The following is a 50,059-nucleotide window of genomic DNA, read 5'->3' on the forward strand; positions in this document are numbered from 1 at the left end:
CGGCGGGCCGCTCGGGTCGGCGCTCCGGCACGCCCGCACCGCGCGGGAGGCCGGGGCCGACGGGGTGCTGCTGCTGCCGCCCGCCGCCCGCGGCCCGCGATACGCCGACTACGTGCGGGCGGTCGCGGCCGAAGGGGTGCCGGTCGTCCTCTACGCGCGCGACCACCTGGTGCTCTCGCCCCGCGAGGTGCTCGAACTCGCCGACATCCCCGGCGTGGTCGGGCTGAAGGACGGGGTCGGCGACATCGACCGGATGCAGCGGATCGTCCGGGCCATGGACGGGCGCGACTTCACCTTCTTCAACGGGCTGCCGACGGCCGAGCTGACCATGCCGGCCTACCGGGCGATCGGGGTCGACCTGTACTCCTCCGCCGTGTTCGCGTTCGCGCCGGAGATCGCGGTGGCGTACCGGCAGGGGAACGAGCGGCTGCTCGGGGAGTTCTACGCGCCGCTCGTGGAGCTCAGGTCGAAGGTCCCCGGGTACGCCGTCTCGCTGGTCAAGGCCGGGGTACGGCTGCGCGGGCTGGACGCCGGGGCGGTCCGGCCGCCGCTGGCCGACCTCGCGCCGGGCGACCTGGCCGAACTCGACCGCCTCATCAAGATCGGGCTTGAGCTGACATGACGCGGATCGCGGGCCTGCACACGCTCCCGCTGCGGGCGGACCTGCCCCGGCCGTGGGGGCCCGACGTGCCGTACCACCACGTGATCGCCTGCACGCTCGTCCTCGACGACGGGCGGACCGGCACCGGATTCTCCTGGACCCCTTCCATCGGGGCGGCCGCGGTGGCCGCCCTGCTCGACCACGACGTCGCCGCGTTCGTGAAAGGGCTGCCGCCGCACCCGGAGGTGGTCTGGGACCACCTGTGGCGGCACCTGCGCGAAGCGGGCGGCGGCGGCGTCACGACCATGGCGATGGCGGCGGTGGACATCGCGCTGTGGGACCTCAGGGCCTCCGCCGGCGGCCTCGGCCTCGCCGACGCGATCGGGCGGCGGCGCGACACCGTGCCGGTCTACGCGAGCGGGGTGAACCGGCACTACCCGCTCCACGAGCTGGTCGAGCAGGCCCGGCGCTGGATCGGCTACCCCGCCGTGAAGATCAAGGTGGGCCGCGACGACGACGTCGAGCGGGTGGCCGCCGTCCGGGAGGTCCTCGGGCCCGGCACCCTGCTGATGGTCGACGCCAACCAGCGCTGGGACCTGTTCCGGGCCCGCGCGATGATCCGGGAGCTGGAGCCCTTCGGGCTGACCTGGGTCGAGGAGCCGCTCCCGGCCGACGACCTCGACGGGCTGCGGCGGCTGCGCGCGTCGGTGGACGTCCCGATCGCCGCCGGCGAGAGCCTGTACACGATCCACGACTTCCGCCGCCTGCTCGACGCGGTCGACGTCGTCCAGCCCAACGTCGTCAGGGTCGGCGGGATCACCCCGCTGCTGCGGATCGCCGAACTCGCCCGGATCCAGGGCGTGCCCACCTTCCCCCACCTGCTGCCGGACCTGTCCGCGCAGCTCGCGCTGGCGCTCCCGCTGCCGTGCATGGTCGAGGACGTCGAGGACGCCTCCCTGGCCGCGCTCGGTCTCCTCGACGGGCCGCCGCCGGTCGAACTGGGCCCCGGCGGGGCCCGGGTCGGCGCCCACTTAGGTCATGGCCTGCGTTTCGCGTCTTTGAGGCAGATTCCTCGCGCGAGCCACAGCCGGCCTCCGGCCGTCCGCGTCTCGCTTCCCCTGGAGGGCCGATGATGAACGGCACCACCACGCGCACCGTCCCGGTGGTCCTGGCCGGGGCCTACGGCCACGGCTGGTGGCACCTGGAGAACCTGCGGCGCCTCACCGACGGCGGGCTGGTCCGGCTGGCGGGCGTCTGCGACGTACGGGAGATCGAGCCCGGCCTGCTGCGCGGGCTCGGCAGCCCCGAGCAGTCGACCGACCTGGGGCGGCTGATCGAGCGGACCGGCGCCGAGGTGACCATCCTGGTCACGCCCATCCAGACCCACCGTGACCTGGCGATCCGCGCGCTGGAGGCGGGGTCGCACCTGCTGCTGGAGAAGCCGCCCGCCTCGACCCTGGCCGGGTTCCACGAGATCGAGGCGGCCGTACAGAGAACCGGCCTGGCCTGTCAGGTGGGGTTCCAGAGCCTCGGCTCGGCGGCGATACCCGCGATCCGCCGCCTGGTCGCCGAGGGCGTCATCGGCCGGGTGCGTGGCATCGGCGTCGCCGGCGCCTGGGAGCGCCCCTCGGCCTACTTCACCCGCTCGGCGTGGGCGGGCAGACGCCGCGCCGGGCGGGTCGACGTCATGGACGGCGCCCTCACCAACCCGTTCGCGCACGCCGTCGCGACCGCCCTGGCGGTGGCCGGGAAGGGCGCGGCCGACGACGTCGCCGACATCGACGCGGAGCTCTTCCACGCCAACCCGATCGAGGCCGACGACACCTCCTGCCTGCGCATCCGCCTGTCGGACGGGCCGCCGATCACGATCGCGGTGACCCTCACGGCCGACCGCAGGCACGAGCCCTACGTGACCGTGCACGGCACCGAGGGGCGGATCACGCTGACGTACACCCTCGACCGGGTGCGGGTGGAGAGCCGGGCGCGCGGCGTGTCCACCACCACCTACGCCCGCGCCGACCTGCTGGAGAACCTGGTCTCCCACGTCCGCGACGGCGGGCCGCTGCTGGTGCCGCTGCACCGGACGGGCGCGTTCATGCGGGTGCTGGAGGAGATCCGGCTCGCGCCCGACCCGCTGCCGATCCCCGACGCCCACCAGGAGATCGAGCACGAGAACGGCGTCGTGGTCCGCCGCACCATCCCCGGCGTCGCCAACCTGACCGCGCGCAGCGCCGAGCACCTGGCGCTGTTCTCCGAGCTCGACGTGCCCTGGGCGGCCCCGCGCGCGGTGCTGAAGGTGGCCGGGCAGGCGGTCGCCGAGTACAACTGGCGGCCCGAACTGGCCACCACGCTCTCGCCCCGCCCCTACCTGCATCCGGTGCGGACGCTGCGGGGTGTCCCGGTGACCGAGGTCAACCCGGCCGACCACGTCCACCACCTGGGGGCCTCGATCGCGGTCGCCGACGTCTCCGGCCGCAACTTCTGGGGCGGCCGGACCTACGTCCGGGGCCGCGGCCCGACCTGGCTGAACAACCACGGCGTGCAGAACCACGTCGCCTTCACCCGCCGCGACGAGCACGCCTTCACCGAGACCCTGCGCTGGACGGGCGTCGACGGCCTCGACCTCATCGAGGAGAACCGCCGGGTCACCGCCCGCCCGCTGAGCCGGGGCTGGGCCCTCGACGTGGAGTTCACGCTCACCAACCTCACCCGCGAGCCGCTCACGATCGAGAGTTCGGCCACCAAGGGCCGCGCCGGCGCCGGTTACGGCGGCTTCTTCTGGCGGGCCCCCGGCGCGTCGGCCGACCGGGCGGCGTTCACCGCGTGGGGCGACGAGCCGCACGGCAGCCGCGCGCCCTGGCTGGCGATGTCGGCCGACGACTGGACGCTGGTCTTCGTCCAGGACGCCGACCCGTGGTTCGTGCGCATCGACGAGTATCCGGGCGCCGGACCGGCGCTGGCCTGGGAGACCCCGCTCGTCGTCGAGCGCGGGCTGACCCGCCGGATCGTCACCATCATCGCCGACGGCCGCCTCACCCCAGCCGAGGCCGCCGCTCTGGTCACAGACATCGGGGACATCCAACGAGAAAGGTAGACACGATGGCCAGACGCCTGCTGTGTGCCCTGTTGATAGGCGCCGGTCTGACCATGACCGGATGCGGCGGCGACCCCGCCCCGTCCGGCGACGGCACGACCACCATCACCTTCTGGGACGACAACGGCGGCCCCGCCCGCACGCCGGTGTGGCAGCACATCATCGCCGAGTTCCAGAAGGCCAACCCGAAGATCAAGGTCGAGTACGTGGGCATCCCCATCGCCCAGGTCCAGCAGAAGTACGACACCGCCATCGCCGGCGGCGGCCTGCCCGACGTGGGCGGCGTCTCGACGGCGATGCTGGCCAACCTGGTGGCGCAGAAGGCGCTCGACCCGGTCGACCTGACCGGCCTGCCCCTGAACGAGCAGGTGGTGAACTCGGTCAAGTCGACGGTGCCCGACGGGAAGACGTACATGGTGCCGATGTCCACCAACATGGGCGTCTTCTGGTACCGCACCGACTGGTTCAAGGAGAAGGGCGTCACCCCGCCCGAGACGTGGGCCCAGTTCTTCGACGCGGTCGGCGCGCTCACCGACAAGGGCCAGAACCGCTACGGCTTCACCATCCGCGGCGGCGCGGGCTCGATCGCCCAGGCCTTGGAGGTCATGTACGGCCAGTCGGGCATCCCCCAGATGTTCGACGCGAGCGGCGTCTCGACCGTGAACGACCCCCGCAACGTCGAGGCCCTGGAGAAGCTCGCGGGGCTCTTCAAGACCAACACGCCCGAGGCCGACGCGACCAACGACTACGCCAAGATGGTCGCCCAGTTCGACGGCGGCTCCATCGCGGTCATGCAGCACAACCTGGGGTCCTACAACGACCACGTGAAGACGCTCGGCGCCGACAAGGTCGCCGCGCTGCCCGTCTTCCGCCCGGCCGACGGCGCCCCCCGTGCGGTGCTGTCGAACCCGATCGCCGGGATCGGGCTGTTCGCGAGCGGCGAGAAGAAGGACGCCGCGCTGGCGTTCGCCACCTTCGCGGCCGGCAAGGCGATGAACAGCTACTGGGCCGACAAAACGGGCGTGCTGCCCGCCAACACCGAGGTGAACTCCGAACCGTGGATCAAGGAACGCCAGCACGTCTCGGCGGCTCTGGACGTGCTGAACGACCCGGCCACGGCGGTCGTGCAGATGCCCTACCACCTGCCGGAGTTCAACGCGATCACCAAGACCGACGCCGAGCCGAACTTCCAGAAGGTCCTCCTCGGGGAGCTCTCGGCCAAGGAGTTCCTCAACGGCATGGCGACCGCGCTGACCGAGGCCCAGGCCAAGTGGAAGCAGCGCAACGGCGGCTGACCCCGTTCTCCCGTACGTCTCCCGCCTCCTGACCTGGCGGGAGCCGTACGGGCCCCTGTCTTCACGGCAGCTTCCCCCACGCGGGCCACAGCCGGCCTTCGGCCGTCCGCTTTCTCAGGAGACCTCTCTATGCGCAGCATGCTCGTTTTCGCCCTGACGGTCGGCGCGCTGGCCGGCCCCGGCACCGATCCGGGCCGGCAGACGCTGGGACCCGGGGACGGCTGGGGCTCCCACAGCTCCGGCACCACCGGCGGTTCGGCGGCGCCCGCCGCGAACGTCCACACCGTCTCGACCCGCGACCAGCTCGTGAACGCCCTCGCGGCGCCCGGCCCGAAGATCATCAAGGTCAGGGGCGTCATCGACGGCAACCTGCCCTGTTCCTCCTACGCGACCGGCGGCTACTCGCTGGCCGCCTACCTCCAGGCCTACGACCCCGCGACGTGGGGCCGCGTCGACCCGTCCGGGCCGTTGGAGGACGCCCGCGCGGCCTCGGCCGCCCGGCAGACCGCCCACATCAAGCTCAAGGTCGGCTCGAACACCACGATCGTCGGCGAGGGGAAGCACGCCCGCATCAAGGGAGTCAACCTGCACGTCGACAAGGCCGACAACGTGATCATCCGCAACCTCACGTTCGAGGACGCCCACGACTGCTTCCCCCAGTGGGACCCGCTCGACGGCGCCGAGGGCAACTGGAACTCCCTCTACGACAACATCTCGCTGACCGGCTCGACCCACGTGTGGGTCGACCACAACACCTTCACCGACGGCGCCAACCCCGACAGCGCGCAGCCGGTCTACTTCGGCCGCCCCTGGCAGGTGCACGACGGCCAGCTCGACATCACCAACGGCAGCGACCTCGTGACCGCGTCGTGGAACCGCTTCACCGGCCACGACAAGACGATGCTGATCGGCTCGACCAACAACCCGTCACAGGACCTCGGGAAACTCCGGGTCACCGTCCACCACAACCACTTCGAGAACACCCTGCAGCGGCTGCCCCGGGTCAGGTTCGGCCAGGTGCACGTCTACAACAACTACTACGAGGTGTACGACCCGGCGTCCTTCGTCTACGCCCTCGGCGTCGGCGTGCAGTCGCAGATCTACAGCGAGAACAACTTCTACCGCCTGGGCCGCGGCGTCGACCCGGCGAAGATCCTCTACAACTGGGGCGGCACCGCGCTGACGGCCAGGGGCGACCTGCTGCGGGTCGGCGGCACGGTCACCCCGTTCGACCCGATCACCGCGTACAACGCGGCCAACGACCCGGACCTGGGCGCCGACGCGGGCTGGACCCCCACCCTGCACACGGGCGTCGACCCGGCGGCGGAGGTGCACAAGGACGTGTCGAGACACGCGGGCGCCGGCGAGATCACCTGACGCACCGGGCCACCGGGACGCCAGGCCGCGGTTCTGCAAGGTCCAACCCGGCCGGGAGCTCTGACCGGCGGTTCCACGCCTCGACTTGCGGGAGGCGTGGAACCGCCACCAGGACGTCACTGCATGCTCAGCGCGTGCGGGTGGTCGTACGACCGGGGACAGATGAAGATCCAGAGACTGTAGCCGCGCCCGATCGTGATCATCGTGGGCCTCGACGCCTTCGCGACGCCCAGCGCCGGATCGTCCTCGATCGGCCGCCAGACGTCGTCGCCGTACCATTCGGAGCTGGCGACGGTGAGGAGGAGCCGCATGTCCTCGCCGCATTCGCAGGTCATGGGATAGGGGTCGGTGATGGTCCACCACGGCCATCCCCCGGCCTTCCACCCGGCGGCGATCGACAGGTGATCGTAGCTGTGCCCGGCCGACTCCTCCCACTCCCGGATGCGTCGCTCCAGCTTCTCGGGGAGCAGCGTCAGGTATTCGTACTCGACCACCCGCTCGGGGTGCAGCACACACGGCTCGGGCAGGTAGTAGTCGGACTCCATCACCGGCGGCTCGGGCTGGTCGGCCAGGACGTCGACGACGTCGGCGGCCCGCCGCCACCGCAGGACGACGGCGGGAACACCTCCCAGGTGGTCGAACGGGCACCACAGCACCTGCAGCAGATCGGCGCCGTCGGGACAGGCAAGGTCGGGCACGTCGCGCGCGAACAACTGAGCGACGGCCATCATCGGAAGCGGCGGGAGCTCGACACCGAGGACGATCTCCCGGTCGGCGCGGGCCAGGTCGGCCCGTTCCCGCTCGGTGAACCGCACCCTCTCTCCGCGCGGTGTCCGGCTCGACGCCGCCGAGAGGACGCGCCGCCGCAACCGCGCGTCGTCGGGACGCCGGGCGTCGTGCACATCGTGATCCTCCCGGCAGATCGGCCATTCCTCGTCGGCCGGCCACAGGAGGGGCCCGCCCACGGAGCTGCCCGTCGGCTCCGGCGCCCCGGGACGGGGGTGCAGCCGTGTGGTCGTGCGGACGTGAGCGGCCAGTTCGGGGAAGAGCGCGAGCAGATCCACCGGACGGGGCGGTGTGGTGCGGCTCATTCGCCTGTCCGTTCGCGAGGGTGCCAGACCTCCTCGGCGCAGAGGACCCGCGCCGCCTCGTGGGGTTGGGCGTCGCGGACCGTGTAGGGGCCCGTTCCGGCGAGGACCGTCACGATGCCCGAGACGAAGACGCGGCGGGCGGTGGTGTCGCGCGCGTGCACGATGCGGCCCACCCGCAGGTTCCCGTCTTCCGGGACCCCGTCGGCGGTCTCCCACTCCCAGCGCCACACCCGATGGCTGCCGCCCGGACTGCCCGAGTGCAGCGCGTCGGAGCCCAGATGGAAGGTGTTCGCGCGGTCGGGGTTCAACGTCACCGCGACCCTGTCGACGGGCACCGCCTGCAGGCGGATCATGTCGTAGACCGACGTGATCTCGGGCTGCGTGGCCGGCCAGTCGACGTGGCGGTTCGGCCGCATGGCCGCCCACTGCCCGGCCGTGGTGACCGGGACGTTCGCCGGCCGGGGCTCAGGCGGCGGCAGCGCGTCGGTCTCGCGCGGCCGTGCGTGGACGACGGGGTCGAAGACGTCGCGCAGCGGCCAGAAGCGCAGCAGCCACTGCGTGATGTCGGGGTCGCCGAGGTGGACGGACAGGCCGTATTCGAACCAGGGCGGCCCGATCAGGAAATCGGGGCCGCTGTCCTCGAAGACGCCGACCTGGACGACCCCCGTCTCGGCCGTCAGATTCCCCTCTTCGACCAGGGTCCAGCAGCCTTCGGGAGGCGGCGGTTCGGCGTCCCACGCCTCCAGGTGGAAGGTGGCGTTCAGGTGGTAGTCGGGCTCATCGGCGCGGATCTCCAACCGGTTGGAGCCGTAGAGGCAGATGAGCCCGTACTGCACGTAGAGGTCGGTGCGCAGACGGCGTAACAGCGTCACCCGCGCAGCATGCCCTACGCCACCGACACAACCCCGTCGACCCGGCGCGGGATCCCCAGCGGGTTGTCCTCCCGCAGCTCGGCGGGGAGCAGCGCGTCGGGCAGGTCCTGGTAGGCGACCGGGGTCTGCCAGCGGCGGATCGCCGTCGCGCCCACCGAGGTGTGCATCGGGGTGGTGCTGGCCGGCCACGGCCCGCCGTGGTGCATCGCCCACGTCACCGCGACGCCGGTCGGCCACCCGTTCCAGATCACCCGCCCGGCCAGCCGCGCCAGATCCGGCACCAGCGGCGCCGCCTCGACCGGATCGGCCGAGTGGACGGTCGCGGTCAGCGACCCGGGCAGGTTGCGGAGCACCTCGGGCAGGTCGGAGATCTCCTGGTACGTCACCACGATCGCCGACGGCCCGAAGCACTCCTCGGCCAGCTCCGGCAGGCCCATGGAGAAGGTGGTCAGGTCGGCGGTGTAGACGCGCGGCGCGACGGCCCCCTCGATCGGCCCGGCCAGCCCCCGGGCCAGCTCGGTCAGCCTCCCGTCGAGCGACGACGCGCCGGTCTCGAAGCCCTCCCGGATGGCGGGCGTCAGCATCGCGCCGCCGGTCGTCGCGGCCACGGCGGCGGTGATGGCCTTCAGCAGCTCGGCGTCGTCGGGCACGAACAGCAGGCCGGGGTTGGTGCAGAACTGCCCGACCCCCAGCGTGAGAGAGGCGGCGAAGCCTTCGGCGAGCCGTACCGGATCGGCGAGAGCGGACGGCAGCACGACGACCGGGTTGACGCTGCCGAGCTCGCCGTAGAACGGGATCGGGTCGGGCCGCTCGTTGATGAGCGCCTGGATCGCCTTCCCGCCGCGCAGCGACCCGGTGAACCCGACCGCCGACACCAGCGGGTGCCGGACGAGCTCGCGCCCCGCCTCCAGCCCCTCGACCAGGCCCAGCAGGTCGGGGTCGGGCAGCGCGCTCTTGATCACCTCGGCGACGCGGCGCGACAGCGCCGGGTGTCCCGGGTGGGCCTTCACCACGACCGCGCATCCGGCGGCGAGGGCCGAGGCCACGTCGCCGCCCGCGACCGAGAACGCGAACGGGAAGTTGGAGGCGGCGAACACCCCGACCACGCCCGGCACCGGCTGGAACATCCGCCGCACGTCGGGCTTGGGCGGGGTCGCCGACGCGTCGGCGTGGTCGATGATCGCCTCGACGTGCCCGCCGTCGCGCAGCACGTCGGCGAACAGCCGGAACTGAACCGCCGACCGGGTGATCTCGCCGCGCAGCCGGGCCTCCGGCAGAGCCGTCTCGTCCCGCGCGACCGGCCACAACTCCTCTTCGGCGACCAGCAGCGCGTCGGCGACGCGGTCGAGCACCTCGGCGCGCTCGGCGGCGGGGCGGGTGCGCCAGACCTCGCCGGCGCGGGCAGCTTCATTGATCATCGAGACCTCCGCTTGGTAATATATGACATTTTTAGAAAGATCTTCCCGGCTGGTCGTCGATTCCGCCGGACCCTGGTCGTCGGGTAGGCAGAAGCACGGAGAACCGAACCGAGGAGACAAGAAATGCCCCAGTACGCGGTCATCATCCACTCGCCCGCCCCGGCCGACCCGATGGACCTGACGCCCGACTACCTGGCGCTGCTCGAACGCTACCCCGCACAGGTGACCGAGCTCGGCGGCGCCATCGTCGCGGGCTTCGCCCTGCAACCCAGCACCACCGCCACCTCGATCCGGGGCGACGTCATCACCGACGGCCCTTTCACCGAGGCGAAGGAGGTCGTGGCCGGCTTCTTCGTCCTGGAGGCCCCCGATCTGGACGTCGCCCTGGCCATCGCCAGGCTCAACCCGGCGTGCCTCGACGGCGGGGTGGAAGTCCGCCCCCTGTTCGACGCCTTCACCGAGTGAACGAGACCGAGTGAACGAGACCGAGCAGGCCGTCGCCGACGCGCACCGTCACGAGTGGGCCTTCGTGCTCGCCGCGACGGCGCGCGTCACCGGTGATTTCGACCTCGCCGAGGAATGCGTCCAGGACGCCTACCTCGCCGCCCTCGACGCCTGGGCCCGCGACGGCGTCCCCCGCAAACCGGGCGCCTGGCTGACCCAGACGGCCCGGCGCAAGGCGCTCGACCTGCTGCGCCGGAACAAGGTCTTCCGCGCCAAGATGCCCCTGCTCGTCGAGCCTGACCCAGGCGGTGCCGAGATGCACCCGACCACCGACGACGACGAGATCCCGGACGACCGGCTCCGGCTGGTCTTCACCTGCTGCCACCCGGCGCTAGCCCGCGAGGCGCAGGTGGCGCTGACGCTGCGCCTGGTCTGCGGCGTGACCACGCCCGACATCGCACGCGCCTTCCTGGTCTCCGAGCCGACCATGGCCGCCCGGCTCACCCGGGCCAAGAAGAAGATCACCGCGGCCCGGATCCCCTATCGGGTGCCGGCCGCCGCCGACCTGCCCGAACGCCTCGACGCGGTGCCGCGCCTCGCGCACCGACGCGCAGGGGCGGCTGGTGCTCCTCGAAGACCAGGACCGCTCGCTCTGGGACCGAGGGGCCATCGCCGAGGGCCGCGACCTGGCCGTGGCGGCCTTCCGGACCGGCCGGGTCGGCCGCTACGCGCTGCAAGCGGCCATCGCCTCGCTGCACGCCGTCGCCGACACCGACTGGAAGCAGATCGTCGCGCTGTACGACGTCCTGCTGAAGATGTGGCCCTCACCCGTCGTGGCGCTCAACCGCGCGGTGGCGGTCGCCATGGTCGACGGCCCCGCGGCGGCGCTGGAGGAGGTCGACCTGCTGGCCACCGACGAACGGCTGGCCGGATATCACTACCTTCCGGCGGTCCGGGCCGACCTGCTGCGCCGCCTGAAGCGCCACGAGGAGGCCGCCGGCGCCTACCGCGCCGCCATCGCGCTGGCCGACAACGGGGCCGAAAAGGAATTCCTCGAAAATCGTCTCGCCGAAGTTGTCGATTCGGCCGGAGACCGCTCGTCGGGAGGTTAGACGAACGAAGGAGACCTCCGATGAAGGCGACCCGGCGCGAATGGCTCGGGCTCATGGTCCTGGCCCTGCCCACCCTGCTGCTGTCCCTGGACGTCAGCGTGCTCTACCTGGCCCTCCCCCACCTCAGCCGCGACCTCGGCGTCACCGGCACCGAGCAGCTCTGGATCCTGGACATCTACTCGTTCATGCTGGCCGGCTTCCTGGTCACCATGGGCACGCTGGGCGACCGGATCGGCCGCCGCAGACTCCTGCTGATCGGCGAGGCGGCCTTCGGGCTCTGCTCGGTGGCGGCCGCCTACGCCACCAGCCCCGAGATGCTCATCGCCGCCCGCGCGCTGCTCGGCGTGGCCGGGGCGACGCTGATGCCGTCGACGCTGGCGCTGATCAGGAACATGTTCCGCGACCCGAAGGAGATGGCCGCCGCGATCGGCCTCTGGTTCTCCTGCTTCATGGGCGGCATGACCCTCGGCCCGCTGGTCGGCGGCGCCCTGCTCGACCACTTCTGGTGGGGTTCTGCGTTCCTGCTCGGCGTGCCGGTCATGGTCGTGCTGCTGGTCGTCGGCCCGGCGCTGCTGCCCGAGTTCCGCGACCCGGAGGCCGGCCGCCTCGACCTGACCAGCGTCGCCCTCTCGCTGGCCGCGATCCTGCCGGTCATCTACGGCCTGAAGGAGATCGCCCGGGGCGCCGTGGGCATGACCGCCTTCGCCGCCGTCGCCGTGGGGCTCCTCGCGGGGTTCGGTTTCGTACGCCGCCAGGGCCGCCTCACCAGCCCGCTGCTCGACCTGAAGCTGTTCCGGAACCGCTCGTTCGGCAGCGCGCTGGGCACCTCGCTCACGCTGGGCGTGGTGATGGCCGGGATCACCTTGGTCACCACCCTCTACCTGCAGAGCGTGGCCGGTCTGTCCCCGCTGGAAGCGGGCCTGTGGATGATCCCACAGGCCGTCGCGATGGCCGCCGGCCTGATGCTCGCCCCCCGCCTGGCGGCCCGGATCCAGCCCGCTGTGCTGATGACCGCCGGCCTGGTCGTCGCGGCGGCCGGGATGTTCGTCCAGACCCAGACCAGTGTGGCGACCGTGGTCATCGGCCTGACCCTGGCCGGGATCGGCATCGCCCCGACGATGGCCCTCACGATGAACCTCATCATGGCCTCCACCCCGCCGGAGAAGGCCGGCTCGGCCGCGTCCCTGTCGGAGACCGGCGGCGAGTTCGGCATCGCCATGGGCATCGCCACCCTGGGCAGCCTGGCGACCTACGTCTACCGTTCGTCCTTCACCGGAACCGACGAGACCGCCCGCCAGGGCATCACCGAGGCGGCCGCCGCCGCAAAGCGCATCGGCGGCCAGGCGGGCGAGCAGCTCATGGACGCCGCCAAGATCGCCTTCACCTCGGGCCTGGTGGCGGTGGCCACGGTGGGAACGGTCGTCTTCGCCGCCCTGGCCCTGCTGGTCTGGGTGGCCTTCCGGACCGTCCCGGTCATCAAGGAGGAGTCCGCCGGGCAGGAGCGCGACCTGGTCTCCGCCTGATCAGCTCGCGACCAGGCCCTCCAGTTCGTCGAGCCACCCCTGATGGACGCGCCCGAACGGCTCCCGCCGCTCGGTCACCGCGCCCATCAGCCATTTCGCGGCCCTGACCGACTGCTCGATGACCTCCTGCGGATAGCCGTAGAGTTCCCGGTGCTCCTCGAACTCGTCGGCGTCGTCGAGGAAGATCCGCCCGTCGGTCTTGCGGATCACGTCGAGATCGAGGTCGATCATGGTGATCTCGGTGTCGGAGACGACCGGGACCGTGGTGACGTCGACGTAGACGGCCGTTTCGTGCGGATGGGCGTTGAACGAAGCCACCCACCAGGCGTCGCGGGGGAACAGCATCACGAACGGGAACTCGTAGACGAACTTCGGTTCGTCGCCCTTGCGGCCCAGGATCCCCTTCCGGTGGCCGGTCCAGACGCCGTGCTCGTCCTCACCGAGGAGGACACCGGGAAAGTTCCAGTGGAGGGAGCCGTCGTATTTGCGGTAAACGATCGCCAGATCCGTCACGCCATCCGACCTTAACCGAAGGTGGGCCAGAATCAGAGGTATGCGTTTCGCCATTCTGGGCCCCCTCGACGTACGCCGCGACGACGGCACCCAAGTCGAGCTCACCGGCCCCCGCGGACGCACCCTCCTGGCCGCCCTGGTTCTCGACGCCGGCCAGGTCGTCACCACCTCGCGCTTGATCGACATCCTCTACGGCACCACTCCCCCCGCAGGAGCGGTGAACGCCCTCCAGGCCCAGGTCAGCCGCCTGCGAACGGCCCTGGGCGGGCACATCACCCACACCCCGGCGGGCTACCGCCTCGACGCCGCCCCGGCGGACGTCGACGCCCACCGCTTCGAACGCCTGGCCGCGACGGGCCATCTCACCGAAGCGCTGAGCCTGTGGCGCGGCCCCGCCCTGGACGGCCTCCCCGACACCCTGGGAGCCGCGGCCGCCCGCCTGACCGAACTCCACCTGACGACTTTCCTCGCGATGGTCGACACGGTCCTGAAAAACCACGACCCGATCTCTCCCCTCCTCACCGGCACCGGCCCCATCCCCGGCCTCCCCGAGATGATCACCCGCCATCCCCTCAACGAGGGCCTGCGGTCCCGCCACATCAGAGTCCTGGCCGCCCTGGGCCGTCCGGCCGAGGCACTGACGGCTTACGAAGAGGCCCGACGCCTCCTCGACGAGGAACTCGGCACCCGACCATCGGCGGTACTGACGGCCGCATACATGGCGGTACTACGCGGCGAAAGCTCCCATGCGCCGCCGGCTCACCCGGTCCACCAAGATCGGGCCCGATCCGACGAGCTACCCAATGGCCTGACGTCACCCCAGCCAGCACCACCTCACCCGGCTCGGCCCTACCCTGAGCCGTCCGGCCCGGCCTCGCCTGAATCCGGGCTGGTCTCGGGCCTGCCCGAGCAGGTGCCTCCCGGGGAATTTGCGGCCGGCCAGACAGTCGGCGATCCCGCCGCATCACCGCCCAGCCCGAAATTGCACGACACCACCACCGAAAAGCCCGAGCGGGTCGGCGTCCCTACCCTGCTCACCGATCTCGTCGGCCGGGATGCCGAACTCGCCGCCATCCGGGAGCTGATCTCCACCGCCCGCCTGGTCACCCTGACCGGCCCTGGCGGCACCGGCAAGACGCGGCTGTCCGCCGAGGCCTGCGCCCACGTCGACACGCCCGTCTACTTCGTCGAGCTCTCCCCTTTGGCAGACGGCACCGAGGTTCCGCAGGCCGTGCTCAGCACGCTCGGGCTCCGGGAGGGCCGCCTGCTCAAGCAGGGCGCGCAGCCGGTCACCGATCCGTTCGGCCGCATCGTGGCCGGGATCGGCGACCGTCCGATGCTCATCGTCCTGGACAACTGCGAACACCTCGTCGAGGCCGCCGCCACCTTCGCCGATCGCCTCCTGGCCGCCTGCCCGGGGCTGCGGATCCTGGCCACCAGCCGCGAGCCCCTCGGCATCACCGGCGAACGCCTGCGCCCGATCCCGCCGCTGGCCCTCCCGCCGTCGGGCATCGACCCCGCCGACGCCCTTTCCTACCCTTCTGTACGCCTCTTCGCCGACCGCGCCGCCGCCGTGAAACCCGGATTCTGGGAATCGGCCCACGCCGGCGAGCTCGACGCCGTGGTCAGGATCTGCCGCGCCCTCGACGGGCTGCCGCTGGCCATCGAACTCGCCGCAGCCAGGGTCCGCACGCTCCCGGTGACCGACATCGCCGACGCGACCGACCCGTTCGCCGTGCTCGCGCGCGGAAGCCGTACGGCAGAACCGAGACACCGCACCCTGCGCGCCGTGATCGCCTGGAGCTGGGACCTGCTCGACGACGACGAGCGGACCCTCGCCCGCCGCCTGACCGTCTTCCGCGGCGGCGCGACGCTGAAGGCGGCGCAGGAGGTCTGCGGCCTGCCCCCGCACGACGTACTGGACCTGCTCGCCGGCCTGGCCGACAAATCCCTCATCGAGGTCGCCGGGACCCACTACCGGATGCTCGACACCATCCGCGCGTTCTGCGCCGAACAGCTCGCCGAAGCGGGCGAGGAGGAGCGCCTCCGCCAAGCCCACGTGACCTACTTCCGCGACTTCGCCAACCTCGCCGACCCGCATCTGCGCACCGGCGACCAGCTCGACTGGCTGCGCCGCATGGACGCCGACCACGAGAACCTGCTCGCCGCCTTCCGCCACGCCGGAACCGACGACGCCCTGCGGCTCTTCTCGGGCATGACCGGCTTCTGGTGGCTGCGCGGCCTGCGCAGCGAGTCGGACACGTGCGCCCGCGAACTCCTGGCCCGCCTCGGCCCCGACCCGGAGATGTCGGAGGAGTTCGCCCTCTGTGTGCTGAGCGCCATCGTCGGCGGCGGCCCCACCCCCGAACTCCGCCCCACGATCGAACGCGTCGCCACCTGGATGGACGGCTTCCGCGCCCCCCACCGCCAACCCCTTCTCTGGGTGCTCTGGTCGCAGGCCGTCGGCCCGCCCGACCCGGCCCTGGCCGAGGAACTGATCGCCGTCCAGGCCACTCACGACCTCGACGCGTGGACCCGCGCCCTGTCCCAGTTCGGCTGGGGCCTGCTGGCCCTCTTCGAGGGCAAGCCCGCGCGGGCGGAGGAACACCTGCTCCCGTCGCTGGCCGGATTCACCGAGATCGGCGACCGCTGGGGCATGGCGATGGGCCTCACCGGCCTGGCCGACATCGCCGAATGGACCTGCCGCCGCGAGGAGTCCCTCGACCTCATCAACCAGGCCCTGGAGCTCGTCCAGACCCTGGGCACCACCGTCGACATCGCCGACCTGCTCTGCCGCCGCGCCCAGAACACCCTGGTCCTGTCGGAACGATCAGGCGCGGCGGCCCCCGCCATGCTCGGCAGCGCCCGCGCCGACTTCTCCCGCGCCGCCGAACTGGCCCGCCACGCGGGCGCGATCGAACTCATCGGCCGCGCCCGCATAGGCCTGGCCGACCTGGCCCGCCTCCACGGATCCCTCACCGAGGCACGGGAGATGACCGAACAGGTCCTCATCGACCTGACCCAGAGCGGCGGCGACTGGTTCAGCCTCGACGAGATCCGCGTGGCCGCCAACCTGACCCTGGGCTGGATCGCCTACGCGCAAGGCGACCCCGACCGCGCCGAACACCACCACCGCCTGGCCCTCTCCTCGGTGTACGTCCAGCGCAACCGCCTCCAAGCCGCACGAGTGACCGAGGGCCTGGCCGGCGCCCTCCTCCTCCGCGACGACCCGGCGGGCGCGGCGGCCCTCCTCGGCATCAGCACCGCCCTGCGCGAGGGCCTCCCGAGCGACGAACCCGACCCGCTGAGACTGGCCTCCCGCTGCCGCGCCATCCTGGGCGAGGCGAGCTACGAGATCGCCCACGCGAGAGGCCTGGACATGCCGAAGGACCGCCTCATCCCGGTCGTCCTGGAACTCACCCCACCAGCCTGAACCTTCAGCGCTGAACCGGCGCACATCCACCAGGCCGAGCGTCAGGCCCCCGTCAGCGATCCGTCATCGATCCGTCAGCGGCGTCAGCAAGTGGTCAGCCGCAGGTCAGGGGCCTCGCCAAAGCTGAGCCCATGACTTCCACCACCCCCACCCCGGCCGCGAAGAAGTGGGGCACGCTGGTCATCTCGTGCCTCGCGATGCTGCTGCTCGCTCTTGACGTGACCGTCCTTCACCTGGCCACTCCCAAGCTGGTCGAGGACATGACCCCGACCGCGACCCAGTTGCTCTGGATTCTGGACATCTATGGCTTCGCCCTGGCCGGTCTGCTGATCACGTTCGGCAACATCGGCGACCGGATCGGCCGCAAGAAGCTCCTGCTGATCGGCACCGTCGCTTTCGGCGCCGCGTCGGCCCTGACCGCCTACGCCCCCACGCCCGAGCTGCTGATCGCGGCCCGCGCGCTGCTGGGCGTGGCGGGCGCGACCATCATGCCGTCCACCTTGTCGATCATCCGGAACGTCTTCACCGACCCGAAGGAGCGCACCTCCGCCGTCGGCATCTGGAGCAGCGTCTCGGCCCTCGGGTTCGCCATCGGCCCGGTGGTCGGCGGCGCCCTGCTCGACCACTTCTGGTGGGGTTCGGCCTTCCTGATCAACGTCCCGATCACGATCATCCTGGTCATCGGCGGCGTGCTCGTCCTGCCGGAATCCCGTAACCCCAACCCCGGCCGCCTCGACGTCATCAGCGTCCCCCTGTCGATCATCGGCGTCATCTCCTTCGTGTACGCCTTCAAGATCGCCGCCCACGACGGCATCGCCGAACCGGCGGTCTGGATCTCCGCCGCGCTCGGCCTGGTCGCCTTCGTCGTGTTCGTCCGCCGTCAGACCAAGCTCGCCGAACCGCTGATCGACGTGCGCCTGTTCCGGCTCCGCGCCTTCTCCGGGGCCGTCGGCGCCAACGTGGCCGTCATCTTCGGCACGCTGTCGATCTCGGTGGCGTTCGCCCAGTACTTCCAGCTCGTCCGGGGCTGGTCGCCGCTGGTCTCGGGCCTGGCGGGGCTGCCGGGCGGCGTCGGCGCCGCGATCGCCGGCGGCCTGGCCGGTACGCTGATCATGGCCATGGGCCGGGCCAGGACGGTCACGCTGGGCCTGTTCCTGACCTCGGTCGGCTTCTTCTTCTACGCCTTGGTCGACGTCGACACCAGCTACGCCTTCATGCTCCTTCCGATGATCATCGCCGGCATGGGCATGGGCTTCACCTTCGCCGTCACCAACGACACGATCATCGCCTCGGTCCCCCGGGAGCGCGCCGGAGCGGCCTCGGCCATCTCGGAGACGGCCACCGAGGTCGGCGGCGCACTCGGCATCGCCGTCCTGGGCAGCGTCCTGGGCGGCCTCTACACCGGCAACCTGGTCGTCCCGTCAGGGATCCCCGCCGAGGCGGCCACCGTGGCGGGCGAGTCCCTGGGCGGCGCCGTCCACGTGGCGTCCCAGCTTCCCGGCGCGCTGGGAACCCAGCTCCTGGAAGCGGCCCAGCGCACCTTCGTCGACTCGATGCACACGACCCTCGTCGTGGGCGCCGTCTCCATGATCGTCCTCGCCGCCGCCTGCCTCTGGGCCCTCCGCGGCACCCCGAAGGAGATCCCCGAGGTCATCCTTGACGACACCGGCCGGGTCGAAGAACCCGCCCGCTGACCAACCGGGAAACGGCCCTCCCACGCGGACGGGCCGTTTCCGCCGTCCACCGGGTGGCGGTCGTTACGGCGGGATGGGTCGCGGCCGGTTGGCGCCGGATACGGCGAGGGCCGGTGGCGGCGGGCGGGGCCGGCCAGGCGGAGCCGTAACGGAGAAAAGGTCGGGCGCCGCCGATGTCCGGCAGAAAGCGCAGTGGCCCCTCCTGTCGAGGAAGGGCCACTGAGAGGAACGGTCAGGCTTCGACGACCACCGGGATGATCATCGGCCGACGACGGTAGGTGTCGCTGACCCAGCGGCCGACCGTGCGGCGGACGACGCGGCGGATCTGCATGACGTCGGCCACCCCCGCGGCGGCCGTCTCCTGGAGCGCCTTCTCGATCTGGGGGATCACCGCGTCGAGCGAGTCGGGGTCGATGCCCGATCCGCGCGCCGTGATCTCGGGGCCGCCGGTGAGGCGGCCGGTGGTCGAGTCGACGACCACCACGATCGAGATGAAGCCCTCGTCGCCCAGGATGCGCCGGTCTTTCAGCGCCACCTCGGTGATGTCGCCGACCGAGGTGCCGTCGACGAAGACGTAACCGGCCGGCACCGCGCCGACCACCTTCGCCTGCCCGTCGACCAGGTCGACCACGACCCCGTCTTCGGCGATGACGACGTTCTCGTCGGGCACTCCGGTGAGCCGCGCGAGCCGCGCGTGCGCCCGCAGGTGCCGCCACTCGCCGTGGACCGGCATGAAGTTCGACGGCTTGGTGGCGTTGAGGACGTAGAGCAGCTCGCCCGCGGCGGCGTGACCCGACACGTGGACCAGCGCGTTGCCCTTGTGGACGACCTTCGCCCCCCACCGGGTCAGCCCGTTGATGACCTTGTTGACCGCCGTCTCGTTGCCCGGGACCAGCGACGAGGCCAGCAGCACCGTGTCGCCCTCGGCGATGCGGATCGGGTGGTCGCGGTTGGCCATGCGCGACAGCGCCGCCATCGGCTCACCCTGCGAACCGGTGCAGATGAGCACGACGTCTTCCGGCGGCCACTCTTCGATCTCGCGCGAGTCGACCAGGATCCCGGCCGGCACCTTGAGATAGCCGAGTTCGCGCGCGACGCCCATGTTGCGGACCATCGACCGACCGATGAGGGCGATCTTGCGGCCGTGCTTCTGGGCCGAGTCGACGACCTGCTGCACGCGGTGGATGTGGGAGGCGAAGCACGCCACGATGATGCGCTTGTCGGCCACCCGGATCACGTCGTCGATCACCGGCGCGATGTCGCGCTCGCTGGTGACGAACCCGGGCACCTCGGCGTTGGTCGAGTCGGACATCAGCAGGTCGACGCCCTCGGCGCCGAGCCGGGCGAACCCGCCCAGGTCGGTCAGCCGGCCGTCCATCGGCAGCTGGTCCATCTTGAAGTCGCCGGTGTGCAGGACGATCCCGGCGGGGGTCCGCACGGCGACCGCGAGCGCGTCGGGGATCGAGTGGTTGACCGCGAAGAACTCGAGCTCGAACGGCCCGAACCGGCGCCGCTCCCCCTCGACCACTTCCTCGGTGACCGGCTGGATGCGGTGCTCGGTCAGCTTGGCCTCGATCAGCCCGAGCGTCAGCCTGGCCCCGACGAGCGGGATGTCACGCCGCTCGCGCAGCAGGTAGGGCACCGCGCCGATGTGGTCTTCGTGGGCGTGCGTGAGCACGACGGCCTCGATCTTGTCGAGCCGGTCGCGGATGTATTCGAAGTCGGGCAGGATCAGGTCGACCCCGGGCTGGTCGACCTCGGGGAACAGGACCCCGCAGTCGACCACGAGCAACCGGCCTTCGTATTCGAAGACCGCCATGTTGCGGCCGATCTCCCCGAGCCCGCCCAGGGCGACGATCCGCAGGCCTCCTTCGGGTAGCGGCGGAGGCGGGCCGAGTTCCGGATGGGGATGACTCATGCGCGCACCCCGTGATCATGGGGTGTAGCCAGCAGCACTCAATCTCCTATGACCTTCAGGCCGCCCGCGACGAGGTCGGCGCGGAGCAGCGCGATCTGTTCAGGTGTTGCCTCGACCAGCGGCAGCCGGCTCGGACCGGCTTCCTGGCCGACAAGTCTCAGTGCGGCCTTCGCCATGATCGCCCCACCGGCCTGGTTCATGATCCCCGAAATGACGGGGGTCAGGCGCAGGTGGATCTCGCGGGCTCCCGCGACGTCACCCTGGCGATACCGCTTGATCATCTCTGCGAGGTCGACCCCCGCGACGTGACCGATCACGCTCACGAACCCGGCCGCGCCCACCGACAGCCACGGAAGGTTGACCGCGTCGTCGCCCGAGTAGAAGACGAGGTCGGTCGCGAGCATGACCTCGGACGTGGTGTGGAAGTCGCCCTTGGCGTCCTTCACCGCGACGATCCGCGGATGCTGCGCCAGCCGGATCAGCGTCTCACGCGCGATGGGGATGTTGGACCGCCCGGGGATGTCGTAGAGCATCACCGGCAGCTCGGTCGCGTCGGCGATCGCGACGAAGTGGCGGTAAACGCCCTCCTGCGGGGGACGGCTGTAATAAGGCGTGACCGCCAGCAGACCATGGGCACCGGCCCGCTCGGCCGCCTTCGCCGCCTTCACGCTGTGGGCGGTGTCGTAGGTGCCGACACCAGTGATCACGAAGGCCCGGTCTCCGACGGCCTCGACCACGGCGCGGACGAGGAGCTCTTTCTCCTCGTCGGTGGTCGTCGGGCTCTCGCCCGTGGTGCCACTCACGACCAGGCCGTCATTGCGCTGCTCGTCGACGAGGAAGCCGGCCAGTCGCTGCGCCGCGTCGTAGTCGACGGCTCCGTCGACGGTGAAAGGGGTCACCATCGCGGTCAGCATGCGGCCGAAGGGGGCGTCAGAGGTTCCAGTTGGCGATGCCATAGACCGAACGGTACCCGGATCCGCCCAAACGGTGGACCCCGCCACCCCGCCTGTGGATAACGGCGGGGGCATCCGGGCACGAAAGAGGCCGCCGATATGTGCTCGGGGGTACACACATCAGCGGCCTCTATCCCTCAATCGACGCGTCTTACGGCCGCGTTACAGACTCTTGGAACTTATTTTCCCGCGTTGACATGCAGCCGTTTGGCTGCCTATCGTGCGATGGCGTGGACGACGAGGTTTTCCGGGCACTGGCCGACCCCAGCCGCCGCCAGTTGCTCGACCGGCTGAACGCCGCCAACGGCCAGACCCTGCGTCAGTTGTGTGACGGCCTGACGATGGCCCGCCAGTCGGTGAGCAAGCATCTGGCCGTCCTGGAGTCGGCCGGCCTGATCACCACGACCCGGCGCGGCCGGGAAAAACTCCACTACCTGAACGCCGAACCGATCAACGCCATCGCCGACCGCTGGCTCGGCCGATACACGCGGGCCCGGGCGAGCGCCCTGGCCGACCTCAAGACCGCATTGGAGCAACGGCCCATGAGCCCGACCGAGTTCGCCTACACGACGTACATCAAGACGACCCCCGAACGCCTCTGGGAGGCCCTGACCACCCCGGAGTTCACCCGCCGCTACTGGGGCGTGTCGCTGGAGTCGACCTGGGAGGTGGGGGCGCCGGTCACGTGGGCGATGGGCGAGGTGCGCATGGACGACCCCACCCACCAGGTGGTGCTGGAGTCGAAGCCCCACGAGCGGCTCTCCTACACCTGGCACACGCTGACCGACGAGTTCGCGGCGGCCGTCGAGCTGACGGGGGAGAAACTGACGGCGTGGCGGGCCGAGCCGAGGTCGAAGGTGACGTTCAGCCTGGAGCCGGTGGGCGACCTGGTGAAGCTGACGGTGATCCACGACGACTTCATGGAGGGCTCGGCGATCCTCCCGGAGATCAGCCAGGGGTGGCCGGCGATCCTGTCGAACCTGAAGACGTACCTGGAGACGGGCGAGACCCTACCGGCCCTGAGCTAGGGGCCGGCTGCCGCTCGCGCGACGGGATCCGGCGCACGGGGTCGTCGCCCACACCCCACCTCAGCAGGTCGCCAGGGAGAGCGGCCCGACGACGGCGCTGACGGGGGCGCACCAGCCGGGCCCGATCTCCGGGAGTGGACGGAGCCGGCCCAGGAGGTGACGTACACATCTCCCAAACCCTCGTGTCCCCACGCGGTGGCCATCTCGCGGACGATCCCGAGGCCGCGACCGTGCTCGTCGGCGGGCGGCGGGCGTTTCTCGCGGGGCGCGGTCGCCTCGCCGCCAGGGTCGGTCACTTCTATACGAATGGAGCGTTCCAGCTTAATAACGCATATGCGGACATTACCGCCCTTAGGGATTCTGCTATGGCGAATGGCATTCGAGAAGAACTCGGAAACGACGACCTCGGCATCATGGGCAAGTGGGCGCCCATCGAGGTAGCGGCGGACGAATAGCCTGGCCACGGCGGCCATCGAGGCTCGTCCAGGCAGGGACAAAGCATGACGATCCACGACAGGATCCTCCACAGGTCAAGAGTAAAGTTGGAATCACAACTGTTGGCCATTACTCTGGGTTGTGCATCGGATACGGGAGGATCGGAATTAACGCTTTACAGTCCAAGGATGGATAAGTGGCCAACTCCGATCCGGTTTACCTGCGTGTTGTCGAAGACCTCCGCCGTCAGATAACGGAGGGCCTGTTGCAACCCGGAGCGCCGATTCCCTCACGGCACCAGATCACCCGGAAGTACGGCGTCGGCGAAACCGCCGCTCGCCACGCGCTTCGAGTGCTGGCCCAAGAAGGGTTGATCATCGGCCGCGTCGGGTCGGGCCATCGGGTCCGTCAACGGCCGGACCTGCTCCCGCTCCACCGTGCCCAGGCCCACTTCTCGACCGACATGCACGCCGTCGGGCGCCGCCCGACGTGTGACGTCAAGACCGATTCCGCCGAGGCCAGGCCCGACATCGCCGTACGCCTGCGCATCGCCGCCCAATCCCCCGTCACGAGAACGCGCATCGTCTATCGCAGCGACGGCAAACCCGTGCAGCTCGCGGTGTCGTACGAACCCATCGTCTACAACGACGGCACCGACGACATCACCCAGGTCGCCCACCGCCTCGGCGGCAACGGCCTGAAGCTGACCGAGGTGACCGAACACGTGTACGCGCGGGTCCCCCAGCCCGTGGAAAGCGACGTCCTGGACCTCCCGGCCGGCGTTCACGTACTCCACGTGGAACGCACCCACTGGGCGGGCGACAAACCCGTGGAGACCAGCGACGTGATCATCCCGTGCGACCAGTTCCGACTCGTCTACAGCCTCCCTGCTCCTTACGGAGACCAGACGGGCCGGTGAGGGCTTCCCTCACTTTCGGCGTATGACCGGGTCGCGGGGACCTGCTACTTGCGGGTTCCCGCGACTTGTTTGTGTGGGGCGGTGGGGGGTTCGAGGCATGTCCTCTCCTTGGGTGACGTTCCTCGGCGGCGGCCTTCCCTGAGAGGGCAGGAGCGGAGCAGTACCAAACTGGGCTTGATCCGGTTTGACGGACATCTGAGACCAGGGGTTCGTCCCCGGAAGGATGTCCATCTTGGAGAGCATGGGGAAGAAAAAGCGTCCTCGCCGCTCGTTCACGCCAGAGTTCAAGGCCGAGATCGTCGAGCCGTGCCGGCGCGGTGACCGTTCGGTCGGCCAGGTGGCCAAAGACTTCGAGCTGACCGAGACCGCGGTGCGGGCCTGGGTCCGCCAAGCCGAGGTCGACACCGGAGCGCGGGAGGGGCTGACCAGCGCTGAACGGGAGGAGCCGGCCGCGTTGCGGCGGGAGAACCGCCGGCTGCGCGAGGACGTCGACGTCCTTAAGCGGGCCACGGCTTTCTTCGTGCGGGAGACCCGGTGAGCGTTGATCCGTTCATCGAGGCGGAGAAGCGCGGCGGTCACAGCGTCAAACGGGCGTGTGAGCTGCTGGAGGTCTCCCGAGCCGCCTTCTACGCACGCCGTGATGGCCATCGCGGTCCTCGCGAAGTTCGTGATGCGGAACTGAGTGAGCGCATCGGCGGCCTGCACCGTGATTCGCGTGGCACCTACGGCGCTCCGCGTATCCACGCGGCCCTGCGACGGGAAGGTGAGTTGTGCGGCCGGCGCCGGGCCCGGCTGATGCGCGCCCTGGGATTACAGGGCAGGCACCGCAGGCGCCGGCAGATCACCACGATCCCCGCCCCCGACGCCGGTTGGCGGCCGGACCTGATCGGCCGGGACTTCCAGGCCGACCCGGACGAATCGACGCCCGCTGGTGCGGAGACATCACCTATGTCGCCACCGATGAGGGCTGGTTGTATCTGGCCACGTTGATCGACATCGCCTCCCGCCGGGTGATCGGCTGGGCCACCGGCGACCATCTGCGCAGGCCGCTGGTCGTCGACGCCTTGCAACACGCGTGGGATGACCGCCGTCCGCATGGGCCGGTGATCTTCCAGTCCGATCGCGGCCGTCAGTACACCAGCGCCGCCTATGGTCAGGTCGCCGACCGGCTCGGCATCCGATTGTCGGTCGGCCGCCGTGGCCAGTGCTGGGATAACGCGGTGGCCGAGTCGTTCTTCGCCACGATCAAGGGCGACCTGCTGGACGAACATCGCTGGCCGACCCGGGCCGCCGCGCGCAGCGCGATCTTCGAATACGTCGAGAGCTGGTACAACCTGCACCGACTGCACAGCAGCCTTGGTTACCGAAGTCCTGCCGAGTTCGAGGCCGCAACCACGGCCTGATCACCACAAGCGCCGTGTCCGTCAAAGTGGAGCAAGCTCACAACAACCCGCTACCGCCCTCACTCTCCCCGCCCCGAAGTCCCTTCCAGCCGCGAAGACGCACCGGCACATCGGCGATGACTCCGAAAAAGAGGTCAACCGGCCGCTGGAAGCTGCCGACGCGTTCCAGCGGCCGGTCCCTCACCGCCTGGCAAGGCAAGGCAGGTGGTGAGTGCCTATGGGACCTCCTCCTTGGTGCCGCCGAACAAGTCGACGGCACTCAGAGAGCGGGCGTGAGCCTGCGCCGACATCGCAAGAGGTGTGCCGGTCGCTGGAACTCTCCCTCGTGCATTCCAGCGACCGGCCGCTCGCAGCTCCACGTGTGGGGGCGATGTGGAGCGGCGAGTGCTTTGAGGCGATTCGGCACAGGCGTCGGCCCGCCCTTGTTCGAACCACGCACTCCGACAAATACGATTTGCCGTAATTGCCGACGCGCCGCAGCTTAAGGCATTCGATCATCCGAGATGGGCAGGGGAACCCAGGGCGGTGACCATTCTCTGCAGTCGATGGAGCCCGTCGCTCGAGACTTAGCCATATCGCCACATAGCGGGATGGCGGTCAATTCAGCCCCGCGGAGAGCATCCACATGCACGCCGGCGCACGGCGGGCGTCCCGGCCTCAGCCAGGTCGTACAGCAACACCAGAGAACAGCGCAAACACGACCAGACGGTAGCGACGCAGACATACTCTCGCGAACGAGGCAACAGGGCGTCCTGGTAGAACAATGCCGTTCTAATCAGGGAAATCGCGTCACATCCACGCCCGGGACGTAAAACACTTCCAGCCACAAATCGGATGGACAAATGCGGGCACCGCAAGAACGTCGGTGGGTGATGGTAAAACGTGCGTCATGGGTTTGCGGGTCAAGGACATGGCGGCTGGCGATCAGCCACGTGAGCGATTGCTGGAGAAAGGAGGCAACGCCCTGGCCGATCGGGAATTACTGGCCATACTCCTCGGATCGGGCAGCCGCGGCATGAGTGCCGTCGAGCTCGCCTCGCGGGTCATCTCCCACTGCGGCGATCTCGGGGAACTCGCGCGGTCCGAGCCACATCGGCTGCTCAGCGTTCCGGGGGTCGGGCCCGCCAAGGCCGCCCGCGTCGCTGCGGCGTTTCATCTTGTACGTCGCTCGCAAAGCGGCCCCGGTCCATTGCGCATCACCTCCTCGGCCGACCTCGCCGCCCTGGTGGCCCCGCTCCTGCGGGAGCAGACGAAGGAGCGCCTGGTCCTGGTGGTGTGCGACGCCGCCGGCGGGGTGCTGCGCCAGCTGGTGCTCACCGAGGGCGGGAGCGACCACACCTCACTGCCCGTCCGCGATGTGATCACAGCGGTGTTGACCTCGGGAGGGGCGGCGTTCGGCGTCGCGCACAACCACCCGAGTGGCTCCATCGAGCCCAGTCCCGACGACGTGGCCTCGACCGACCACCTGCGACACGCTTCCGACATCGTTGGCCTCACCTTCCTCGATCACCTTGTGGTTACCGACACCAAGTGGCGCCGTGTTTCTTAATCCTCAATCTACATATAGGTCTAGTCGCCGTCTATAGAGACTTAGTAAGTGTCTGGTTTCTGGGTATACGTACTGTTTGGTCTACGATACGAAGATGCTCGACCGAGAGGGACCCGTGCCGGTCTACAAGCAGATAGCCGAGGAGCTCCGGCGAAAGATCGCCGAAGGCGAGCTGAGCCCCGGCGACGCCATCCCCAGCGAGGCGGAACTCGAAGCCGAATACAACGTCGCCCGTATGACCGCCCGCCGGGTGGCACGCGAACTGCGCGACCAGGGCCTCGCCTACACGATCCAGGGAGAGGGCACCTTCGTGGGCACGCCCGACACCCCGCGATCGGAGCTCCCCGTCTACCAGCAGATCGCGAAGCTCCTGTCGGAGAAGATCCGCTCCGGCGAGTTCCCGGCCAACCGCGCCCTGCCGAGCGAGAAGGCGTTGATGGCCGAGCACGGCGTGGCCAAGGCGACCGTCCGCCAGGCGATAGCGACCCTGCGCAAACAGGGGTACGTGTTCACGGTTCCCTACCGAGGGACGTACGCGACGGCCCGCGAGAAGTGGCCCAAGTCGAAGCGCTCGACACCGGCCTCACGCCAGAACGGGCTGTGAAACCCGGGCGCTCGGGGCACGGCCCAGGGCACCCGACATCGACGTGACTTGCCGGGGTAAAGGCGGATCCGCCGCCCGCCCTGGCGGGCCGGCGCTCGCCCAGGTGGATGAGTGACCTGTTTAGGTGAATGGGTGACCGTACTGCCTACGGATCGGGCAACACCCGTCTGCCCAGATGGACGGTTGGCTGCCTCAGATCGGTTCCCCGCTCCGGCGTCGATACGGAGTCCGGTCAGCCGAAACGGCTTGTGGTGGCCAGTGGTGCAACCGCAAGCGGCTCTGCGAGCCGACAGGCTATAGGGCCCAGCGGGAGCGGCGGTAGCTTTGCGCCCGGCGGGCTCCCATCCGGCTCCTGCTCCGCCCGGCTCTGCTCCACCCGGCTCCTGCTCCGCCCGGCTCTGCTCCACCCGGCTCCTGCTCCACCCGGCTCCTGCTCCACCCGGCTCCTGCTCCACCCGGGCCCGCTCCACCCGGCCCCATCCCGCGCCGCGGCGGGACGGATTCAGGTGCGTTCCGCGCCGCCGACGCAGCCGGTCAGCGCGCGGCCCGGTAGCCGTCGGTTCGGTGCCCGGTCTTCGCCGACGATGCGCAATGATCCGAGCCGGTCGGCGCCGACTACGGATTCAGGAGTCACCGGGGCGATGTACACGCCGATTTTCATCCCCGTCGTGTTGTCGACGCGCAATGTATAGGTCTGCCCCCGCTCCACCCGGATCGGCGGAAAGGATTGATACGTGCCGCCGTTGTTCGATGGCGTGACCGCGGCACGGTACAGGACGGCGTCGCCGTGCATGACGGCCAGCGTGAGCTTGTCCGGCATCCCTTGTTCCCAGCCGACGACCACCCCGATCGTCCACACATACGGCGACGCCGGCACGAACTCCTGGTCCACGTGTCCGTCGGGCAGCAGCTGGAACGCCTCCGCGCCGAGCTTCTGATCGTTGCTGACCTCGTACACGCAGTCGGTGTCGTGGAACTCCGACGGCAGTACATACGGCTTCGGAGGTGTCCCGACGCCCGCAGCCGACCCCTCGGCCCCGTAGAACACCCAGGTCAATGCAACCGCCGCCACCGCGACGACGACTCCTCCGAGCAGAACGTGCCCCGGCCGGATCGCCGCCGCCCACCTCGGAAGCGCGTCGTTCTGCCCGTTGACCGCGCGCTGGCGGATCCCCAGGGCGATGGCCGCCACCGCGCCGAGAATGCCGCCCACCCAGCTCGCGCTCTCCAGCGTCGCCACCACCGAAAGGCCGATCATCAGCAGCGCCACTGGGCCGCAGATCGCCACAATCCAGGCGAAATTCCCGGTTTTCTTCATCGCTCCCGACTCCACATAAAAAGGTGCCGAGATAGAGACGAAAAGCCGCGCGATTCCGTTGACACATCCTCGCGCGACATTCAAGTCAGGAATTAATGGTATTTGTCATCTAAAGCAACACTTCGCGAAAGTTTCACGCCCGCCACGCCAGCCACCTGCGTCGATGCGGACCGCCGTTGACAGACCCCCGCCCCCGGGTTAGCCATGAGATCCCAATGTTAGCGATAACAGATGGACCTCCCATGCTCAGAAGAGTGCTGCTCCCCCTCCTCCTCATCGCCGTCCTCCTCCACCCCACCCCCGCCAACGCCGCCGGCCCCGCCCCGCATTACCTCATGACGGCGTTCACCAACGCCAGCGAGTCGAACATGTACGTCTACGACTCCAGCAACGCCGCGAACTACAACCTGATCAGGGCAAACGCCTACACACCCCCGTCAGGCCTGATCCGCGACCCGAGCGTCATCAAGCACAGCGACGGCTACTACCACCTCGTCTACACGACCGGCTGGACCGGCAACACGATCGGGTTCGCCCGCAGCGCCGACGCCGTCACCTGGACCTTCCAGCGCAACGTCGTCGTCGGGCTGAACGGCTCGACGGGCAGCACGTGGGCGCCCGAGTGGTTCCGCGACTCCGACGGCAGTGTGCACGTCGTCTTCTCGGCGTCGACGACCGGGACGGCGGGGCAGTTCCGGCCCTACCGGATCACGGCCACCAACTCCGCGCTGTCGGCGTGGTCGGCGGCGACGCCGCTCGGGATCTCGGCCAACTACATCGACAGTTTCCTGGTCAAGGTCGGCGGGACATACCACAACTTCCTGAAGAACGAGACGACCAAGTACATCGAGCATGCCACCGCCACCAGCCTCAACGGGCCGTGGACGTTCGTCGGCACGGGCAACTGGGCCGGGTGGGGTTCGGGGCTCGAAGGGCCCGCGCTCGTGCGGCTGCCGGACAACCGGTGGCGGCTCTACTTCGACAACTACTCGGGCGGGCGCTACTACTACGCCGACAGCTCCGACCTGTCGAGTTTCTCCTCCCGGACCGAACTCTCCGGGCTGTCCGGCACGGCCCGGCACTTCACCGTGCTGCGGGAGGACTCCGGTGACACCACCGCGCTGCCGACCGGGAACCGGTCGCTGCGGGCCGGGTCACTGTACGTGCGGCACCGCGACTACCAGGCGTATCTGGAGAACGTGAGCGCTTCCAGCTCGCTGCTGGCGCGGCAGGACTCCACCTTCACCATCGGCGCGGGGCTGGCCCACTCCGGGTGCTACTCGTTCCAGGCGATCAACTTCCCCGGGTACTACCTGCGCCACTACAACATGCAGCTGGTCCTGCAGCGGAACGACGGCTCGGCGATCTTCCGCGGTGACGCCACCTTCTGCGCGCGGGGGTCGCTGCTGGAGTCGTACAACCTGCCAGGGAAGTTCCTGAACGGCAGCCTGCGCCTCGATCCCACCGGCACGGCCTTCACCGTGACCAGCCCGCTGGCCTGAGAGGACCCGTCAATGCGCCTGTTACGCCTGATCGTCGTCGTGGCGACGCTGCTTCTCCTGACACCGCTGCCGGCGCAGGCCAGCCCGGCCGTGCAGTACGGCAACCCGATCGCGGCGCAGCGCGCCGACCCGCACATCTTCAAGCACACCGACGGCTACTACTACTTCACCGCCACGGCGCCCGAGTACGACCGCATCGTGCTGCGCCGCGCCACCACCATCCAAGGGCTGGCCAGCGCGCCGGAGACCGTCATCTGGCGCAAGCACAGTTCGGGCGAGATGGGCGCGCACATCTGGGCGCCCGAGATCCACTTCATCAACGGCCGCTGGTACGTCTACTTCGCCGCCGGCCGCACCGACGACGTGTGGCGCATCCGCATGTACGTCCTGGAGAGCACCGCGGCCAACCCCCTGACCGGCTCCTGGACCGAACGCGGCCGCATCTCCACCCCCTGGGACACCTTCTCGCTGGACGCCTCGACCTTCGTGCACAACGGCATCCGTTACCTGATCTGGGCCCAGCAGGAACCGGGCATCTCGACCAACTCCAACCTGTACATCGCCCGCATGGGCAGCAACCCCTGGCAGATCACGGGGAACACCACCCGCCTGACCATCCCCACCCTGGCCTGGGAGACCAGGGGTTACCGGGTCGCCGAGGGGCCGTCGGTGATCCAGCGCAACGGGCGGTTGTTCATGACCTATTCGGCCAGCGCCACCGACGCGAACTACTGCCTCGGCCTGCTGACCGCCTCGGCGTCGGCCGATCCGCTCAACGCCGCGTCGTGGACCAAGAGCGCCAACCCGGTCTTCGTCTCCAACGCCGCGACCAGCCAGTACGGCCCCGGCCACAACTCCTTCACCGTCTCGGAGGACGGCCAGAGCGACCTGCTCGTCTACCACGACCGGTCGTACCAGAACATCTCGGGCGACCCGCTCAACGACCCGAACCGGCGGACGCGGGTCCAGAAGATCTACTGGCGGGCCGACGGCACGCCCGACTTCGGCATTCCCGTACCGGACGGCGCCACCCCGGTACGGCTCATGTCGGGCAGCTACGCCGTCCGCCACTGGGAGTACCGCGTCCGGCTCGAGACCAACGTCACGCCGCTGGCAGACAGCCAGTTCCGGCAGGTCACCGGCCTGACCGGGTCGGGCACGGTGTCGCTGGAGTCGACCAACTTCCCCGGCTACTACCTGCGGCACCGCAACCACGAGGGCTGGGTCGAGCGCAGCGACGGCTCCGCCCTGTTCCGCTCCGACGCCTCGTTCTACCGTCGCACCGGACTGACCGGCAGCGGCGTCTCGTACGAGTCGGTCAACTTCCCCGGCTACTTCCTGCGCCACCGCTCGGGCCTGGTCTGGGTCGAGCAGAACGACGGCACCGCCGCCTTCCACGGCAGCGCCACGTTCACGCTGGAATAACCGCCCTGGTGCGTTGCGTGGCGGCCACGCAGACCACGACCGCCATCGCGGCCACGATCGTCCACGGGTCGAACGGCTCGCCCAGGAGGAGGACCGCCCAGGCCAGCGTCAGCAGCGGCTGCGCGAGCTGGGTCTGGCCCGCGCGGGCGATCCCGCCCTGGGCGAGGCCCGCGTACCAGGGGATGAAGCCCAGGTACATGGACACGAGGCCGGTGTACAGGAACCCGGCCATCGACTCCCCCGTGAGACTCGGCGCGGTCGTCAGGGCGAGCCAGGCGGTCAGCGGAACCGTCAGCGGGGCGGCCACGACGAGCGCGTAGGAGATGACCCGCCAGCCGGGGGTGGTCCGGGTCAGCCGGGCCCCCTCGGTGTAACCGACGGCGGCGGAGCCGAGGGCCAGCACGAGCAGCAGGTCGGCCGTCGTCACGTGCCCGCCGCCCCGCGAGAGGGTGAAGACGGTGATCGACAGCGCGCCCAGGCCGCTCGCGGTCCAGAAGGCCGCCCGGGGGCGTTCCCCCGCGCGCAGCACGGCGACGACCGCGGTGGCGGCCGGGAGCAGGCCGATGACGACCGCCGAGTGGGAGGTGGACGCGCCGCCGTACAGGGCCAGGCCGCTGAATACGGGGAAGCCGAAGACCACGCCGAGGGCGATGACGGCGTACGACCCGAGGTCGCGGCGGGGCGGCAGCAGCGGGGCGCGCGCGATCAGGAGGAAGCCCAGGGCCACGACCAGGGCGAGCACCGCGCGACCGATGGCGACCAGGAAGGGGTCGAGGCCGCGCATGGCGTACACGGTGGCCGGCATCGAGCCGGAGAAGGCGAGCACGCCGACGGCGGCGAGGGCCGTGCCAATACGGGCGCTACCGGGATGGTGCGAGGATCCGCTACTCACTACCCGATCGGGGATGGTAGCGCTACTCTGAACTCTCATGAACGACGATAGCAGTATCGCTCGTCTCGCCGACAGTCTGAAAGCTCAGGCCGCCTCTCTGCGGCCCGGCGACCGGCTTCCCTCCAGCCGGGAGATCGTCCAGGCCCACGGCGTCTCGCCCGTCACCGTCTCCAAGGCCGTGGCGCGGCTGGTCGCCGAGGGGGTCGTCACCACGCGGCCGGGCGCGGGCGCGTTCGTCGCCGCGCCGCCGCGTCCGCGGGAGACCGATCCCTCCTGGCAGACCGTCGCGCTGGGCGGCCGGGTCGTCGACGAGGCGGCGCTGACGTCGATCCTCCAGCAGCCCGCCGAGGGGGTGATCCCGCTCACCGGCGGCTATCTCAACCCGGTGCTGCGGCCGACCAAGGAGCTCGGCGCCGCCGCGATCAGGGCGGTGAAGCGGCCCGACGCCTGGTCGATGCCGCCGCGCGCGGGCGTGCCCGAGCTGCGCACCTGGTTCGCCGGTGAGACGGAGACGACGCAGAACGACGTGCTGATCGTCAGCGGCGGGCAGGCCGCGCTGACCCACGCCTTCCGCGGGCTGGCCGCGCCCGGCGATCCGGTGCTGGTGGAGACGCCGACCTATCCGGGGGCGCTGGCGACCGCGCGGGCGGCCGGGCTGCGGGTCGTGCCGGTGCCGGCCGACGACGGCGGGGTGCGGCCCGACCAGCTCGCCGAGGCGTTCGCGCGGACCGGGGCCAGGGTCTTCTACTGCCAGCCGACGCTGCAGAACCCGTCGGGGGCGACGCAGTCACTGGAGCGGCGGCGGCAGGTGCTCGACATCGCGCGGGCGGCCGGCGCGTTCGTCGTCGAGGACGACTTCGCCCGCTATCTCACCACCACTCCCCCGCCGCCTCCTCTGGTGGCGCTCGACACGCACGGCACGGTCGTGCACGTGCTGTCGCTCAGCAAGATCACCGCGCCGAGTCTCCGGGTGGCGGGGCTCGTGGCCAGGGGGCCGGCCGCCGCGCGGCTGCGGGCCGCGCAGATCGTCGAGTCGTTCTTCGTCGCGCGGCCGCTCCAGGAGACGGCGCTGGAGTTCGTGTCGGCCCCCGCCTGGCGACGGCACCGGGCGGCCGTCGCGGCGGAGCTCGACGAGCGGCGGGGGATCCTGCTGGAGAGCCTGCGGCGGCATCTGCCCGACCTGCGGGTGGAACTGGTGCCGAAGGGAGGGCTGCATGTGTGGGTACGGCTCCCGCCCGCCCTCGACGAACCGGCGCTCGTCGAACGCGCCCAGCGGGCGGGGGTGCTGGTCAGCCCGGGGCGGATCTACCACGCCACCGAGCCGCCGGGCCCGTGGCTGCGGCTCACCCACACGGCCGCGTCCCATCGGGCCGAACTGGCAGAGGGGGTCATTCGCCTCGCGACGGCTTACGGGGAACTCGCGGCTGACGCTCCCGGCGCTTCTTCTGCTGGAAGGCCAGGTAGGCGAGGTAGCTGACGTGCATGGTGTTCTCCTTAAGCGAGAAGCGGACGGCCGAAGGCCGACCGTGGCTCGCGCTTGAACCTGCCCGATAGACAGGAAATCACGACACCAGCTAAAGCGTTACAGGGGTGTCTTGTTATTCCCGGCTAGAGTGCCCCGGAAGGAGTGATCCACGTGTCCGGCCCGGCTGAACTGCTGCGCGACTTCGTCAACACCTACGACGTCGAGACCGATACCGACGACCTGACCTCCCCGCAGGCGTTGCGCGACTGGCTGGAGGGCCACGGCCTCCAGCCCGCCGACGATCTCGCGCTCGCCAGGAACCTGCGGGAAGGTCTGAGGGCCGGCCTGCGGCACAACCACGACGTGGTGGCGTACACGACCCCCGAACCTCTGGAGGCGGCGCTGTCGGCGCTTTCGCTGCGCGTCGCCATCGACGGCGGGACGCCCCGGCTCGTGCCGGCCGACGGCGCGGCCCACCGCGGTCTCGCGGAACTCGCGGCCATGATCGCTGCGGCGCACGCCGACGGGACGTGGCCACGCCTTAAGGTGTGCGTCGAGAGCACCTGCCAGGCCGCCTTCATCGACGCGTCGAAGAACCGGTCACGTGCGTGGTGCTCGATGCGCGTGTGTGGAAATCGCACGAAAACTCGGACATATAGGGCACGACGTCAGGCTGAAGGTCCGGGGATGCCCGCCTGACCAGTACGGTGTCATAGGCACAGAAAGGAGCCGGCCAAATGGGTGTCAGACCTGCCCGTCTCGAAGATGTCGACGCGGTGACGAGCACCCAGATCAGGGCGTGGAAGCACGGTTACCGCGATTTCCTGCCCCCCGGCCCGCTAGAGCAGATGACCGGCCCCGCCGCCGAGAAGATGTGGCGGCGCCAGTGGGACGAGGCGATCCTCTCGCCGCCCTCCCCCCGGCACCGGGTGCTGGTCGCCGTGGAACGCGTCGTCCCCGACACCGAAGAGTGGCACGCGCTGGGTCCCGGCGGGGTGCTCGCGGCGCTGCCGACGGCGGCCGAGCGGGCCAGCGACCGGGTCGTGGGGCTCGCCTCACACGGGCCCGCCGAAGACCCTGATCTGCATCCCGGGTTCACGGCCGAGCTGCTCACGCTGCTGGTCGACCCGAACCACATCCGGCGCGGCCACGGCAGCCGGCTGCTCAACGCGACCGTCGACCACCTGCGCGACGACGGCTACAGCTCCGTCGTGACCTGGGTGTTCGCCGAGAACTACGCGATGCTCGGGTTCCTCGAGTCGGCCGGCTGGGGCGAGGACATGGCCGAACGGGTGCTCGACATGGGCCGTCCGATCCGGATGGTCCGCATGACGACGGACATCTCACGCGCGTGACCACCCCGGCTCAATGGGTCGCCGGCGCGCGGCCCCGCACTCTCCCCGCAGCGGTCGTCCCGGTCGCGGCCGGCACCGGCGTCGCCATCGGCGCCGGCCACTTCGTCTGGTGGGCCGCCCTGGCCGCCCTCTTCGTCGCGCTGGTCCTCCAGGTCGGCGTCAATTACGCCAACGACTACAGCGACGGAATCAAGGGCACCGACGACGGTCGCGTCGGCCCGATGCGGCTCGTCGGCTCGAAGGCGGCCACCCCCAAGGCGGTGCTCACCGCGGCGCTCGGCTGCTTCGCCGCCGCCGCCGTGGTCGGCCTGGCCCTCGTCGTGGCGACCTCGGCCTGGTGGATGCTGGCCTTCGGAGCCCTGTCGATCCTCGCGGCCTGGTTCTACACGGGCGGCTCGCGCCCCTACGGCTACCGGGCGCTCGGCGAGCTCTCGGTGTTCTTCTTCTTCGGCCTGGTGGCGGTCATCGGCACCGCCTACGTGCAGGCCGGCTGGACGTGGACGGCGGTCTGGGTGAGCGTGCCCGTGGGTTTGCTCGCCGTGGCGCTGCTGGTGGTGAACAACCTGCGCGACCTGCGCACCGACGGCCCGGCCGGGAAGCGCACCCTGGCGGTGGTGCTCGGCGACCGGCGCACGAGGTTCCTCTACGCCGCGTGCCTGCTGGTGCCGTTCGCCTGCCTGGTGCCGCTGGCCTTCTCCCACCCGTTCGCGGCGCTGGGGCTGCTCGCGCTGCCGCTGGCGATCCGACCGGTGCGCGAGGTCATCGGGGCCCGCATCGAGGGCCGGGCGCTGATCCAGACGCTGCAGCAGACCGGGCGGCTTCAGATCATATTCGGCGTTCTGTTCGCGGTGGGCCTTGCACTTGCGTAAATCCATTATTGGGCACGCGTAATCAGGTAATGCTCGACAGGTTAAGTCGACTCCACGATAGTGGACTCAATTCCCTTGACCAGAGAGAAGAGCATGCCTCAACTGACGTTCGCTCAGAAGGCCGTGATCGTCGATCGCGATCGCATCCTGTTGGTGCGCAAATCCGCCGCCGATCCCCACAATCCCGGACTGTGGGAACTCCCGGGCGGCCGGCTCAAGACCCCCATGGAGCCGCTGGCCGAGCAGATCACCCGGGAGGTGCTGGAGGAGACCGGCTTCCACGTCGTGCCTGATCAGATCATCGATCTGTGGGACTGGCAGATGCCCGTCGGGCGCGAGATCGTGCGGGTCATCGCGGTGTCACGGCTCTGCCGGGTCCTGGGCGACCCGGGGAAACCGTGCCGGGCGCGCGACGACTACCTCGACGAACAGGCGTGGCATCCACTCGGGCTCTTGGGCGGCCTTGACGTCATCCCGTCGCAGAAGCCCACTATGCAACGCCTCCCGGAACTGATCCCCAGCCTTTCGGGATGAGGCCGCCGAGGTGGCGCCGCCCGCAATGGTCATCGTCTCCGGATTCACCGCTGCCGGCAAAACCACGCATTCCAGGATCCTCGCCGAAATGCTGGAGTGGAAATACCTCGGAATGTCGGCGATCAGAAGACGCATATTGCCCGAGTCGGGTTCGGCGGCCGAAGAATGGCTGCCGGAGGGCGACCGGCTGCGGGCCGCCGACACCGGCGTCGACCGCGAGATGGACCGCCTCATGGGCCGGGCCATCGCCGCCACCGACTCTCCCTTGGTGGTCGACGCCTGGCTGCAACCCTGGCTCTGCGCCGATCCGGGGGCCGTCAGGGTGTGGCTGGAGTCGAGCTTCCCCTCGCGGGTGGCCAAGGCTCAGGTCAGCCGGTTGCGTTCGGGAGCACGGGCGTCACCCCTCACCCGCCGGGAGATCGCGGCGAAGGACGCGTTCTCCGTCGCGCACTTCCGCCGGGTCCACGGCGTGCGGTTCGGGCCCGATCCGGAGCTGTTCGACCTGATCGTCGACAACTCCGCCTTCATCTCCCGCCCGACGGTCGAGAGCAGCGACCGGGGCATCGCCGGGTTCGGCCCGGTCCTCTACGAACTCGTCACGGGGCTGTTGCATGATCGCTGACTGCTTCCTGTGCCGGTCGGCCGCGGGGGCGGACGACATCCCCTGGACCGACCGGCCCTTGTGGCTCGACCCGCGCTGCGGCGTGGTGCTGCCCGGAATGGGCGGGCTGTCGCCCGGCTATCTGTTGCTGGCGCCCATCAGGCATGTGCACAGTTTGCGAACCGCCGTCGCGAGTGACCGAAGCGAACGCGACTTCCGCGAGTTCGTGGCCGAGGTCCTCGATTTCCTCGTACGCCGCCACGGAGACCTCACCTATTGGGAACACGGCGGCGCCTCGACCGAAAACCTGCTCCCCAGGTCGGCCTGCATCGACCACGCCCATTTGCACATCGTGCCCGGCTTCCACGATCTGCCCAGGCCACCGGCCTGCCAGAGTTTTCCCGACCTGGCCTCGGCGCTGTCGGATAACCCAGAAGACGGAGCTCCATATCTGTTATTGGGCCATCACAAAGGGCCCTGTCATGTCGGTGCGGACATCGGCAGAAGCCAGTACTACCGGCGCGAGTGGGCCAAAATACTGGGGAAGCCAGATCATTGGGATTACCTGGTTACGGAAGACGGCACAAACACCATGCGCACCATCGACTCGTTCTTTCCGCACCGCGCGTGAACCAGCTCACCCGCGAGAGGCTCACCGCCGGGATCGACCGGATCCAGGAGGCCATGCAGAGCTTCCTGGAACTGGCCAAGCAGCTCGAAGGGCTGCCCCCCGACCAGTACGCCGCCGGGCAGTTCCTCAAGTCGATCGACCAGCGCGGCGTCTACGGCACCACCGGCGCCCTGCTGACCCTGGCACGGGCCACCCCCTCCGCGCTCACGGTCACACAGATCCGCGGCCTCACCAACCACCTGATCTCCCGGGAGTCGGCGGAGAACCGGCTGGCGAAGACCAGGGGCGACAAGGCGGCGCTGAAGCCCCGGCTCGACAACGAGGCGCGCATCACCTTCAAGGCCGCCGACCTGCTCTACGCCCTCGCGGCCACCCCCGTCTGGGCCGAGCACGGCGCCGAACTGGCCGGTGAGGTGATCGGCCGCATCGACGCCGCCCGCATCCCGGTGGGCGGCTGGGGCGTGGAGCTGAAGCAGACGTGCACCGTCGACATGGTCGCCACCGCCTCCGTGATCCGCGCCCGGACCGCCGCCCGGCTGCCCGTCGCACCGCAGGACGTCGACCTGCTCCGCATCACCGCGCGCAGCCCCCAGGAGAACCCGCACGTCAGGATCTACTGCCTGCTGGCGCTGCTGGAGCAGCCGTTCGTCCGCGACGACGACGGCGCCCTCGTCGAGGAGTTCCTCGCCACGCTCGACCCGTTCACGCGGACCGAGGAGGACTACAAGTTCGAGATGGCGCGCCACCACCACTGGATCCACATCCCCTGGCAGCTCTATCTGCTCTCGTGCGTGGCCCTCTGGCGGCCGGGCCTGTTCCACACCGACGTCCGGGTCCGCGCGGTGCTCGACGACGCGCTGACGGCGCTGGAGAGCCGGGAGGGCTACATCTATCCGGGCCGGGGCGGGGAACGCTCCACGCGGACCTACGGAATTCTGATGGACACGCTGTGGCGGATCCGCCAGGTGCTCGGCCCGCCGCCACCGCCGGTCTGGACGCCGCGGCGGGTGCTGAAGATCGCGTCCTGGAGCGGCCTGGCGGTGGGCGGCGGGTTCACCGCCGCGTCGTTGTGGTGGTGGGCGCAGGGCGAGGAGGGCCCGCTCGGATCCGTCGGCGGAAACGTGGCCGCCGCCGCCCTACTGGCGGCCCTGAGCCTGCTGCTCGGCTGGGTCAAGAAGCGGTGACCAGCGCATCCGTTCGGGGATGACCCCCCGCACCCCGCCCTCCGGGTGGGGCGTGTCGCCCCGCCGCCTCGGGATCAGGTGGACGTGGGCGTGCGGCACGGTCTGACCGGCCGCCACGCCGCAGTCGACCCTCCTGTACCCACGAAAGGCGGCTACAGGTCGAGCAGCGCGTCCAGACCGACGGTCAGGCCGGCAGGCAGATCGCGCACCCTCCGGACCCCCAGCAGCACCCCGGGCGTGAACGACGAGCGGTTCATGGTGTCGTGCCGGATGGTGAGGATCTCGCCGTCGCCGCCCAGGATGACCTCCTGGTGGGCGATCAGCCCGGCCAGCCTGATCGCGTGGACGTGGACGCCGTCGACGTCCGCCCCACGGGCGCCCGGAAGCTCCTGCGAGGTCGCGTCGGGCATCGCGTCGAGGCCGGCCTCGGCGCGGGCGGCGGCGATCAGCTCGGCGGTCCGCCGGGCGGTGCCCGAGGGCGCGTCGGCCTTGTTCGGGTGGTGCAGCTCGATGACCTCGGCCGACTCGAAGAAGCGGGCCGCCTGCTGGGCGAAGTGCATCATCAGCACGGCCGCGATGCCGAAGTTGGGGGCGATCAGGGCGTTGGTGCCGGGGTTGGCCGCCAGCAGGGCCCGCACCTCGTCGAGGCGGCCGGGGTCGAACCCGGTCGTGCCGACGACCGGGTGGACCCCCCGCTCGATGCACCAGCGGAGGTTGCCCATCACCACATCGGGGTGGGTGAAGTCGACCACCACCTCGGCCTCGGCGATCGGGTCGAGGGCGTCGTCCTTGTCGACGGCCGCCACGAGTTCCAGATCGTCGGCCGCGTGGACGGCCTTGCACACTTCCACCCCGACGCGGCCACGCGCGCCCAGCACACCTACTTTGATCACGTGCTAAGGCTAGCGGTCAGCTCACCGCGGCCGAAAAGTCCTTTCCGGCGAACGGTCCGATGACGGCCAGAGTGAGGGGCCGGGTCAGCACGTCGCCCGCCACCTCGGCGATGTCGTCCGCCGTGACGGCGTCGATGCGCTGCAGCACCTCGTCGACCGACATCAGCTGGTCGTAGACCAGCTCGCTCTTGCCGATCCGCGACATGCGGGAGCCGGTGTCCTCCAGGCCGAGCACGAGACCGCCGCGCATCTGGCCCTTGCCGCGCAGGATCTCCTCCTCGGTGAAGCCCTCGGAGACCACGCGCCCGATCTCGTCGCGGCAGATCTTGAGGACGTCGTCGATCTTCGAGGGGAGGCAGCCGACGTAGACCCCGAACTGGCCGGTGTCGGCGTACTGCGAGGTGTAGCTGTAGGCGCTGTAGGCCAGGCCGCGCTTCTCCCGGATCTCCTGGAACAGGCGGGAGGACATGCCGCCGCCGAGCGCCGCGTTGAGCACCCCGAGGGCGAACCTGCGGTCGTCGGTACGGCTGACGCCGGTCGTCCCCAGCACGAGGTTGGCCTGCTCGGTCGGCCGGTCGACCACCTTCACGCCGCGGTGGGCCGGCAGGCCGGAACCGCCCACGCGGGGCGGGATCGGCGCGGCGTCGCCGCCCAGGGCCCCGGCGCGCTCGTAGGCGCGGGCCACCAGTTCCACCACGTGCTCGTGGGAGACGTTGCCGGCCACCGAGATCACGGTGTGGGTCGGCAGGTAGAAGCGCTGGTAGTACTCGTCGATGCGGTCGCGCGTGAGGGCGTTGATCGTCTCCTCGTTGCCGAGGATCGGACGCCCGATCGGGGTGTCGCCGTAGAGCTGCTCGGAGAACGCCTCGTGGACCACGTCGGAGGGGTCGTCGTCGTGCATGGCGATCTCCTCCAGGATCACGCCCCGCTCCGACTCTACGTCGTCGGGGGTGATCAGGGACGAGGTGACCACGTCGGCCAGCACGTCGATCGCCAGCGGCAGGTCCTCGTCGAGGACCCGCGCGTAGTAGCAGGTGTACTCCTTGGCGGTGAACGCGTTGATCTCGCCGCCGATGCCCTCGATCGACGCGGAGATCTCCATCGCGTCGCGCGTGGGCGTGCCCTTGAACAGCAGGTGCTCAAGGAAGTGGGTGGCTCCGGTGTGCTCCGGGTCCTCGTCGCGCGAGCCGATGCCGACCCACGCGCCGACCGCGACGGAACGCACGGTCGGCATGGTCTCGGTCACCACGCGGAGCCCACCGGGCAGGACGGTGCGGCGGATGACCCCCGCACCGTCCTTTCCGTCGAACAGGGTCGTCGTGATCACGAGTTGCGGTCGTCCCGTCCGGAACGGCTGCGGGTGCGGCGCCGACGGGGCTCGTCGTCGCCGCCACGGGCCTCGGACTGCTCGGCGGGGGCCGCCGGCTCCTCGGGCTCGCCGGACTCGGCGCGGGCCGCCTTCTCAGCGGCCTCCTTCTCCACGACCTCGACCGGGACCAGGGAGAGCTTGCCGCGCGAGTCGATCTCGGCGATCTCCACCTGGATCTTCTCGCCGACGCCCATCACGTCTTCCACGTTCTCGATGCGCTTGCCGCCGTGCAGCTTGCGGATCTGGGAGACGTGGAGGAGGCCGTCCTTGCCGGGCATGAGGCTGATGAACGCGCCGAAGGCGGCGATCTTGACGACCGTGCCCAGGTAGCGCTCGCCGACCTCCGGCATGTGCGGGTTGGCGATGGCGTTGATCGCGCTCCGGGCCGCCTCGGCCGAGGGGCCGTCGGTGGCGCCGATGTAGATCGTGCCGTCGTCCTCGATGGTGATCTCGGCGCCCGTGTCGTCCTGGATCTGGTTGATCATCTTGCCCTTCGGGCCGATGACCTCGCCGATCTTGTCTACGGGAACCTTGATCGTGATGATGCGCGGCGCGGTCGGGTTCATCTCCGCCGGAGAGTCGATCGCCTCCTGCATCACGTCGAGGATGGCCAGGCGGGCGCCGCGCGCCTGCTTGAGCGCGGCGGCCAGGACCGAGGCGGGGATGCCGTCGAGCTTGGTGTCGAGCTGCAGGGCGGTGATGACGTCCTTGGTGCCGGCGACCTTGAAGTCCATGTCGCCCATGGCGTCTTCGGCGCCCAGGATGTCGGTCAGGGTGACGTAGGTGTCGCCCTCGCCGATCAGGCCCATCGCGATGCCGGCCACCATCTCCTTGAGCGGCACACCGGCGTCGAGCAGCGCCATCGTGGACGCGCAGACCGAGCCCATCGAGGTCGAGCCGTTGGAGCCCAGGGCCTCGGAGACCTGGCGGATGGCGTAGGGGAACTCCTCGCGGCTCGGGAGAACCGGGATGAGCGCCCGCTCGGCCAGCGCGCCGTGGCCGATCTCGCGGCGCTTGGGCGAGCCCACGCGGCCGGTCTCACCGGTCGAGTAGGGCGGGAAGTTGTAGTTGTGCATGTAGCGCTTGGTGCGCTCGGGGTTGAGCGTGTCGATCATCTGCTCCATGCGGAGCATGTTCAGCGTGGTGATGCCCAGGATCTGGGTCTCGCCGCGCTCGAACAGGGCCGAGCCGTGGACGCGAGGCACAACGTGGACCTCGGCGTTGAGCCCCCGGATGTCCTTCGGGCCGCGGCCGTCGATGCGGATGCCCTCGCTGATGACGCGCTCGCGCATCAGCTTCTTGGTGAGGCTGCGGTAGGCGGCCGACAGTTCCTTCTCGCGGCCCTCGAAGTCGGCCAGCAGCTTCTCGCCGACCAGGCCCTTGACCCGGTCGATCTCGGCCTCGCGCTCCTGCTTGCCGGCGATGGTCAGCGCGGCGGCCAGCTCGGAGCGCACGGCGCCCTCGACGGCGGCCAGCGCGTCTTCCTGGTAGTCGAGGAAGATCGGGAACTCGCCGGTCTCCTTGGCGGCGACCTGCGCCACCTTCGACTGCGCCTCGCACAGCACCTTGATGAACGGCTTGGCCGCCTCGAGACCCTGGGCGATGGTCTCCTCGGTGGGCGCGACCGCGCCCTCGGCGACCAGCTTCAGCGTGTCCTTGGTCGACTCGGCCTCGACCATCATGATCGCGACGTCGCCGTCGGCGAGCACGCGGCCGGCCACGACCATGTCGAAGGTCGCGCCCTCGAGCTCGGTGTGGGTCGGGAACGCCACCCACTGGCCGCTGATCAGCGCGACCCGGACGCCGCCGATGGGGCCCGAGAAGGGCAGCCCGGCGAGCTGGGTCGAGAGGCTGGCGGCGTTGATCGCGACGACGTCGTAGAGGTGCTCGGGGTTGAGCGCCATGACGGTGGCGACGATCTGGATCTCGTTGCGCAGGCCCTTGACGAACGAGGGACGCAGCGGCCGGTCGATCAGACGACAGGTCAGGACCGCGTCTTCGGACGGGCGGCCCTCACGGCGGAAGAACGAGCCGGGGATGCGGCCCGCGGCGTACATGCGCTCCTCGACGTCGACCGTGAGCGGGAAGAAGTCGAGGTTTTCCTTGGGGTTCTTCGAGGCGGTGGTCGCGGAAAGGATCATCGTCTCGTCGTCGAGGTAGACGACGGCGGACCCCGCCGCCTGGCGGGCGAGACGGCCGGTTTCGAACCGGATCGTCCGCGTGCCGAAGGAGCCGTTGTCGATGACGGCTTCCGTGCTGTGGACACCCTCCACGGGGGACCTCCTTTTTCGGGTCGGTCACCCCACGTCGCCGGCTCCCGGAGGTGCGGCGCCGGTCTTCGATCGAAGCGCCCGGTCGCGTCGACCGGGGGCCACTACCGAGGACCGGCCCTCTTTTTCCGCGGAATGACGCGGGGCACTGGTTTCACGGGTGGTGTGGATATTCAGTTGTCGTTACGCGGAAGGGAGCGGCGTGATGTCGCCGCTCCCTTCCGGACGCGCTATCGGCGCAGACCCAGCCGCTCGATCAGCGTGCGGTAGCGGGTGATGTCCTTCGCCTGCAGGTACTTCAGCAGGCGACGACGGCGGCCGACCAGCAGGAGCAGGCCGCGGCGGCTGTGGTGGTCGTGCTTGTGGGTCTTGAGGTGCTCGGTCAGGTCGCTGATGCGCTTGCTCAGCAGCGCGATCTGCACCTCGGGGGACCCGGTGTCGCCCTCGCTGGCGCCGTATTCGGCGACGATGGCCTTGGTCGTGGCGGTGTCGAGCGACACTGCTTCTCCTTTGTTCCATGGGCACGCGTAGCCATTGCAATCCCGCGAACGACCGTGCGTGCCTACAGTCGCCGTGACGAGAAGCCGGTGATTACTCAGCCGACATACAAGGCTACCACCGCCCGTTAACCAGCCGAGACGCCAAGCGAGACGCGGACGGCCGGCCGTGGCCCGCACACGTGAATCCGCCTCAAAGAAGACGTCGGGCCTCGTCGACGTCGGCGCGCATCTGTTCGATGAGAGCCTCGACCGAGTCGAATTTCAGGGTGTCGCGGAGCCGGGCCAGGAAGTCGACCGAGACGTGGAGGCCGTAGAGGTCGAGATCGTCGCGGTCGAGGGCGTAGGCCTCGACGGTCCGGACGACGCCCTCGAAGGTCGGGTTGGTGCCGATGGAGATCGCGGCGGGCCAGCGCTCGTCGGGCGACTCCAGCCAGCCGGCGTAGACGCCGTCGGCCGGGATGGCCGTGTGGGGCGCCGACTCGACGTTGGCGGTCGGGAACCCGAGCGCCTTGCCGCGCTGGTGGCCCCGGACCACCACGCCCTCGACCCGGTGCAGACGGCCCAGCTCGTCGGCGGCGGCGGCCACGTCGCCGTCGGTCAGATGCTGGCGGATCAGCGAGGAGGTGATGTCTTCGAGACTGCTCACGAGGGGGACGCCGACGGCGACGAAGTCGTACTTCTCGCCGAGTTCGCGCAGGGTGCCGAGGTTGCCGGCGGCCTTGTGGCCGAACCGGAAGTTCTCCCCCACCACGACCCCGGCGGCGTGCAGCCGGTCGACCAGGGCGATCTGGACGAACTCCTCGGGCGAGGTGCGCGAGAACTCCAGCGTGAACGGCAGGATCAGCACCGCGTCGACCCCGAGGGCGCCGAGCAGCTCGATGCGCCGGTGCGGGGTGGAGAGCTGGGAGGGATGGCTGCCGGGCCGCACCACCTCGTCGGGGTGGGGGTCGAAGGTCACCGCGACCGACGCGACCCCGAGCTCATGGGCGAGGTCGACGGCCCGGCGCACCAGCGTCTGGTGACCCCGGTGGACGCCGTCGAACACCCCGATCGTGACGACGGACCGGCCCCAGTCCGCGGGCACGTCGTCAAGTCCGAGCCAGCCACGCACGTCGACCCCCAAGCAGGCAATTGGCGAAGTAATGCTAAGCGTCCCACACACGTCAGGACACGAAGACGGCGAGGGGCTTGGCGGCCCCGCCCTTCTCCTCGACCAGGGCCAGCAGCTCCCCGCCGGGCGCGAAGACGCCGATCGGCCCCTCCCCCAGCCCGGCCGCCTTCAGCCGCCCTCCGTGGGAGACCAGCCTGGCCTCCTCCTCGGTGACGTCGCGGCGCGGGAAGGCCTGGGAGACGGCGTCGGCGATGGGCAGGATGACGCACTCCTTCTGGAGCGCCTCGATCGACAGCGCGTCTTCCACTCGGTACGGCCCCACGCGCGTCCGCCGGAGCGCGGTCAGATGCCCGCCGACCCCCAGTCCGGCGCCCAGATCCCGCGCCAGGGAGCGGATGTACGTACCGGAGGAACAGGTGATCACGGCCTCGACGTCGACGTGCTCACCCAGGGTGACCGAGGTGACCTCGAAGGAGTGGACCGTGATCGGCCGAGCCTGGAGCGCCACCTCCTCGCCCTGGCGGGCCAGCTTGTAGGCCCGCTCGCCGTTCACCTTGATCGCGCTGACCTGCGGCGGGACCTGCATGATCAGCCCGGTCAGCGCCTCGACGCCCTTGCGGACGTCGTCGGCCGTGACGTGGGAGGCAGAGGCGCGGCCGGTCTCCTCGCCCTCGGCGTCGTCGGTGTTGGTCGAGACGCCGAGGCGCATCGTGGCCTCGTACACCTTCTCGGTCAGGGCCAGGTGGCCCAGCAGGCGGGTCGCCTTCTCGACCCCGACGACCAGCACGCCGGTCGCCATCGGGTCGAGGGTGCCGGCGTGGCCGACCTTGCGGGTGCCGGCGATGCCGCGCATCTTGCCGACGACGTCGTGGGAGGTCCAGCCCGAGGGCTTGTCGACGATGATGATGCCGCTCGGCGGCGGGGGGCGTCTGGTCACGCGAGCAGCTCCGTGAGGCGGGCGACGGTCTCCTGCGGGGTCTCGCGGGAGGAGAACCCGGCCGCGCCGGGGTGCCCGCCACCCCCCAGGGCGGTGCAGGCACGGCCCACGTCGGCCGTGCCCTTCGCGCGGGTCGACACGTTCCAGGTGCCTTCGTCGTCTTCCTTGAAGACCACGGCCACCTCGGCGTCGTCGACCTTGCGCAGGACGTCGATGATCCCTTCGACCTCGTCGTAGGGCAGGGCGTTCAGGGCCCGGTCCTCCCGGGTCACGGTCGTCCAGACCAGCCCGGAGCCGCCGACGGCCGACCGGTCGAGCTCGGCCCGCGACAGCGCGGCGCCCAGCACCCGCAGGTAGCCGAAGGGAGAGCGGTCCCACAGCTCCCGCGCGATGGCGTCGGGGTTGAGGCCCGCGTCGAGCAGCCGCCCGGCCAGGGCGTGGACGGCGGGGGTGGTCGAGCTGTAGCGGAACGACCCGGTGTCGGTCACCAGGGCGGTGTAGAGGCACGTCGCGATGTCCCGGTCGATCGGGAGCCCCAGCCGCTGGATCAGCTCCTCGGCCAGCACGGCCGTGGCCGCCGCCTTGGGGTCGACGAGCTGGACCGTACCGAACCCGGTGTTGGACGCGTGGTGGTCGAGCACCACCAGTTCCTTCGCGGCCTTGGCCGACGGGACGAGCAGGCCGAGCCGCTCGATCGTGGCGGCGTCGAAGGTGATCATCAGGTCCGGCTCGGCCGGGAAGCGCGCGGAGTCGACCAGGAGGTCCTGGCCGGGCAGGAAGCGCAGCAGCCGGGGCACGGTCGGTTCGTGGTCGCCGAAGGAGGCGACCACGTGCCTGCCGGACCGCCGCAGCGCCTGGCCGAACGCCAGCATCGAGCCCAGGGCGTCGCCGTCGGGGATGACGTGACAGGCCAGGGCGATCGAGTCGTGCGAACCGATGAGCGCGACCGCGCGCGCCCACTCGGCCTCGGGAGGGAGCGTCACTTCGCGCTTCGCTCGGACACCTCGTCGGTGTCGTCTTCGAACTCGTCGTCGAGCTCGTCTTCGTCCTTCTTGTACGGGTCGGCGTCGCCCGCGTAGGCGGCGCCCTCCGCCTTCTTGGCGATCTCGGCGTCACGTGCCCTGGCCTCGGCGAGCAGGTCGTCCATGTGCCGGGCCGAGTCGGGCAGGGGGTCGTGGGTGAAGGTCAGGGTGGGCGTGTGGCGCAGCCCGGTCTGCCGGCCGACCTCCGAGCGGATGATGCCCTTGGCGCTCTCCAGCGCGGCGGCGGTGTCCTTACGCTCGGCGTCCGACCCGAAGACGGTGTAGAAGACCGTCGCCTCGCCCAGGTCGTTGGTGACCCGGGTGTCGGTGATGGTGACGAACCCCAGTCGCGGATCCTTGATCCGCCGTTCCAGCATCTCGGCGACGATCTGCTGGATTCGGTCCGCCAGTTTCCTGGCTCGCGCGGCGTCCATGGGCGCGCTCCCCCTTCTTCCGGATGTACGGCTGACGCTGCGACCTGGCGGTCTATTCCTCGTCGTTGAACAAACGATGCCGAGCCGACAGCAGCTCGATCTCCGGGCGGAAGGCGACGGCCCGCTCGCACGCGTTCATGACCTCATCGACGTTCCCGGCCGAGCCGGAGACGACGGCGACGCCGATCTCGGCTCTTCGGTGCAGTTCGTGATGGCCGGTCTCGGCCACCGCGACCGCGGGGAACCGCCGGCGCAGCTCGGCGATGAGGGGACGGACAACGGACCGCTTCTCCTTCAGCGAGTGAACGTCGCCGAGGAGGATGTCCAACGTCAGAGCACCGACATACATGTGTTGTTGTGGCGCCAATAGACCCTGGCGCGTGGGTCGTGTTCCTACAGGAAACCGGTTCCCGGCCGCGTCGGCCGGGAACCGGATGATCAGCCCCTGTTAGTCGCGGGGCTTCTCCCGCATCTCGAACGTCTCGATGACGTCGTCGATCTTGATGTCGTTGTAACCGACACCGATACCGCACTCGAAGCCCTCGCGGACCTCGGTCGCGTCGTCCTTGAAGCGGCGCAGCGACGAGACGGTGAGGTTGTCGGCGATGACGACGCCCTCCCGGATGATCCTGGCCTTGCTGTTGCGGGTGATGACACCCGAACGGACCAGGGTGCCCGCGACGTTGCCGATCTTCGGCACCTTGAAGACCTCGCGGACCTCGGCGGTACCGGTCTGGATCTCCTCGAACTCCGGCTTGAGCATGCCCTTGAGGGCCGCCTCGATCTCCTCGATCGCCTGGTAGATGACCGAGTAGTAGCGGATGTCGACGCCCTCGCGCTCGGCCAGGTCGCGCGCCCGGACTTCCGGCCGCACGTTGAAGCCGATGATCACCGCGTTGTCGTCGGCGATCGCCAGGTTGACGTCGTACTCCGTGATCGCACCGACGGCGCGGTGCAGCACGCGGAGGTTGACCTCCTCGCCCACATCGATCTTGAGCAGCGCGTCTTCCAGTGCTTCCACCGAACCGGACACGTCGCCCTTGATGATGAGCTTGAGCTCGTCGATCTTGCCCTTCTCGTAGTCGCTGAACAGCTCTTCGAGCGTACGGCGGCGACCGGCCTTGGCCATCTCCGCGATGCGCTGACGAGCCGCCCGCTCCTGGGCGATCTGGCGGGCCATCCGGTCGTCGCTGACGACCAGGAAGTTGTCACCCGCGCGGGGCACGGCCGTCAGACCGAGCACCCGGACCGGACGCGACGGGTCGGCCTCTTCGACCGGCTGCATGTTGTCGTCGAGCATCGCCCGGACGCGGCCGAAGGCCTCGCCACAGACGATCGACTCGCCGACCCGCAGGGTGCCGCGCTGGACCAGCACGGTCGCCACCGGGCCGCGGCCCTTGTCGAGGTGGGCTTCGATGGCCAGACCCTGGGCGTCCATGTCGGGGTTGGCGCGGAGGTCGAGCTCCGCGTCGGCCGTCAGGATGATCGCCTCGAGCAGGTTGTCGATGCCCAGGCCCTGCTTCGCCGAGATGTCGACGAACAGGGTCGAGCCACCGAACTCCTCGGCCACCAGACCGTATTCGGTCAGCTGGGCGCGGACCTTGGTGGGGTCGGCGCCCTCCTTGTCGATCTTGTTGACCGCGACCACGATCGGCACCTCGGCCGCCTGGGCGTGGTTCAGCGCCTCGATCGTCTGCGGCTTCACACCGTCGTCGGCCGCGACCACCAGAACGGCGATGTCGGTGGCCTGCGCACCACGGGCACGCATGGCGGTGAACGCCTCGTGACCCGGGGTGTCGATGAAGGTGATCTTCCGGTCTTCGCCATCGTGCTGAGCGTGGACCTGGTAGGCGCCGATGTGCTGGGTGATGCCACCGGCCTCCCGCGCCACCACGTTGGTGTTCCGGATGGCGTCGAGGAGCTTGGTCTTACCGTGGTCGACGTGACCCATGACGGTCACGACCGGCGGACGCGGCGCGAGGTCGGCCTCGTCGCCCTCGTCTTCACCGAACTCGATCTTGAAGGACTCGAGCAGCTCGCGGTCCTCCTCCTCCGGGGAGACGACCTGCACGACGTAGTCGAGCTCGGCGCCGAGGAGCTGCAACGTCTCCTCGTTCACCGACTGGGTCGCGGTCACCATCTCACCGAGGTGGAGCATGATCTGGACCAGCGCCGCCGGGTTCGCGCCGATGCGGTCGGCGAAGTCGGACAGCGAGGCGCCGCGCGGGAGACGGATCGTCTGACCGCCACCACGGGGAGCCTGCACGCCGCCGATCGCCGGCGCCGACATGTTGTCGAACTCCTGGCGCCTCTGGCGCTTGGACTTGCGGCCACGCGTCGGACGGCCACCCGGACGCCCGAAGGCACCCGCAGTGCCGCCGCCACGGCCACGGCCACCCGGACCGGGACGACCGCCGCCGAAGCCGCCGCCGCCACCACCGGGACCGCCGCCACCCGGACGACCGCCGCCA

At 70.0% G+C, this 50,059-nt stretch carries 46 protein-coding genes and 2 pseudogenes; 28 read left to right on the forward strand and 20 right to left on the reverse strand.

Annotated features, from left to right (window positions below):
• The 5 genes from FDA94_RS33500 to FDA94_RS33520 form a co-directional block, all read left to right on the forward strand.
• Positions 1 to 622: dihydrodipicolinate synthase family protein (locus FDA94_RS33500; RefSeq protein WP_137251080.1), on the forward strand; the 622-nt coding region annotated here is incomplete at its 5' end.
• Positions 619 to 1,734: a mandelate racemase/muconate lactonizing enzyme family protein gene (locus tag FDA94_RS33505; protein WP_137251081.1), complete on the forward strand. Its 1,116-nt coding sequence runs from the start codon at positions 619 to 621 to the stop codon at positions 1,732 to 1,734. The genes FDA94_RS33500 and FDA94_RS33505, both read left to right, overlap by 4 nt.
• Positions 1,731 to 3,695 (forward strand): DUF6807 family protein, encoded by a 1,965-nt coding sequence (locus FDA94_RS41395; protein WP_137251082.1) that lies wholly within the window; start codon positions 1,731 to 1,733, stop codon positions 3,693 to 3,695. Before FDA94_RS33505 ends, FDA94_RS41395 begins: the two co-directional genes overlap by 4 nt.
• A gap of 5 nt (positions 3,696 to 3,700) precedes the next feature.
• The gene (locus tag FDA94_RS33515; RefSeq protein WP_137251083.1) at positions 3,701 to 4,990 is read left to right on the forward strand and encodes an ABC transporter substrate-binding protein; all 1,290 of its coding nucleotides are present in this window, start codon (positions 3,701 to 3,703) and stop codon (positions 4,988 to 4,990) included.
• 129 nt (positions 4,991 to 5,119) lie between these two features.
• On the forward strand, positions 5,120 to 6,367 hold the full coding sequence (locus tag FDA94_RS33520) for a pectate lyase family protein (protein ID WP_137251084.1): 1,248 nt from the start codon (positions 5,120 to 5,122) through the stop codon (positions 6,365 to 6,367).
• A 116-nt stretch (positions 6,368 to 6,483) separates the two neighbouring features.
• On the opposite strand, the gene FDA94_RS33525 is transcribed toward FDA94_RS33520, so the two are convergent.
• From FDA94_RS33525 to FDA94_RS33535, 3 genes are read right to left on the reverse strand one after another with little or no spacing between them, the layout of a single operon-like run.
• On the reverse strand, positions 6,484 to 7,458 hold the full coding sequence (locus tag FDA94_RS33525) for a hypothetical protein (protein ID WP_137251085.1): 975 nt from the start codon (positions 7,456 to 7,458) through the stop codon (positions 6,484 to 6,486).
• A complete protein-coding gene (locus tag FDA94_RS33530) occupies positions 7,455 to 8,330 on the reverse strand; it encodes a hypothetical protein (protein WP_137251086.1) in 876 nt (291 codons plus the stop codon). The genes FDA94_RS33525 and FDA94_RS33530 overlap by 4 nt, the downstream gene beginning before the upstream one ends.
• A 14-nt stretch (positions 8,331 to 8,344) precedes the next feature.
• The gene (locus FDA94_RS33535) at positions 8,345 to 9,748 is read right to left on the reverse strand and encodes an aldehyde dehydrogenase (NADP(+)) (protein ID WP_137251087.1); all 1,404 of its coding nucleotides are present in this window, start codon (positions 9,746 to 9,748) and stop codon (positions 8,345 to 8,347) included.
• Between the two features lie 123 nt (positions 9,749 to 9,871).
• Here FDA94_RS33535 and FDA94_RS33540 point away from each other — a divergent pair, with 123 nt between their 5' ends.
• The 4 genes and pseudogenes from FDA94_RS33540 to FDA94_RS40820 all read left to right on the forward strand — a co-directional run bounded on the left by FDA94_RS33540 (position 9,872) and on the right by FDA94_RS40820 (position 12,827).
• Positions 9,872 to 10,213: a YciI family protein gene (locus FDA94_RS33540; RefSeq protein WP_137251088.1), complete on the forward strand. Its 342-nt coding sequence runs from the start codon at positions 9,872 to 9,874 to the stop codon at positions 10,211 to 10,213.
• Between the two features lie 64 nt (positions 10,214 to 10,277).
• A pseudogene (locus tag FDA94_RS41400) lies at positions 10,278 to 10,655 on the forward strand (sigma factor); the annotation flags it as partial.
• A 160-nt stretch (positions 10,656 to 10,815) separates the two neighbouring features.
• A complete protein-coding gene (locus tag FDA94_RS40815) occupies positions 10,816 to 11,304 on the forward strand; it encodes an RNA polymerase sigma factor (RefSeq protein ID WP_246060290.1) in 489 nt (162 codons plus the stop codon).
• A gap of 20 nt (positions 11,305 to 11,324) precedes the next feature.
• Positions 11,325 to 12,827: an MFS transporter gene (locus FDA94_RS40820; RefSeq protein WP_137251089.1), complete on the forward strand. Its 1,503-nt coding sequence runs from the start codon at positions 11,325 to 11,327 to the stop codon at positions 12,825 to 12,827.
• On the opposite strand, the gene FDA94_RS33555 is transcribed toward FDA94_RS40820, so the two are convergent.
• Positions 12,828 to 13,340 carry a DUF402 domain-containing protein gene (locus FDA94_RS33555; RefSeq protein WP_246060291.1) on the reverse strand — a complete coding sequence of 171 codons (513 nt, stop codon included), beginning with the start codon at positions 13,338 to 13,340 and terminating at the stop codon, positions 12,828 to 12,830.
• 40 nt (positions 13,341 to 13,380) lie between these two features.
• On the opposite strand from FDA94_RS33555, the gene FDA94_RS33560 reads away from it, so the two are divergent.
• Positions 13,381 to 16,773, forward strand: coding sequence for an AfsR/SARP family transcriptional regulator (locus tag FDA94_RS33560; RefSeq protein ID WP_137251091.1), 3,393 nt, complete (start codon positions 13,381 to 13,383; stop codon positions 16,771 to 16,773).
• 131 nt (positions 16,774 to 16,904) lie between these two features.
• Positions 16,905 to 18,467, forward strand: a complete 1,563-nt coding sequence (locus tag FDA94_RS33565; protein WP_137251092.1) for an MFS transporter — start codon at positions 16,905 to 16,907, stop codon at positions 18,465 to 18,467.
• Between the two features lie 232 nt (positions 18,468 to 18,699).
• Here FDA94_RS33565 and FDA94_RS33575 read toward each other — a convergent pair whose 3' ends face one another.
• A complete protein-coding gene (locus tag FDA94_RS33575) occupies positions 18,700 to 20,385 on the reverse strand; it encodes a ribonuclease J (RefSeq protein ID WP_137251094.1) in 1,686 nt (561 codons plus the stop codon).
• A gap of 38 nt (positions 20,386 to 20,423) precedes the next feature.
• Positions 20,424 to 21,341, reverse strand: a complete 918-nt coding sequence (gene dapA, locus FDA94_RS33580) for a 4-hydroxy-tetrahydrodipicolinate synthase (RefSeq protein WP_137251095.1) — start codon at positions 21,339 to 21,341, stop codon at positions 20,424 to 20,426.
• A 227-nt stretch (positions 21,342 to 21,568) separates the two neighbouring features.
• Here dapA and FDA94_RS33585 point away from each other — a divergent pair, with 227 nt between their 5' ends.
• The gene (locus FDA94_RS33585; RefSeq protein ID WP_246060292.1) at positions 21,569 to 22,366 is read left to right on the forward strand and encodes an ArsR/SmtB family transcription factor; all 798 of its coding nucleotides are present in this window, start codon (positions 21,569 to 21,571) and stop codon (positions 22,364 to 22,366) included.
• Here the strand turns inward: FDA94_RS33585 and FDA94_RS41635 are convergent.
• Positions 22,363 to 22,839, reverse strand: a complete 477-nt coding sequence (locus tag FDA94_RS41635; RefSeq protein ID WP_137251097.1) for an ATP-binding protein — start codon at positions 22,837 to 22,839, stop codon at positions 22,363 to 22,365. The two genes, FDA94_RS33585 and FDA94_RS41635, sit on opposite strands and share 4 nt — an antisense overlap.
• Before the next feature lie 158 nt (positions 22,840 to 22,997).
• Between FDA94_RS41635 and FDA94_RS33595 the strand changes: the two genes are divergently transcribed.
• From FDA94_RS33595 to FDA94_RS33620, 6 genes are all read left to right on the forward strand, one after another.
• Positions 22,998 to 23,720: a GntR family transcriptional regulator gene (locus tag FDA94_RS33595; protein ID WP_137251098.1), complete on the forward strand. Its 723-nt coding sequence runs from the start codon at positions 22,998 to 23,000 to the stop codon at positions 23,718 to 23,720.
• 241 nt (positions 23,721 to 23,961) lie between these two features.
• Positions 23,962 to 24,258: a transposase gene (locus FDA94_RS33600; RefSeq protein ID WP_170991241.1), complete on the forward strand. Its 297-nt coding sequence runs from the start codon at positions 23,962 to 23,964 to the stop codon at positions 24,256 to 24,258.
• Positions 24,255 to 24,710, forward strand: a complete 456-nt coding sequence (locus tag FDA94_RS33605) for an IS3 family transposase (protein ID WP_137251100.1) — start codon at positions 24,255 to 24,257, stop codon at positions 24,708 to 24,710. Before FDA94_RS33600 ends, FDA94_RS33605 begins: the two co-directional genes overlap by 4 nt.
• A complete protein-coding gene (locus FDA94_RS33610; RefSeq protein WP_170991240.1) occupies positions 24,692 to 25,123 on the forward strand; it encodes an IS3 family transposase in 432 nt (143 codons plus the stop codon). Before FDA94_RS33605 ends, FDA94_RS33610 begins: the two co-directional genes overlap by 19 nt.
• Before the next feature lie 889 nt (positions 25,124 to 26,012).
• A complete protein-coding gene (locus FDA94_RS33615; protein WP_246060294.1) occupies positions 26,013 to 26,672 on the forward strand; it encodes a JAB domain-containing protein in 660 nt (219 codons plus the stop codon).
• 94 nt (positions 26,673 to 26,766) lie between these two features.
• Entirely contained in the window at positions 26,767 to 27,276 is a 510-nt protein-coding gene (locus FDA94_RS33620) for a GntR family transcriptional regulator (protein WP_137251102.1), read from the forward strand.
• Between the two features lie 502 nt (positions 27,277 to 27,778).
• On the opposite strand, the gene FDA94_RS33625 is transcribed toward FDA94_RS33620, so the two are convergent.
• A complete protein-coding gene (locus tag FDA94_RS33625; protein ID WP_137251103.1) occupies positions 27,779 to 28,594 on the reverse strand; it encodes a hypothetical protein in 816 nt (271 codons plus the stop codon).
• 242 nt (positions 28,595 to 28,836) lie between these two features.
• Between FDA94_RS33625 and FDA94_RS33630 the strand changes: the two genes are divergently transcribed.
• Positions 28,837 to 30,096 carry an AbfB domain-containing protein gene (locus tag FDA94_RS33630; RefSeq protein WP_212735623.1) on the forward strand — a complete coding sequence of 420 codons (1,260 nt, stop codon included), beginning with the start codon at positions 28,837 to 28,839 and terminating at the stop codon, positions 30,094 to 30,096.
• Between the two features lie 12 nt (positions 30,097 to 30,108).
• Positions 30,109 to 31,521 (forward strand): family 43 glycosylhydrolase, encoded by a 1,413-nt coding sequence (locus tag FDA94_RS33635; RefSeq protein ID WP_137251105.1) that lies wholly within the window; start codon positions 30,109 to 30,111, stop codon positions 31,519 to 31,521.
• Here FDA94_RS33635 and FDA94_RS33640 read toward each other — a convergent pair.
• A complete protein-coding gene (locus tag FDA94_RS33640; protein WP_246060295.1) occupies positions 31,508 to 32,413 on the reverse strand; it encodes a DMT family transporter in 906 nt (301 codons plus the stop codon). The genes FDA94_RS33635 and FDA94_RS33640 overlap by 14 nt on opposite strands.
• A 37-nt stretch (positions 32,414 to 32,450) precedes the next feature.
• On the opposite strand from FDA94_RS33640, the gene FDA94_RS33645 reads away from it, so the two are divergent.
• The 8 genes from FDA94_RS33645 to FDA94_RS33680 all read left to right on the forward strand — a co-directional run bounded on the left by FDA94_RS33645 (position 32,451) and on the right by FDA94_RS33680 (position 39,052).
• Entirely contained in the window at positions 32,451 to 33,890 is a 1,440-nt protein-coding gene (locus FDA94_RS33645; RefSeq protein WP_137251107.1) for an aminotransferase-like domain-containing protein, read from the forward strand.
• 159 nt (positions 33,891 to 34,049) lie between these two features.
• Positions 34,050 to 34,577 carry a CGNR zinc finger domain-containing protein gene (locus FDA94_RS33650; RefSeq protein WP_137251108.1) on the forward strand — a complete coding sequence of 176 codons (528 nt, stop codon included), beginning with the start codon at positions 34,050 to 34,052 and terminating at the stop codon, positions 34,575 to 34,577.
• Between the two features lie 38 nt (positions 34,578 to 34,615).
• On the forward strand, positions 34,616 to 35,233 hold the full coding sequence (locus FDA94_RS33655; protein ID WP_137251109.1) for a GNAT family N-acetyltransferase: 618 nt from the start codon (positions 34,616 to 34,618) through the stop codon (positions 35,231 to 35,233).
• A complete protein-coding gene (locus tag FDA94_RS33660) occupies positions 35,230 to 36,102 on the forward strand; it encodes a 1,4-dihydroxy-2-naphthoate polyprenyltransferase (RefSeq protein ID WP_137251110.1) in 873 nt (290 codons plus the stop codon). Before FDA94_RS33655 ends, FDA94_RS33660 begins: the two co-directional genes overlap by 4 nt.
• A gap of 123 nt (positions 36,103 to 36,225) precedes the next feature.
• Entirely contained in the window at positions 36,226 to 36,636 is a 411-nt protein-coding gene (locus tag FDA94_RS33665) for an NUDIX domain-containing protein (RefSeq protein WP_212735624.1), read from the forward strand.
• A gap of 25 nt (positions 36,637 to 36,661) precedes the next feature.
• Positions 36,662 to 37,258 carry a cytidylate kinase-like family protein gene (locus FDA94_RS33670; protein WP_484083255.1) on the forward strand — a complete coding sequence of 199 codons (597 nt, stop codon included), beginning with the start codon at positions 36,662 to 36,664 and terminating at the stop codon, positions 37,256 to 37,258.
• Positions 37,248 to 37,868 carry an HIT family protein gene (locus FDA94_RS33675; RefSeq protein WP_137251113.1) on the forward strand — a complete coding sequence of 207 codons (621 nt, stop codon included), beginning with the start codon at positions 37,248 to 37,250 and terminating at the stop codon, positions 37,866 to 37,868. The genes FDA94_RS33670 and FDA94_RS33675 overlap by 11 nt, the downstream gene beginning before the upstream one ends.
• Positions 37,865 to 39,052: a hypothetical protein gene (locus FDA94_RS33680; protein WP_137251114.1), complete on the forward strand. Its 1,188-nt coding sequence runs from the start codon at positions 37,865 to 37,867 to the stop codon at positions 39,050 to 39,052. Before FDA94_RS33675 ends, FDA94_RS33680 begins: the two co-directional genes overlap by 4 nt.
• Here FDA94_RS33680 and FDA94_RS41640 read toward each other — a convergent pair.
• The 11 genes and pseudogenes from FDA94_RS41640 to infB all read right to left on the reverse strand — a co-directional run.
• Positions 39,005 to 39,181 (reverse strand): annotated as a pseudogene (locus FDA94_RS41640) (HIT family protein); the annotation flags it as partial. The gene FDA94_RS33680 and the pseudogene FDA94_RS41640 sit on opposite strands and share 48 nt — an antisense overlap.
• A gap of 23 nt (positions 39,182 to 39,204) precedes the next feature.
• Positions 39,205 to 39,945 (reverse strand): 4-hydroxy-tetrahydrodipicolinate reductase, encoded by a 741-nt coding sequence (gene dapB / locus FDA94_RS33690; protein ID WP_137251116.1) that lies wholly within the window; start codon positions 39,943 to 39,945, stop codon positions 39,205 to 39,207.
• A 16-nt stretch (positions 39,946 to 39,961) separates the two neighbouring features.
• Complete coding sequence (locus tag FDA94_RS33695; protein WP_137251124.1) at positions 39,962 to 41,269, reverse strand: M16 family metallopeptidase; 1,308 nt, start codon at positions 41,267 to 41,269, stop codon at positions 39,962 to 39,964.
• Positions 41,269 to 43,587, reverse strand: coding sequence for a polyribonucleotide nucleotidyltransferase (locus tag FDA94_RS33700; protein ID WP_137251117.1), 2,319 nt, complete (start codon positions 43,585 to 43,587; stop codon positions 41,269 to 41,271). The genes FDA94_RS33695 and FDA94_RS33700 overlap by 1 nt, the downstream gene beginning before the upstream one ends.
• 227 nt (positions 43,588 to 43,814) lie before the next feature.
• Positions 43,815 to 44,084 carry a 30S ribosomal protein S15 gene (gene rpsO, locus FDA94_RS33705; RefSeq protein WP_062348278.1) on the reverse strand — a complete coding sequence of 90 codons (270 nt, stop codon included), beginning with the start codon at positions 44,082 to 44,084 and terminating at the stop codon, positions 43,815 to 43,817.
• Positions 44,085 to 44,274: 190 nt separating this feature from the next.
• Complete coding sequence (locus tag FDA94_RS33710; protein WP_137251118.1) at positions 44,275 to 45,195, reverse strand: bifunctional riboflavin kinase/FAD synthetase; 921 nt, start codon at positions 45,193 to 45,195, stop codon at positions 44,275 to 44,277.
• Positions 45,196 to 45,247: 52 nt separating this feature from the next.
• Complete coding sequence (gene truB / locus FDA94_RS33715; RefSeq protein WP_137251119.1) at positions 45,248 to 46,132, reverse strand: tRNA pseudouridine(55) synthase TruB; 885 nt, start codon at positions 46,130 to 46,132, stop codon at positions 45,248 to 45,250.
• Positions 46,129 to 47,115, reverse strand: a complete 987-nt coding sequence (locus FDA94_RS33720) for a DHH family phosphoesterase (RefSeq protein ID WP_137251120.1) — start codon at positions 47,113 to 47,115, stop codon at positions 46,129 to 46,131. The genes truB and FDA94_RS33720 overlap by 4 nt, the downstream gene beginning before the upstream one ends.
• The gene (rbfA, locus tag FDA94_RS33725; RefSeq protein WP_137251121.1) at positions 47,112 to 47,588 is read right to left on the reverse strand and encodes a 30S ribosome-binding factor RbfA; all 477 of its coding nucleotides are present in this window, start codon (positions 47,586 to 47,588) and stop codon (positions 47,112 to 47,114) included. Before rbfA ends, FDA94_RS33720 begins: the two co-directional genes overlap by 4 nt.
• A gap of 52 nt (positions 47,589 to 47,640) precedes the next feature.
• Positions 47,641 to 47,937, reverse strand: coding sequence for a DUF503 domain-containing protein (locus FDA94_RS33730; protein WP_062348285.1), 297 nt, complete (start codon positions 47,935 to 47,937; stop codon positions 47,641 to 47,643).
• A gap of 99 nt (positions 47,938 to 48,036) precedes the next feature.
• A partial coding sequence (gene infB / locus FDA94_RS33735; RefSeq protein WP_137251122.1) for a translation initiation factor IF-2 occupies positions 48,037 to 50,059 on the reverse strand: 2,023 nt, incomplete at its 5' end.

It is taken from the genome of Herbidospora galbida (genome assembly GCF_005233835.1).
GTDB classification, from domain to species: Bacteria; Actinomycetota; Actinomycetes; order Streptosporangiales; family Streptosporangiaceae; genus Herbidospora; species Herbidospora galbida.

What these genes read in the sequence shown, in the direction of transcription:
- FDA94_RS33505 (WP_137251081.1), top strand. Translation starts at nt 619, where the DNA reads ATGACGCGGATCGCGGGCCTGCACACGCTCCCGCTGCGGGCGGACCTG.
- FDA94_RS41395 (WP_137251082.1), top strand. Translation starts at nt 1,731, where the DNA reads ATGATGAACGGCACCACCACGCGCACCGTCCCGGTGGTCCTGGCCGGG.
- FDA94_RS33515 (WP_137251083.1), top strand. Translation starts at nt 3,701, where the DNA reads ATGGCCAGACGCCTGCTGTGTGCCCTGTTGATAGGCGCCGGTCTGACC.
- FDA94_RS33520 (WP_137251084.1), top strand. Translation starts at nt 5,120, where the DNA reads ATGCGCAGCATGCTCGTTTTCGCCCTGACGGTCGGCGCGCTGGCCGGC.
- FDA94_RS33525 (WP_137251085.1), bottom strand. Translation starts at nt 7,458, where the DNA reads ATGAGCCGCACCACACCGCCCCGTCCGGTGGATCTGCTCGCGCTCTTC.
- FDA94_RS33535 (WP_137251087.1), bottom strand. Translation starts at nt 9,748, where the DNA reads ATGATCAATGAAGCTGCCCGCGCCGGCGAGGTCTGGCGCACCCGCCCC.
- FDA94_RS33540 (WP_137251088.1), top strand. Translation starts at nt 9,872, where the DNA reads ATGCCCCAGTACGCGGTCATCATCCACTCGCCCGCCCCGGCCGACCCG.
- FDA94_RS40820 (WP_137251089.1), top strand. Translation starts at nt 11,325, where the DNA reads ATGAAGGCGACCCGGCGCGAATGGCTCGGGCTCATGGTCCTGGCCCTG.
- FDA94_RS33560 (WP_137251091.1), top strand. Translation starts at nt 13,381, where the DNA reads ATGCGTTTCGCCATTCTGGGCCCCCTCGACGTACGCCGCGACGACGGC.
- FDA94_RS33565 (WP_137251092.1), top strand. Translation starts at nt 16,905, where the DNA reads ATGACTTCCACCACCCCCACCCCGGCCGCGAAGAAGTGGGGCACGCTG.
- FDA94_RS33575 (WP_137251094.1), bottom strand. Translation starts at nt 20,385, where the DNA reads ATGAGTCATCCCCATCCGGAACTCGGCCCGCCTCCGCCGCTACCCGAA.
- dapA (WP_137251095.1), bottom strand. Translation starts at nt 21,341, where the DNA reads ATGGCATCGCCAACTGGAACCTCTGACGCCCCCTTCGGCCGCATGCTG.
- FDA94_RS41635 (WP_137251097.1), bottom strand. Translation starts at nt 22,839, where the DNA reads ATGGCCGCCGTGGCCAGGCTATTCGTCCGCCGCTACCTCGATGGGCGC.
- FDA94_RS33600 (WP_170991241.1), top strand. Translation starts at nt 23,962, where the DNA reads ATGGGGAAGAAAAAGCGTCCTCGCCGCTCGTTCACGCCAGAGTTCAAG.
- FDA94_RS33615 (WP_246060294.1), top strand. Translation starts at nt 26,013, where the DNA reads ATGGGTTTGCGGGTCAAGGACATGGCGGCTGGCGATCAGCCACGTGAG.
- FDA94_RS33620 (WP_137251102.1), top strand. Translation starts at nt 26,767, where the DNA reads ATGCTCGACCGAGAGGGACCCGTGCCGGTCTACAAGCAGATAGCCGAG.
- FDA94_RS33625 (WP_137251103.1), bottom strand. Translation starts at nt 28,594, where the DNA reads ATGAAGAAAACCGGGAATTTCGCCTGGATTGTGGCGATCTGCGGCCCA.
- FDA94_RS33630 (WP_212735623.1), top strand. Translation starts at nt 28,837, where the DNA reads ATGCTCAGAAGAGTGCTGCTCCCCCTCCTCCTCATCGCCGTCCTCCTC.
- FDA94_RS33635 (WP_137251105.1), top strand. Translation starts at nt 30,109, where the DNA reads ATGCGCCTGTTACGCCTGATCGTCGTCGTGGCGACGCTGCTTCTCCTG.
- FDA94_RS33645 (WP_137251107.1), top strand. Translation starts at nt 32,451, where the DNA reads ATGAACGACGATAGCAGTATCGCTCGTCTCGCCGACAGTCTGAAAGCT.
- FDA94_RS33655 (WP_137251109.1), top strand. Translation starts at nt 34,616, where the DNA reads ATGGGTGTCAGACCTGCCCGTCTCGAAGATGTCGACGCGGTGACGAGC.
- FDA94_RS33670 (WP_484083255.1), top strand. Translation starts at nt 36,662, where the DNA reads ATGGTCATCGTCTCCGGATTCACCGCTGCCGGCAAAACCACGCATTCC.
- FDA94_RS33675 (WP_137251113.1), top strand. Translation starts at nt 37,248, where the DNA reads ATGATCGCTGACTGCTTCCTGTGCCGGTCGGCCGCGGGGGCGGACGAC.
- rbfA (WP_137251121.1), bottom strand. Translation starts at nt 47,588, where the DNA reads ATGGACGCCGCGCGAGCCAGGAAACTGGCGGACCGAATCCAGCAGATC.
- FDA94_RS33730 (WP_062348285.1), bottom strand. Translation starts at nt 47,937, where the DNA reads ATGTATGTCGGTGCTCTGACGTTGGACATCCTCCTCGGCGACGTTCAC.